Origin of the sequence: Acetobacter orleanensis (assembly GCF_001581005.1) — a bacterium.
Taxonomy (GTDB): domain Bacteria; phylum Pseudomonadota; class Alphaproteobacteria; order Acetobacterales; family Acetobacteraceae; genus Acetobacter; species Acetobacter orleanensis.
On the sequence record NZ_LHZV01000047.1, the window covers coordinates 1 to 46,871 of the forward strand.

At 55.3% G+C, this 46,871-nt stretch carries 39 protein-coding genes; 18 read left to right on the forward strand and 21 right to left on the reverse strand.

The window, feature by feature from the left end:
- On the forward strand, window positions 1–1,900 hold a 1,900-nt coding region (locus AD949_RS02660), incomplete at its 5' end, for a Hint domain-containing protein (protein ID WP_211259973.1).
- 17 nt (window positions 1,901–1,917) lie between these two features.
- Window positions 1,918–3,579 (forward strand): glycosyltransferase family 4 protein, encoded by a 1,662-nt coding sequence (locus AD949_RS02665; protein WP_048836282.1) that lies wholly within the window; start codon window positions 1,918–1,920, stop codon window positions 3,577–3,579.
- Between the two features lie 177 nt (window positions 3,580–3,756).
- Here the strand turns inward: AD949_RS02665 and AD949_RS02670 are convergent, their stop codons facing one another.
- Window positions 3,757–4,728 (reverse strand): hypothetical protein, encoded by a 972-nt coding sequence (locus AD949_RS02670; RefSeq protein WP_141325450.1) that lies wholly within the window; start codon window positions 4,726–4,728, stop codon window positions 3,757–3,759.
- 597 nt (window positions 4,729–5,325) lie between these two features.
- On the opposite strand from AD949_RS02670, the gene AD949_RS02675 reads away from it, so the two are divergent.
- The 3 genes from AD949_RS02675 to AD949_RS02685 all read left to right on the forward strand — a co-directional run bounded on the left by AD949_RS02675 (window position 5,326) and on the right by AD949_RS02685 (window position 7,117).
- Window positions 5,326–5,919: a hypothetical protein gene (locus AD949_RS02675; protein WP_048836284.1), complete on the forward strand. Its 594-nt coding sequence runs from the start codon at window positions 5,326–5,328 to the stop codon at window positions 5,917–5,919.
- Window positions 5,920–6,148: 229 nt separating this feature from the next.
- Window positions 6,149–6,622, forward strand: coding sequence for a c-type cytochrome (locus AD949_RS02680; protein ID WP_048836310.1), 474 nt, complete (start codon window positions 6,149–6,151; stop codon window positions 6,620–6,622).
- A gap of 87 nt (window positions 6,623–6,709) precedes the next feature.
- On the forward strand, window positions 6,710–7,117 hold the full coding sequence (locus tag AD949_RS02685; RefSeq protein WP_048836285.1) for a lytic transglycosylase domain-containing protein: 408 nt from the start codon (window positions 6,710–6,712) through the stop codon (window positions 7,115–7,117).
- 49 nt (window positions 7,118–7,166) lie between these two features.
- Here AD949_RS02685 and AD949_RS02690 read toward each other — a convergent pair whose 3' ends face one another.
- Complete coding sequence (locus AD949_RS02690) at window positions 7,167–7,904, reverse strand: prepilin peptidase (RefSeq protein ID WP_052944571.1); 738 nt, start codon at window positions 7,902–7,904, stop codon at window positions 7,167–7,169.
- Window positions 7,905–7,952: 48 nt separating this feature from the next.
- Window positions 7,953–8,876: a LysR family transcriptional regulator gene (locus tag AD949_RS02695; RefSeq protein WP_048836286.1), complete on the reverse strand. Its 924-nt coding sequence runs from the start codon at window positions 8,874–8,876 to the stop codon at window positions 7,953–7,955.
- A gap of 119 nt (window positions 8,877–8,995) precedes the next feature.
- Between AD949_RS02695 and AD949_RS02700 the strand changes: the two genes are divergently transcribed.
- Genes AD949_RS02700 through AD949_RS02715 form a run of 4 tightly spaced genes read left to right on the forward strand, consistent with a single transcriptional unit; the run spans window position 8,996 to window position 13,998 of the window.
- Window positions 8,996–10,633: an MFS transporter gene (locus AD949_RS02700; protein WP_048836287.1), complete on the forward strand. Its 1,638-nt coding sequence runs from the start codon at window positions 8,996–8,998 to the stop codon at window positions 10,631–10,633.
- A gap of 15 nt (window positions 10,634–10,648) precedes the next feature.
- A complete protein-coding gene (locus AD949_RS02705; protein WP_048836288.1) occupies window positions 10,649–11,725 on the forward strand; it encodes an HlyD family secretion protein in 1,077 nt (358 codons plus the stop codon).
- Window positions 11,726–11,729: 4 nt separating this feature from the next.
- Window positions 11,730–13,253, forward strand: coding sequence for an efflux transporter outer membrane subunit (locus AD949_RS02710; RefSeq protein WP_048836289.1), 1,524 nt, complete (start codon window positions 11,730–11,732; stop codon window positions 13,251–13,253).
- Between the two features lie 10 nt (window positions 13,254–13,263).
- Window positions 13,264–13,998: a pirin family protein gene (locus AD949_RS02715; protein ID WP_048836290.1), complete on the forward strand. Its 735-nt coding sequence runs from the start codon at window positions 13,264–13,266 to the stop codon at window positions 13,996–13,998.
- Between the two features lie 184 nt (window positions 13,999–14,182).
- Here the strand turns inward: AD949_RS02715 and AD949_RS02720 are convergent, their stop codons facing one another.
- On the reverse strand, window positions 14,183–15,364 hold the full coding sequence (locus AD949_RS02720) for a low temperature requirement protein A (RefSeq protein WP_048836291.1): 1,182 nt from the start codon (window positions 15,362–15,364) through the stop codon (window positions 14,183–14,185).
- An 11-nt stretch (window positions 15,365–15,375) separates the two neighbouring features.
- Window positions 15,376–16,305, reverse strand: coding sequence for a LysR substrate-binding domain-containing protein (locus AD949_RS02725; protein WP_048836292.1), 930 nt, complete (start codon window positions 16,303–16,305; stop codon window positions 15,376–15,378).
- A gap of 122 nt (window positions 16,306–16,427) precedes the next feature.
- Between AD949_RS02725 and AD949_RS02730 the strand changes: the two genes are divergently transcribed.
- Window positions 16,428–17,297, forward strand: a complete 870-nt coding sequence (locus tag AD949_RS02730) for a pirin family protein (RefSeq protein ID WP_048836293.1) — start codon at window positions 16,428–16,430, stop codon at window positions 17,295–17,297.
- A 30-nt stretch (window positions 17,298–17,327) separates the two neighbouring features.
- Complete coding sequence (locus AD949_RS02735) at window positions 17,328–17,915, forward strand: NADPH-dependent FMN reductase (protein WP_048836294.1); 588 nt, start codon at window positions 17,328–17,330, stop codon at window positions 17,913–17,915.
- A 90-nt stretch (window positions 17,916–18,005) separates the two neighbouring features.
- Here AD949_RS02735 and AD949_RS02740 read toward each other — a convergent pair whose 3' ends face one another.
- The 6 genes from AD949_RS02740 to AD949_RS02765 form a co-directional block, all read right to left on the reverse strand.
- Window positions 18,006–19,649, reverse strand: a complete 1,644-nt coding sequence (locus AD949_RS02740) for a phospholipase C (protein ID WP_048836295.1) — start codon at window positions 19,647–19,649, stop codon at window positions 18,006–18,008.
- Window positions 19,650–19,955: 306 nt separating this feature from the next.
- Window positions 19,956–20,492, reverse strand: a complete 537-nt coding sequence (locus tag AD949_RS02745; RefSeq protein WP_257007550.1) for an acetate uptake transporter — start codon at window positions 20,490–20,492, stop codon at window positions 19,956–19,958.
- Between the two features lie 261 nt (window positions 20,493–20,753).
- A complete protein-coding gene (locus tag AD949_RS02750; RefSeq protein WP_048836296.1) occupies window positions 20,754–22,145 on the reverse strand; it encodes an NAD-dependent succinate-semialdehyde dehydrogenase in 1,392 nt (463 codons plus the stop codon).
- Between the two features lie 754 nt (window positions 22,146–22,899).
- Entirely contained in the window at window positions 22,900–24,525 is a 1,626-nt protein-coding gene (locus AD949_RS02755) for an inorganic phosphate transporter (RefSeq protein WP_048836297.1), read from the reverse strand.
- A gap of 212 nt (window positions 24,526–24,737) precedes the next feature.
- The gene (locus AD949_RS02760) at window positions 24,738–27,149 is read right to left on the reverse strand and encodes a TonB-dependent receptor (RefSeq protein ID WP_048836313.1); all 2,412 of its coding nucleotides are present in this window, start codon (window positions 27,147–27,149) and stop codon (window positions 24,738–24,740) included.
- A gap of 232 nt (window positions 27,150–27,381) precedes the next feature.
- Window positions 27,382–28,617 carry an MFS transporter gene (locus tag AD949_RS02765; protein ID WP_048836298.1) on the reverse strand — a complete coding sequence of 412 codons (1,236 nt, stop codon included), beginning with the start codon at window positions 28,615–28,617 and terminating at the stop codon, window positions 27,382–27,384.
- Window positions 28,618–28,879: 262 nt separating this feature from the next.
- Between AD949_RS02765 and AD949_RS02770 the strand changes: the two genes are divergently transcribed.
- From AD949_RS02770 to AD949_RS02780, 3 genes are all read left to right on the forward strand, one after another.
- Window positions 28,880–30,715, forward strand: a complete 1,836-nt coding sequence (locus AD949_RS02770) for a DUF885 domain-containing protein (protein WP_244463398.1) — start codon at window positions 28,880–28,882, stop codon at window positions 30,713–30,715.
- 193 nt (window positions 30,716–30,908) lie between these two features.
- Entirely contained in the window at window positions 30,909–31,790 is an 882-nt protein-coding gene (locus tag AD949_RS02775; protein WP_048836300.1) for a 3'-5' exonuclease, read from the forward strand.
- Window positions 31,791–31,795: 5 nt separating this feature from the next.
- Entirely contained in the window at window positions 31,796–32,677 is an 882-nt protein-coding gene (locus AD949_RS02780) for a DNA/RNA non-specific endonuclease (protein WP_244463399.1), read from the forward strand.
- A 12-nt stretch (window positions 32,678–32,689) separates the two neighbouring features.
- On the opposite strand, the gene AD949_RS02785 is transcribed toward AD949_RS02780, so the two are convergent.
- Both AD949_RS02785 and AD949_RS02790 read right to left on the reverse strand, forming a co-directional pair.
- Window positions 32,690–33,592, reverse strand: coding sequence for a delta(1)-pyrroline-2-carboxylate reductase family protein (locus AD949_RS02785; protein ID WP_048836301.1), 903 nt, complete (start codon window positions 33,590–33,592; stop codon window positions 32,690–32,692).
- Between the two features lie 89 nt (window positions 33,593–33,681).
- Window positions 33,682–34,335, reverse strand: a complete 654-nt coding sequence (locus AD949_RS02790) for a PadR family transcriptional regulator (protein WP_082064775.1) — start codon at window positions 34,333–34,335, stop codon at window positions 33,682–33,684.
- Window positions 34,336–34,460: 125 nt separating this feature from the next.
- Between AD949_RS02790 and AD949_RS02795 the strand changes: the two genes are divergently transcribed.
- The 4 genes from AD949_RS02795 to AD949_RS02810 all read left to right on the forward strand — a co-directional run bounded on the left by AD949_RS02795 (window position 34,461) and on the right by AD949_RS02810 (window position 38,967).
- Window positions 34,461–35,432, forward strand: a complete 972-nt coding sequence (locus AD949_RS02795; protein WP_082064776.1) for a DUF4232 domain-containing protein — start codon at window positions 34,461–34,463, stop codon at window positions 35,430–35,432.
- Between the two features lie 33 nt (window positions 35,433–35,465).
- Window positions 35,466–36,368, forward strand: a complete 903-nt coding sequence (locus AD949_RS02800) for a LysR substrate-binding domain-containing protein (protein ID WP_048836302.1) — start codon at window positions 35,466–35,468, stop codon at window positions 36,366–36,368.
- A 221-nt stretch (window positions 36,369–36,589) separates the two neighbouring features.
- A complete protein-coding gene (locus AD949_RS02805; protein ID WP_371277384.1) occupies window positions 36,590–38,395 on the forward strand; it encodes an FUSC family protein in 1,806 nt (601 codons plus the stop codon).
- Between the two features lie 104 nt (window positions 38,396–38,499).
- Window positions 38,500–38,967, forward strand: a complete 468-nt coding sequence (locus AD949_RS02810; RefSeq protein ID WP_244463401.1) for an MliC family protein — start codon at window positions 38,500–38,502, stop codon at window positions 38,965–38,967.
- A 476-nt stretch (window positions 38,968–39,443) separates the two neighbouring features.
- On the opposite strand, the gene trpS is transcribed toward AD949_RS02810, so the two are convergent.
- From trpS to AD949_RS02850, 8 genes are all read right to left on the reverse strand, one after another.
- On the reverse strand, window positions 39,444–40,439 hold the full coding sequence (gene trpS / locus AD949_RS02815) for a tryptophan--tRNA ligase (RefSeq protein ID WP_048836303.1): 996 nt from the start codon (window positions 40,437–40,439) through the stop codon (window positions 39,444–39,446).
- A gap of 36 nt (window positions 40,440–40,475) precedes the next feature.
- Window positions 40,476–40,946, reverse strand: a complete 471-nt coding sequence (locus AD949_RS02820; protein ID WP_048836319.1) for a c-type cytochrome — start codon at window positions 40,944–40,946, stop codon at window positions 40,476–40,478.
- A gap of 60 nt (window positions 40,947–41,006) precedes the next feature.
- Window positions 41,007–41,498 carry an FKBP-type peptidyl-prolyl cis-trans isomerase gene (locus tag AD949_RS02825; RefSeq protein WP_048836304.1) on the reverse strand — a complete coding sequence of 164 codons (492 nt, stop codon included), beginning with the start codon at window positions 41,496–41,498 and terminating at the stop codon, window positions 41,007–41,009.
- A 43-nt stretch (window positions 41,499–41,541) separates the two neighbouring features.
- On the reverse strand, window positions 41,542–42,783 hold the full coding sequence (locus tag AD949_RS02830) for an argininosuccinate synthase (protein ID WP_048836305.1): 1,242 nt from the start codon (window positions 42,781–42,783) through the stop codon (window positions 41,542–41,544).
- Between the two features lie 112 nt (window positions 42,784–42,895).
- Window positions 42,896–44,110 (reverse strand): 23S rRNA (adenine(2503)-C(2))-methyltransferase RlmN, encoded by a 1,215-nt coding sequence (gene rlmN / locus AD949_RS02835; protein ID WP_048836306.1) that lies wholly within the window; start codon window positions 44,108–44,110, stop codon window positions 42,896–42,898.
- A 161-nt stretch (window positions 44,111–44,271) separates the two neighbouring features.
- Window positions 44,272–44,892 (reverse strand): hypothetical protein, encoded by a 621-nt coding sequence (locus AD949_RS02840; protein ID WP_048836307.1) that lies wholly within the window; start codon window positions 44,890–44,892, stop codon window positions 44,272–44,274.
- 156 nt (window positions 44,893–45,048) lie between these two features.
- Window positions 45,049–45,798, reverse strand: coding sequence for a TlyA family RNA methyltransferase (locus AD949_RS02845; RefSeq protein WP_048836308.1), 750 nt, complete (start codon window positions 45,796–45,798; stop codon window positions 45,049–45,051).
- A gap of 4 nt (window positions 45,799–45,802) precedes the next feature.
- A partial coding sequence (locus tag AD949_RS02850) for a transketolase C-terminal domain-containing protein (protein WP_282955668.1) occupies window positions 45,803–46,871 on the reverse strand: 1,069 nt, incomplete at its 5' end.

The window sequence follows — 46,871 nt, forward strand, 5'->3', positions numbered from 1 at the left end:
CACCACGGTGAATGGCGGCGCGCTGAACCTTGTTGAAGGTGCGGTTGTGTCTAACACCACAGTGGCAGGCAGTGGCAGCTTTACGGTGGCGTCTGGCACGACGGCGCGCAACACGACCGTCAACGCGGGTGGTCTCGCAACGGTGTCCGGTGGAACGCTGACGACGGCGACGGTCTCTGGTGGGGAAGTGGACGTCTTCTCTGGCGGCACGGTGTCGGCCGCCAATGTGACGAACGGCGGCAACCTGTATGTGGAAGACGGTGCGTCAGCGGTGTCCGCCTCTGTCGGGTCAGCCGGATATCTGGAAGTGGATGCGGGTGGTGTCGCCAGCGGCACACAGGTTGGCAGCGCCGGGATTGTGCAGCTTGCGGGAACGGGCGTGGCCTCTGGCACCACGCTGGGCAGTTCGGCCACGCTGTATGCGGGGTCCGGCACCACGGCTGTCGGCACGGTGGTGCAGGATGGGGCCTCCTTACAGGTGCAGCAGGGCGGTGTTGCCAGCGGCACGCTCCAGCAGGGCGGCACGACAACTATTTTTGCCGGGGCATCCGCCACGGACACCACGGTGAATGGCGGCGCGCTGAACCTTGTTGAAGGCGCGGTTGTGTCTAACACCGTTGTCAATCGCGGTGGCAAGCTTGATGTGGAAGCAGGCAGCACGGCATCCGGTGTTACGGTGGCCAGCGGTGGGGAGGCAGATGTCTCTGGCAACCTGTCAAACGCGACTGTGGAAAGCGGCGGCGCGCTGGTGGTAACATCAACAGCAACGATTTCTGGCGTGGTTGTCAGCAATGGCGGTAATGTTCAGGTTCAATCCGGTGGGTCTCTGACAAACGTACATGTTAGCCGAGGCGGCGGAATTGACCTTGGGTGGCTGGCCTATGATAGCGGGATAACGGCAACGGTCGTTGATGGTCACACGCTTGAGATTTCCGGCGCTGGGAGCAGCAAACCCGTTGCGACGCTGGAAGGCGACTACACTAACGATTTCTTCGTTCTGTCTGACGATGGGCATGGTGGCACGCTCCTGACACTGGAAGAAGGCACACCTTGTTACTGCCCCGGCACCGCAATTCTGACTGAGACGGGCGAACGCCCGGTTGAAGAACTGGAAATTGGGGACCGTCTGGTGACGCGTAATGGCACCCTACGCCCAATCCGCTGGATTGGACGCCGTGCTTATGACGGCCGCTTTGCCGCGGGACGCACCGATATCATGCCGGTGCGGATTGCTGCGGGTGCGTTGGGGAATGGCTTGCCGCAGCGGGATCTGGTTATTTCCCCGCTGCATGCCATGTTCCTGCTGGATGTTCTGGTTCCGGCTCAGGCATTGGTGAACGGGGAGACCATTACGCAGCAAGACAATGTCAGTGTGATTGAATACATTCATATAGAACTGGAAACACACGACATTATTTTTGCGGAAGGAGCTCTTTCGGAAACCTTCGTTGATGACGGTAGCCGTGGCATGTTCCATAACGCGCATGAGTTTGCCGAGCTTTATCCAGACATTCAGCACGAGGAGGCCCGCTATTGTGCGCCCCGCGTGGAAGACGGCGAGGCTCTGGAAATTGTCCGTCGATATCTAGCATCGGTTGAACATCCTGCTGTGACGACTGCGGAACTGTATATAGACAGCGTTACCCGCAGCCGGATTGCAGGCTGGGGGTGGGACCCGAAACAGCCAGACGGCAAACTACGCCTGAAAATCTGTGCGGGTGGCGTTGTTTTGTGTCATGCGGTGGCCGACCAGTATCGTGGGGATCTGAAGGCTACTGGAAAAGGCAATGGCTTTTATGCTTTCGAGGTCGATCTGGTCGGTGGGTTGACGGATGAGCAAATTGCAAATCTGTCTGTCTCAGTCGTCGGTGTTGTTCCGGCCGCACGCGCTGTGGCCTGACGCAAAGCCGGACAGGTATGAAAGCACCTTATATTGTCCCGGTGCACCAGACGGTGCTACCGGGATATCTGGATCTGGCAACCCGCACCCGTATTGTAGGCTGGGCACAGCCTGCACGGGGCGGGGAGCCAGAAGCTCTCCAAATCCTTGATAATGGCAAGCCTATTGCACGCGTTATTGCTAATCAGGCCCGTCCGGACGTAGCGCAGGCCGGGTTTGGTGAAGCCCGTTGTGGGTTTGACCTGCTTATCCCTGCCGCGCTGCCAGCGCACGAGCGGCATGTTATTCAGGCCCGTCGGGAAAGCGATGGCTCGGAATTAAGTGGCTCCCCGGTCGTTATTGAGGCTGCCAGCGCGTTTGATGAAGACTTGCAACGGCTTGTAAGGCAAGCGGCGCAGGGTACGCAAACCAACGCTGAGCGGGAAAAAATTCTCGCCTTTTTAGCAGATGTTGCGGACAAACTGCTTGTCGCTCAGGCGCGGACAGAAAGCGGACTGGAACAGAAAGAACGGTATAGCCGCCTTGCTCGACGTTATGGGCCAGCTATCCCCCAGAAAATCAGAACACCGCGAGCCCTGATTATTGATGAAAACCTTCCTGTGGCGGGTCGGGATGCTGGGTCACAGGCTATTTTATCTCACGCGGAAAGCCTTAAAAAGCTTGGCTATAGCGTGAGTTTTGTCGCTTCTAGTGATCTGGACCCCGATCATTCTTCTTGTGGTCGGCTTGAGGCGGATGGGCTAACAATCTGGCGTACGCCGCACTACAGCTCTGTTGAGGATATTTTGCGCCGTCAGGCGGGAACGTTTGATGTCGTGTATTTGCATCGCATCGGGGTGGCGAGCCGTTACCTTGCTCTGGCTCGCCATTATCAGCCGGGTTCTACAGTGCTGTATAGTGTGGCGGACCTCCATCATCAGCGTCTAAACGGGCAGGCCACTCTGGAAAATAGGCCGGAATTGTTGGCTTTGAGCCGGGCCATCCGGTTACAGGAATGCACGGCAGCATGGCAGGCCGATGCTGTGTTGACTCATTCACCGGAGGAGGCTGAATGGCTGACGAGATCCGTTATTCAGGCACGTGTTGCCTGCGTTCCATGGGCTATTCCGGTAAAAGCGTCGGCAGGTGGTTTTGAAAACCGACGGGATATTGCCTTTATAGGAAATTATGCTCACGCTCCCAATCTCGACGCGGTGCGCTGGTTTGTCGAGGCAATTCTGCCCGGCTTACGTGAGAAAAACCCTATATTGAGTCTCTGGCTAGTTGGCGCACATCTCCCTACGCATTTGCGTTGGCCAGAAGGTGTGCGCGTTGTAGGGCATGTCGCTGATCTGGATAAAGACGTTCTGGAGCGGGTTCGTTTGACCGTTGCCCCGCTGAGGTTTGGGGCGGGGATCAAAGGGAAAGTGTTGGAGAGTTTTGCTGCGGGTGTTCCGTGCGCGATGCTGCCAACCGCCGCTGAAGGGCTTGCTTTGCCACGCTCGCTCGCTCCGCTCGTAGCAAAAGATGAAAAAGCGCTGAAAAACCTAATTCTCAAGCTCTATGCAGACCCTGAGCGTTGCCAACGGCTGAGTGAAAAAGCCCAAGCCTATATTGCCTCTACATTTAGCGAAAACTGCACAACCCAAGCTTTACAAGAGGCTATTAAAATAGCTAGTCAGAAAAGAAAGATTTCCTAAAATATCTTTTTCCATCATGCTCGCTAATCACATGCATGGAAATATTTACTTGCGAGTGTTCAGGTGAGCTTTAGGAAATTATAATTTCCTAAGAGCAGATTTCGTGCGTTCTACCATTATTTGCAATAAAGGCATGTTGAAGGCACTGTATAATACGCGCAAACCATGATGCATCTGTTAAGGTGCTTTACCGGAAACGATGTGCCGTAAATCCGCTTCCCAACTCTGGTTTGTGTCGAGTTTGATAGCAGTCGAACTCTGTGTCCATACAATCACGCCGTTAATTACTCTCCTTGTATCGGCTAACTGAGCGAGCCATTCTGCATCGCCCAGAAAACCATTTTTTGTTACTCCGGCTTTATAAGGGGATATATAGGCGTATATCGGAAGTGATTTATTGATGGTGTGATCATTCGTTATGGCGGCTTGCAGACGTGCAGACCAAATATCATGGTTTGGCCAGCGCTGGTACATGGTCGGCGCAAAGAAATCGAAACCGCCTTCTCGGTAAATTTTTGCTCTTATGTCGAGAAATTTTGAATTAAAATCGTAGTCATAAATACCGATTTTTGCTTTTGGATAACTCTCCCGTGTCCATACGATAAACTTTTTGAGTAATTGAACCTCGTTGTTGGCTTGTTCTGCTGAGGTCGCTTTGTCAATTACAATATTCTCGAAATCGAACGCAATAAATGAGCTTGACCGGAATTGAGCCACGTAACTGGCAAGCGTTTTCTTGAACTGGCTTTCAGTCGGGACGTTGTAGCACTGGGTTTCGTCGCACGTCAGTTTCCAAACATCATATATTGATGTGAAGGGTAGCAACCCGGCTCTGTCGAGGTCGTCCGCGTTAGCGAACCGCGTGCCGTTGAAGACTCGGAAATTCGTCTCGTGAGGTTGTCGTTCGGCTCCTGCGTCCGTACAGCCGCTTATTGCTGCTAGCATCGATACTGAGACGCATCGGATAATGAGCATGAACTTCAATGTTTTAAAAACCTTGGAGAAGAAGGTGCTTTCGTGACTAATGCATGCGGCAACATTCTCGTCAAGTTGCGTGAGCGGTAAGTTTAAAACATAGAACAATGGCTCTGTTTGACGTTTGCTTATGTCATCGCGTTTTATCTGTCGTGGCTGATGAAGTAGACGCATTAGAATCAATGAATACCTCGAGAAAATGAACCGAAAGCAAATTGTTCAATTGCTGTTCGAACGGCCGGTGATCCTGTAATGCTAGGAGCTTTTTTGAAAAAAGCTCTTACGAAATAGGCTACGTGGTCAAAAAATATATGGAAAAAATATATCGCTTTTTACGTAGCAACTAAAATTCGTATGTAAATTACGGTGGTTCAAAAAATAGAGTTTATGTTATTAATTGGTAATGATATGTAGTTGTTTTATAATGAAACTGTATAGTGAACATTTTTGAGCGAGATGTTTTCCACGCAAAGATTGTTTTTGTGATTTTCAAGAAATCTATAGCGACGGGAAAAGGAAAAATAGGTTAATTCTCTCGAGGACTTGATTGTGCTCTCATGAATGCGTGGCAATTAATTGTTCGGATTTTCCGACATGTCTTGTCGAGAAACAGCATGTTATTTCATAATCTCATGCGTGATAATCTCTCAATCCGCATAGTACACGTCTGGTCGTCGTGATTGATAAGGGCGTCACTTGTTCTGGAAGAGGAGTGGCTATTGTGAGCAGGCATTCCGAATAAGAGTGAAATGAGAGGGGAGAAAGCGCGTTATGGTTCCGCATCGATTGACTTCCCCAGATATTTTTCAGCATGTCCGCATAATTATGGCTATGGTGGTTGGTTTAAGTGTAACCCGACTGCTGACTGGTCTTGTTCGTATTATTCAACATCCTAACCAAACGCGAATTTATCCGGTGCATATTGGTTGGGTTCTGACATTGCTTTTAATGCTTATGCATTTCTGGTGGTGGGAATTATGGCTGATTGAATTACCAAATTGGAATTTCGAAACTTATTTATTTCTAATTCTATACGCGGTTATACTCTTCTTCCTGAGCGCTTTTCTCTTTCCTGAGTCTGTTAGTGATTATACGGGCTACGAGGATTTCTTTATATCCAGACGGAAATGGTTTTTCTCGTTTTTTGCTTTAACGGTCGTTTTTGATCTGATTGATACTCTTATAAAAGGACCGGCGCACTACGCACTCTTTTCTATCGAATATTGGTTCCGTGTTCCTGTTTATCTCATTCTATGTGGCATTGCGATCTTTTCGGCCAATCGACGATTTCACATTGCGTTCGTCAGCGTGGGGCTGTTTTATGAAATATCCTGGATTATTCGGCATTTTGAAACATTGTCCTGATATACGAAGTTCTCTCAGAAATCAGGATTGAGGTTTGGACGGAAAGCGCTCTCTTGCTTGTGCAGATGAAGCTCTGTGGACCCTGTATGTCACGGGCTTCAGCCCTTCAGGTATGGAGATTAGGAGCGAGCAGGCTACCGACTTTCGGCCAGCAATGATATTATCTGGCTCTTTGGCACAGGTGCCGGATATAAGGTTGTTTTGGTTTAGTTACAATTGGGAATGCATGATGATCAAATACGGTTTACGTCTTCTGGCTGGTGTCCTTGTGGCCGCTCCGGTTCTGGCGGGCTCCGCGCAGGCTGCGTCTGATGGCCTGACGGTGTACAACACCAACTGTTCAGTCTGCCATCAGGCAGGCGGCGTAGGGATGCCGGGGCAGTTTCCTGTTCTGAAGAACCGGATTGATAAAATTGCAGCAACTCCGGAAGGCAAGAAATATCTGGCGGATGTTGTTTTGAACGGTCTGCATGGGCCTCTTCAGGCAGGTGGGGTTGCCTATGCCGGGTTTATGCCTTCACTCAAAGCACTTTCTGATGAGGATATTGCGGCAGTGCTGAGCTATGTTGCGTCTTTAGGCGATACCAAACCCGCCCCGACCCTTACTGCGGAAGATGTGAAGGCAGCCCGTGCAACGCCGAAAAAAGGTCCGGAAATGCAGGCGGAACGAAACGCCCTGAATGCGGCGCATTCCATTCCGTAATGCTATAGGGTTGTAGCAATGCCTTCCGCCAGATTAACGCTGTTATCTGGCAGGGGGCAGAGCGGACCACTCTAATCAGGGATGACAATGCCCGTTACACTTCTTGCCTGCATGATTGCCAGCGCGCAGCATTATCACATTCCTCCGCGTGTCTTGCCGGTGATCCAAAAAGTGGAAGGCGGTGCGACAGGAATGGTGCACCCGAATGGCGATGGGAGTGCCGACCTCGGGCTGATGCAGGTCAATACACGCTGGGTTCTCCCGCTGGCGGATACGCATCATCTCCCTGTTCCACAGGTTGCTGCTCGTCTTGTCTCCGACGTCTGCTTCAATATTGAGGCTTCGGCCATTATCATGCGGACATATATTGATGAGGCCCATGGGGATGTTATCCGCGCTATTGGCTATTATCACTCTCATACGCCTACGCTCGGCGCGGCTTACAGGCGCAAGGTGCTGAATATGGCGACATCCATGTTTGCTAATAAAAAATAGCCGCACAAGGGATGAGGGCCACCAGATCAACTCTAGTTCCTGACCAGTTCTAGTTATGGATAAGCAGGCGCGTTACCCAGATTGATAAGGCCAGACACGGGCCGAATGGCAGAATCATCCGGGCATGTAACGTGCGGCCTCTAACGGCCAGAGCGCAGGCAAACAGAAATCCACAGAGTGAGGCACCCAGCAGGACGGAAGGCAAAGCTTCTGCGCCAACCCATGCACCGCCAGCGGCAAACAGTTTGGCATCTCCCCCGCCTAGTCCATTGCGTTTTCTTATGGCCTTATAGAGGGCGGCCAAGAGCGCAAGGAGAGCCCATCCCGCCAGTGCGCCAATGATACGGCTTTCCAGTGAAGCCCCATCCGGTATGGCTAGGCCTTCCGCAAGGCCGCAGAGCAGCAGGGGAAGGGTGATTGCGTCTGGGAGAAGGAAGGTTTCCACGTCAATCCAGCTTAATGTCAGCAAGCCCCAGCCGAGCAGAACATCCCCCCAGACTAGCGGATTGTCTGCTCCTCGCAGTACAAGGCAGAGCAGAGCGACCGCTGTGGCCGCGAGTTCTATCGCCAGATGGGCCGGGGCAATGCGTGCCCCACAGGCGCTACAGCGGCCCCGCTGCCTGATGTAACTCCAGAGTGGTATGAGTTCGGCCGGGCTGAGCACGTGGTGACAGTGCTCACAGCGTGAGCGATCAAAGCCAACAGGTTCTCCCCGTGGCAGCCTGCGAATAAGAACACCCATAAAGCTGCCGATAAACGGCGCAAGCACCACAAGAAACCAGCCCATAAGGGTTTCTTGTGCCGGACCGCGTGCGTGTCTGCAAGAAGCTCCCGTTCAGACCGAGCGTTTTCCAAAGGCTTTGCGGGAAACTCTGAACAGTGTTTCCCGCAGCCATCTGTGGACCGGGTCCGTATCGCGCCGGGGGTGCCACGCCTGAAATGCTTCAATGCAGGGCAGGGAAAGCGGGAAGTCAAAAACTGCCAGACCGAGCGCATCCAGAGAAATATGATTGATGACAAGGCCGGGCAGGGGGAGCACGAGATCCGTGCCTTTCATGCTTTCAATCATGCAGTGATAATTGGGAACAACCATGGCAATCCTGCGGGTCAGGCCATGCTGGTTTTGCAGCATCCAGTCAATGGGGCCGCGTGCTTTTCCGCGCCGGGAAACACTGATGTAATCATACTGCACCATGCTTTCCGGTGTGATGGGGGTGGCCAGAATAGGATGCTCTTTGCGGACAAGCCCCTGCATGTAATCACGCATAACAGTCTGGCGTCGGATTTCCGGCGTCATCAGTTCCGTCGCGCCGATATAGAGGTCAATCCCGCCATCACGCAGCGGGTCTGATGCCGCTTCATCCATTTCCGGTGCCCAGATGACCTCACAGCGCGGGCAGTCCTGTTTAAGGGCTTCCAGCAGTGGGAGGGCGAGGGCTGCGACAATCAGGTCATTCGCGCGGATTTTAAAAGTCGGACTCATGTTTGCCAGATTGGCGAGAGCACGGGTTTCCAGCAGGCTGTCCGCGTTGCGCACCAACTCCTGCACTTGTGCCAGCACACCTGTTGCAAAGGCCGACGGCAGCATCCGTCTGCCTGCCTGCACCAGAATAGGGTCCGCAAACGCGCTGCGGAGCTTGGCAAGCTGGCGGCTCATGGCGGGTTCGCTCATTTTCATGCGGCGCGCCGCGCGGGACACGCTCTCTTCTTCAACGAGCACCTGAAGGAAGCGCAGCAGATCGAGGTCATAGCCTTTCATTCTTCCAGAAATAGATTGTGTCTGGCGGATTGACCACAGATTACTCTTCCGAAAATCGAAGTCGTTGCTTTCCTTAAATGAGGGTTGTCGGGTGGCCTGCGCTGGGATGATGTGGGCTTATGAACACCGTCACTCCTTCTCAGGCGGTTGGTGAGCCTGTTATCCATGCCTCACCGCCCCGGCCATCTTATATTCCGCCATTTGGCATGCGGACTGTTATCGGCTGCCTTGGCATGCTGCTGGCAGTGCATGTCGCCGGCTTCAATGAGCATGTGACGCAGATTGGCCTGTCCGACATCCGTGGCGCCATGAATATCGGTCACGATGAAGGAACGTGGCTGATCTCTGTTTACGAGGCGTTCAACATTGCGGCCATGGCCTTCACACCGTGGTTCTATGTAACGTTCTCCATTTACCGCTTTTCCATTTTCATGACGGCCATCATGGCGCTGCTCTCCATTCCGGCCCCGTTTATGCCGGATGTGACATCGCTGTGCGTTCTTCAGGCTTTTCAGGGGCTAGCGGCAGGCTGCCTGCCGCCAGTGCTCATGACGGTAATGCTCAAATATCTGCCGCCGCAGCTCCGCGTGTTCGGGATTGGCGGGTATGCCATGAGTGCGACGTTTGGCCCCAATCTCGGTCTGCCGCTGGAAGCACTTTTGTTCGAGAAAATTGGCTGGCACTGGCTGTACTGGGAGGTTATCCCGCTCGCCATGGTGGCCGTGGCCATGATGGCGTATGGCCTGCCGCGTGACCCCATGCATTTCGAGCGGTTCAAACAGTTTAACTGGTTCGGGCTGATTGTGGGCGTGCCTGCTATCTGTTCTCTCGTGACAGTTCTGTATCAGGGCGACAGGCTGGACTGGTTTCGCTCACCCATTATCACCAATCTGACGTTTTGGGGTATGGCGGCCTTTATTGTGTTCGTTATTAACGAGGCCTTTCACCCCAGTCCGTATTTTCGCATCCAGTACTGGCGGTCGCGCAATATTCAGGCCTCCTTGCTCTCGCTGGTGGGGATTCTGGCCATTTGCTCCATCATGGCGGAAATTCCCGCCACCTATCTGGAAGCCGTGCGGGGCTACCGGCCCATTCAGGCCGCCCCTATTTCTCTTGTGGTTGCTCTTCCGCAGTTGATTATGCTGCCGCTGGTTGCGGCCCTCTGTAACAGCCGCAAGGTGGACTGCCGCTTTGTGCTAGCCGGAGGCATGCTCTGTCTGGCGGCTGCGGCGTGGTTGGGCACATGGCTTACGGTGGATTGGGTGCGGGATAATTTCTATCCGCTCCAGATTCTACAGGTTTTTGGACAGCCGATGACGGTCATTCCCACCCTGATGCTGGCCACGATGGCGATGGGTCCGGCGGATGGTCCGTATATTTCCGGCATGGTGAACATGCTCAAAGGGCTGGCGAACGCTGTTGCTTATGCGTTGTTTGCCGTCCTTGTCCGGCGGCGGGAGCAGTATCACTCCACCATGCTGCTGGACCATCACGGCACACAAAGGCTGACTTTGCAGGGCATGGGCAATCCCATCACGCACCAACTGTCCGCCACATCGCCCGATGCCGCGCATGTGGCCCGGAACTCGCTTCAGGTCTTTCATACCTATGTGCATGAGCAGTCTCTCGTGCTGGCGCTGAACGATATTTACGTCGTGCTGATCTGCATCTGCCTTGGCTACGCGGTGATGAACCTGCTGCTGCCGCATCGTGTGTATCCGCCCCGTGCGCCGTCTCCTGATACTCCTGCTCGTTAATTCGGAACTCTGATCATGATGTATAAAAAACCTCTGCTTTATGCAGGCTGTGCCGCAGGTGTTCTCGCTCTTATTGCATGGGGCGGGACGCGACTGGTGAATGGCGATGCTGTGCACCAGTACACGAATGATGCGTACGTGACGGCGGATTTTCCAACGGTTGCGCCCAAGGTTTCCGGGCGGATTGACCGTGTTCTTGCGCAGGATAACGAGCAGGTGCATGCGGGCGAGGAACTCGCCCATATTGAGGATGACGACTACAAAGCTGCTCTGGAAGTTGCCCGAGGTAACAGACTGGCCGCGCAAGGGGATGTGCAGAATCTGGAGGCTGAACTGGCCCGGCAGGACTCCGTTATCGCGGAAGCGCGGGCCGCTGTACTGTCGGATCAGGCCATGCTGCTGTTTGCCCGGCAGAATGCGGTGCGGTACCGCAATCTGTCTTCCGGCGGGGCTGGCACCATTGAGCAGAAACAGTCCTCCGAAGCGCATGAAAAAGAGGCCGAAGCCGCCATTGCGCGAGATCAGGCGGGTGTAGAAGCCGCCATCCGGCAGGTTGCGGTGCTGAAAGGCCAGCTTGAACGCGCACGGGGTATTCTGGTGCGGGCGCAGGGGGATGAAAAGCAGGCCGAACTGAACCTGTCCTACTGCACCATTCCGGCTCCCATAGATGGCGTTGTGGGGGAGCGCGGTGTACGCGTGGGGAATTATGTGCAGCCGGGAACGGGTATTCTGGCTGTTGTGCCAACGCATGAGGCTTATGTGCTGGCCAATTTTCAGGAAACACAACTGACAAAGGTGCAGGCGGGGCAGCGGGCCACCGTCTGGGTGGATACGTTCCCCAACCAGCCGCTCAAGGCGCATGTGGACTCACTGGCCCCGGCGACGGGCGTGGCCTTTGCGCCGATCCAGCCTGACAACGCCACCGGCAATTTTACCAAGGTGGTCCAGCGTATTCCGGTCAAACTGACTTTTGATCCGGGCCAGCCGCTTGCGGCCAGAGTGCGCGTTGGCATGTCGGTGGAAGTGAAAGTTGATACGTCCTCAAAGCCGGAAGGGCCGCACGCCAATGACTCCCGCTATATCTGGCAGTAATGCGATGAAGCGCTTTCTTCTGACTGGCTTGTCGATGCTCGCCCTTGCGGGCTGCACGGTCGGGCCAGACTACCACGCGCCACAGGTCAAGGCTCCAGCGGCATGGCGGGCAACGCAGCCGCCAGCCGCCAGCCGGATCAGCACAGCCTCAGCCGATCCGCACTGGTGGACCCTGTTTCATGACCCTGCGCTAAGCAAGCTGGAAAATGAGGTTGCGACCTCCAATCTGGACCTGAAAGCCGCTAGTCTGCGCCTGATGCAAAGTCAGGCCGAGCGGCGCATTGCCAGTGCGGCGCAGATGCCGCACATGGAGGGCAATGCCTCCTACGCGCGGGAGCGCGCCAGTACCAATGGTGTGCTGGGCCTGTTGGGCACTATGGAGCACGCAGAGGCTGGGTCTGTTGCATCTGGCACGCAAGGATTTGGCCCAACAGCTTTGCCGGGCAGTGTGGGAAATCCAGCGTTCAATCTGCCGCAATACGGCATGAATGCCTCATGGGAAGTCGATTTCTGGGGGCATGTGAGGCGTCAGGTGGAAGCGGCGACTGCGGCAACGCAGGAAACCGAGGAAATGCGGCGCGATACGCTGGTTTCCCTGATGGCGGAAACGGCGCTGGACTATATCGACCTGCGAGCAACGCAGACGCAGGTGGGTATTCTTGAGCATAATATCGAGATCGCGCAAAACAGCGTCCGCCTGACCAGCCTGCGCTTCCAGCAGGGTGCTGCGACCCGGCTGGATGTGGCGGAGGCTACCGGGCAACTGCACACCTTCACCTCCCGTCTTGCTCCGCTGAAAGCGCAGGAAACACATAGGCTCAATGCGCTCAGTTTCCTTGTGGCGCGGGAGCCGGGGGCGCTGGATGCGGAACTGGGTAGGCCGTCCGGTATTCCATCTGTGCCATCTGTGGTGCCGGTTGGCCTACCGTCCCAACTAGCGGAAAACAGGCCGGATATCCGCATGGCGGCGGACCGTCTGCATGCGGCTACGGCCGCCATTGGGGTGGCGATTGCGGATTTCTTCCCGCGTGTCACGCTATCCGGCAGTCTGGATGTTCAGGCTCTTCAGTTTAGCGGGCTGGGGTCATGGGCGTCGCGCCAGTACGGGTTTGGGCCGACTGCCACATTGCCGATTTTTGAGGGCGGGCGTCTGACCGGGCAGTTGCATCTGCGCAAGGCGCAGCAGAAGGAAGCGGCCACACTCTTCCAGCGCACCGTGCTGAAAGCTTGGCAGGAAATTGATGATGCCATGGCGGACTTTACCGCCGCCCAGCGGCGGCGCGATGAACTGGCGGACGCGGTGCATGAAAACCAGATCGCTGTGGACACAGCAAAAGCCCAGTATGTGCAGGGAGCGTCAGACTTCCTGAATGTGCTGACTCTTCAGAATGCGTTACTGTCTTCACAAAGCGCGCTGGCGACGGCAACGGCGGAGGTGGCCGGGTCTGTCACCCATCTCTACCGTGCTGTTGGCGGAGGGTGGCAGAGTGCTTATCCTGAAAAAATTGCCTCCAGAACACCAACCTGAGGAGAGCGCCATGATAACCGTGAGACAGGCAGACACTCTGGGGGTGACGCAGTCGGATACGCTCACGCTCCGGTGCTATTTTGCTTTTGCGGACTATCAGGACCCGGTGCATCAGCATGAGGGGCGACTGCGGGTGCTCAATCAGGGCGAACTCGGTCCTTCAGAGACGTATCATCTGGGGCCGGAAGCTGCGGATGATATCGTGACATGGGTCTGGACCGGGAGCCTCGTGGCGCAGGTAGACGGATTTGAACCGGAGGACATTCAGGCTGGTGGGCTGCATTTCATCAGTGCCGGTTCTGGCTGCACTGGGTTATCATGGCAGGCTGGCGCGGAGGGGGCCGCGTTTCTTCAGTTCTGGTTTTTGCCGGATATGGAGGGGGGGATGCCCCGGCAGGAAAGCCGCTCCTGTCTGGACCAGCAGGGAGATGGCGGGTTCAGTATTCTGGCATCTGGCTTTCCTGAAGATAATGCCGAAGAGAGCGAGGATGTCACAGATGATGGGCCTGTCGCCCTGAGAGCGAGCGCGCGTCTGCTACATGCCGCCATTCCGGCAGGTGAAGGGGCAGCTTACAACACCAGCGCGAGCCGGGATCTTTATCTGGTGGTTGTGTCCGGCACGGTCTCTGTTGAAGAGAGTGTTTTAAAGACCGGGGATGCTGCTGCTGTGCAGGGTGTTCAGACACTCACGGTTATGGCGCAGGAGCAGGCCGTTATTTTGCTGACGGACGTTGCGCAGTCCTGATCTGATATAGTGCCACACCGAGGCAGTTTTTGCAGCGCCACTCCTCATTCATACCAACCAGTGTTTTCTGGAACCCATGGACTGTCTGGCGGTCATTATGAGTGGGCGGCGCGCTTCAGATAGAAGATAGGAAACTTTGTGGGTTCAGGTGCGCATGGATTTGTCTCTTTCTGTGGCAGGGATTTTACAGAGCAGGGCCACTGGGTTTGATTTTTCCAGAGCAGAGGACGCTGATAATAAGGAAAAGTGTGGTTTCGCAAAACGCAAGTTTCCATAAGGCAAGGTCCTGCCCGACAAAACCGACGGCAAGCAGCAGGAGCACACCAATAAGTTGGCTGACGGCCAGACGGCGTGTTGCTACCCAGCGGTAAGCGGTGCTGGCCAGCAGATAGACGGCGGGGCCAAGCGTCATGACCAGTGCCGGAGCGCCTTTTGCGTCTTCAATCGGGTTTTCCAGAAGCATGTTCATGGCGACAGCGGTGACGATAATGCCCGCTATCAGCACAACATGCAGATAATGGAAGTAGGCTCCCATCCGGCCCGGGTCAGAGGAACTGCTGATGGCATGTTCGGCTTCCTCGCTGGATGTTTCAAAATACAGCCACCACATGGCGAGGGTGCAGAGAAAGCTGGCGCCAAAACCGCCAAACTCAATCCATGACCACTGCTTGCTTTCCGCAAGAGAAAGGCCTGAAGCCATGATGGTCTCGCCAAGGGCGACAATCACAAACAACTGGCAGCGTTCTACAATGTGTTTGCCTGAAATGGTCCAGTCCGAGGTGTACGAACGCCCAAGCCCCGGTAGCCAGAACCCGAACATGGGGGAGAGATATTCACAGATCACGCCCGCAGCCCAAAGGGGGACGCGCGCCTCCGGGGGAGCAAGGCCCCCCGCAATCCAGAAGCCGCCCGCAATAACGCCCCAGCCCAGAATACGGCGATAATTTGGGGCGAGGGGATGGGAGGCTGGAAGGTTGAACACAATAAAAGCGGACCGCCCGACCTGCATGGTCACATAGCACAGGGCAAAGACTAGCCCGCGCTCCCCAAAAGCCTCCGGGGCCGCCGCACCGCAGATAAGAGCCAGCGCCATGGTCAGAAACAGCACGCCACGCAAGGCGGGTACACGGGGGTCAAACCAGTTGGTGACCCAGCCGGTATATTGCCACCCCAGCCATGCAGCGAACCACAGGATAAGGGTTTGCACACCGCCCAGCACAGTCAGATGATGCAGCAGGCCATGACTGATTTGCGTGACGAGGAACACATAGACCAGATCAAAAAACAGTTCCTCATTCATCACGCGGGCATTGTCGGCGCCCGGTTTGCGCATGAGGGGATGAAGTGAGGGCTCCTGTGGCGTCATGAAAGGCTCCGTTAAGAAGGGGGCGCTTTAAACGCTTCCGCCGCATATCTGCGTTGCGTAGCACATTCCTGCACCAGAAAGTCCAGAAGAGCGCGTACGGCGGGAACAAGTCCGCGTCGGGATGGGAAAACAGCGTGAATAACCCCGGCACGGGGCTGCCATCCGGGTAAAACCTGCACAAGGCGTCCGGCCTCAATATCCTGCCACATCATCATGGTGGGAAGCTGCACGATGCCGCTGCCAATCAGCGCTGCTTCCCGCAGCACAGCCATATCGTCCGTGGCAAGGCGGGGTTCATGAAAAACCGTGGCGGTCTGCCCCTGCTGGTTTTCCAGCAACCATGAATGGGTGCCGGGGTGGGTTTTAAAGTCCAGACTGGGCAGGCCGCTCAGGTCCGCGGGGGAAGCGAGAGGGTGAGGAACCAGAGCCGGGGCGGCAACAAGGCATTGAGTGCTGGTATCCAGCGTGCGCATCACAAGGTCTGAGGGGGCGAGAGGGGGGAAGCGAACCCGAATGGCGAGGTCAAACCCTTCTTTGAGCACATCCACCTGCCGGTTGGTGCTTTCGAGTTGCAGCGTAACCGATGGATAGCGCTGCATGAACTGGGCCAGCAGCGCACCGAACTGAAAATTGAGAAGTGCAACGGGGCAACTCAGCCGGATCTGCCCGCAGGGTTCAGCTTGAAGCTGGGCGACAGACTGCTCTGCGGCATCGGCTTCGGCCAGCATGCTCAAACAATGCTGATAAAACCGGTGTCCTGTTTCTGTCACACTAAAATGGCGGGAGGAGCGTTGGATAAGGCGTGTGTGCAGCCTGTCTTCCAGCAGGCCAACCCGGCGGCTGAGCAGTGATTTCTGGAGGCCGGTTGCGCGGGCAGCGGCGGAAAAACCACCATGTTTGACGACCTGCGCAAAATATTCAAAGTCGTTAAGATCTCTCATCGTCCTGCCTGTAGAACGCATTGTTCGATCTGGCGCTCTTCCTGCGACAATAAGAGGAACCCATAGTTCTTATCAAGCAAAGAGGCACTGGCCTCTGGCACGCAGGTTAAAGGACAAGACCCATGCAAAAGAAAATTCTTGGTACCTATGGGAATGACCGGGGCCACTGGGTGGGAGATGGCTTTCCGGTCCGCTCGTTATTTTCCTACAGCCAGTTTGGCAAACATCTCAGCCCGTTTCTGCTGTTGGATTATGCGGGCCCGCATGAGTTTGAAACCACCGATGCCCGGCGGGGTGTAGGGGAGCATCCGCATAAAGGGTTTGAGACCGTCACGATTGTTTATGATGGTGAAGTTGAGCACCGGGATTCCTCGGGCGGTGGCGGTACTATCGGGCCGGGGGACGTGCAGTGGATGACGGCCGGTAACGGCGTGCAGCATGAGGAATTTCATTCTTCGGCTTATGCCAAAACCGGCGGCAGTTTCCGCATGGTGCAGTTATGGGTCAATCTCCCGGCAAAGGACAAAGGCGTTCCGGCTGCGTATCAGACCATTCTCGCGGGACACATTCCCACAATTCCCTTGACAGGCAATGCCGGACTTTTGCGGATTATTGCAGGAGAGTATGCCGGAACCGCTGGCCCGGCGCGCATCTTTTCCCCCCTGAACGTGTGGGATGGCGTGCTGCATGAAGGCGCGCAGGTGACACTGGACATCCCGAAAGACCACAACGCCGCCATTGTTTCTCTGGAAGGGCAGTTAATTTTGAACGGGGCGCAGGAACTCGGAGCAGCCCAGTTTGCGTTGTTGGACCATGAGGGTTCAGCGGTAACACTACAAGCGGCCAGAGAAAGCAGTTTTCTGGTGCTGACAGGAGAGTCACTGAATGAACCGATTGCAGGATACGGGCCTTTTGTCATGAACACGCAGGATGAAATCCAGCAGGCAATAGACGATTTTAATAACGGATGCTTTGGCGGCATTCACGCTTGACTGAGTAACTAACAGAAAGGGAGAAAAATTATGACACAGCCAAAACCTCTTCACTTCGTGACACTTCTTGGAAGCCTGCGGAAAGGCTCGCTCAACGGGATAGTGGCCCGCGCTTTGCCAGAACTGACGCCAGAGGGCGTTACCATTACGCCGCTAGGGTCCATCGCTGACGTCCCGCTTTATGATCAGGACGTGCAGGAGCAGGGGTTTCCTGCACCAGTTCTGGCCATGGCGGAGCAGATCCGTGCAGCGGATGGGCTGATTATTGTGACGCCTGAATATAATTACTCCATGCCCGGCGGGTTGAAAAACGCGTTGGACTGGCTCTCTCGTGTCACCCCGCAGCCTCTGGCAGGTAAGCCGGTTGCGCTGCAAACCGCGTCTCCGGGCGCTATTGGTGGCGCACGGGCGCAATATCACCTTCGGCAAACTCTGGTGTTTCTGGATGCGTTTGTTCTTAACAAGCCGGAAGTGATGATCGGGCAGGCGATAAGCAAGTTTGATGTGGAACAGGCAAAGCTGACTGATGAACCAACCCGCGCCTATCTGACACGCCAGATAGAGGCACTTGCCGCATTGGTGCGTCAGGTTGCGGGGAATGCAGGCGCTGAAAAATAAGCGTGAGAACGGCGCTCAATGGTGTTGAAAAAGTGAGAACGAACTCGGTGTTTATCTCCCGTGTCCGTTCTCACTCAGTCATGCTCTGATTTATTTTGCGTTTGGTTTCGGGTTTCCGGTTTCCGGATCAAGTAGCAAAGGTGTCAGGCGCGGCGGGGCGGTGAAATCGAATAGATCATTCAGATCATGGGCAACGTCATCAAAGGACCCGCCGCCAAGGCGCTGACCGTTCAGCCAGTTATCTTCAATAAAACGCGGGATGGAACTCTGGGTAATCTGCACATGGCTGATTGCATTGGTGCGGGCCCATGGGGAAATAAGAATAAACGGGATCCGTGTGCTGGGTCCGCAGCGCCCGTTAACAGGTTTGCCGTTAACCCCGGCAAAGGCTGTGCCCGTTCCACAATGGCCGGGGCTATTCATCTGGTCAGCTTCAGGATCGAACGACCCATGCTGTGGTTTAATGAAAGCGTGATCATACCAGCCGTCTGAATCATCATAGGCAATCAGGATCGCAGTATCGCGCCATTCCGGCTGCTGTTGAAGCATGTTGATGAGCGGTACGATGCCGTGTTGTTCATCAATAGGGTCAGAATACCCGGCGTGGGCGTCCTGAAAAGCTGGCAGTTTTATGAAGGAGACTGACGGAAGGCGATGTGCTGCCACGACGGCTTTGAAGTCTTCCAGATCATATTCATGGTTGGCAGGATCGGGCGTTTTACCATCCGCACTTAGAGTATGACCAATCGCGGCAAGTGAACTGGGCCGCGCATGCGTCGGGTTGGCAGTGCTGGTGTAGTACTGAAACCAGTTATGGTGGGGGATATAATCAGGGATAAGTTCATGCACGACGGGTGAGAAGGTTCCGCGCTTACAGCCGGTTGAGCCGTCACTATTTTTCAACTCAAGATTGAAGCCGCCCATAAATCCGCCCCACGAGATATTGGCGGCGTTCAGCAGATCTCCGATATTTTTACCGGTCATCATGACCTGATTGCTTTTGACGGAGCAGACATCGCCACCCGGATCAATATCATTGATCATCGTCCAACCACCCTGACCGTCCGCAATATAGGGGGAGGCGGCCTCCTTTGTGGAAGGTTTCTGGGTTGTGGTGACAATTTTCATGCCATTTGTCTGGCCGGAAACGGCTTCCAGCGCGCCGGGAGTGGAGGGGCCGTAGGTGTCCGTATAGGCGGCGTCACTCATGGCGAAACGCTGGGCGTAGTTCCAGAATGCCGTGACGGTATTACCGTCAAAATAGCCCATAACCTGCCCGCGGGTGGCAAATGCGCCAGTGCCACCGGAGGTGCCGCGGCCTGTATATTTGGGGAACAGGTCGGCATGCCCATCATGATACGCCATCTGCTCTGCGGTATAGAGATGATTCTGGTCCGCCGTACTAGCCTGTGTGCGGTCTAACCGGAAGGGCAGGGCGGCATTTTTCCCATTTTCCGGATTGGTATTAGGGTTTGTTTCCAGCAAATGCGCATTGAGCAGCGTGTTGGCTCGGGGAGTTTTGGGAGAGGCTTTGAAGGCAGGTTCACCCGGTGGATTACTGGCTACAGGATAAGTGCCGAAATAATGATCGAACGAGACGTTTTCCTGATAGATGACAACCAGATGTTTGATGGGCGTTTTTGTCGGGGTGTCAGTTTCAGTGGCCCATGCGGACGGCATGAGTGTCAGCAGTGATGTGCTCAGGCACAAAATACTGCAAAAAGTCTTGAACATGGGTATCCCTGCAAAATTACCTTCAAAGGCTGCTCTTATAGCATAAGGTCATCATCATGCCGAAGAACAGAAAGGGAACTGAATATATATAAAAATTCAGGATATTTGCTGGGTTATGGATTTTTTAAAGGAAAACCGGCCTTTCAGAGAGTTAGGTCATGCCGTTTTCAAAAAACGGTAACACTCTTTGAATGGGCCGGGCGGGGCGAAACGGGCGTTTGGAAAGCGCCGTGGTTGGATAGCGCTTTGGGGCGCTATCCGTTGTCTGAAGAAAAACGCCACGCAAGATCAAAGCGTGGCGTTGCATTACCCTTGTGCGTGCAGCAGTTCTTTCGCGGCCAGATAAATTGCGGAGAAGCCGCAGACCAGTCCTTCAAAACCAGCGATAGTGGCGAAAATAGGCTGCCCGGTGAATTCTCCTGCTGCAAGAAGCAGGAAGAGAATGACCAGTGTTCCAAAAACAACCTGAAGTTCTTTAGAGGCTTTCAGTGTGCCGACAAAAAGGATGGCGGTAAAAAGCCCCCAGATTGTCAGATAGCTTCCAATAAGAGCGGGGGAGGAGGCCGGGATAACACCAAAATGAGGAAGAATAATCAGCAGAACAAAGGAAATCCAGAATGCGCCGTAGGAGGTAAAAGCAGTCAGGCCAAAAGTATTGCCGTTAAAGAATTCCAGTATTCCGGCAAAAATCTGCGCAGCACCCCCGAAAATAATGCCCATGGCCAGAATGGCTGACCCCATGGAAACCAGCCCGGCATTGTGAAGGTTGAGAAGAACCGTCGTCATACCAAAGCCCATCAGCCCAAGAGGACCGGGATTTGCAAAAGATTTTTCAAGTGCCACTGTATTCATTCCTATTTTTTATTAGTGTTATGCTTCATCCTATGGCCGATACGGTTATGAAAGATATTAAAATCACGCTTAGCGTCGATCACATTCAGGATTGCTCACAAACCCGTCATTACACGGAAGACTGTGTTCTATGAGCGCAGCTATACTTGCCATGAAATACAGAATTTTCATGACTATAAAACTATAATAAATTTTAAGGGGTTTTTAGAATAATGGCAGGCTCCTATTAAAGAGCCTGCCGGGTAAGCGTGTTTAGGCCGGAGCGTCAATATCAACAATGTTGATAAGCTTGTGGTTGACAAATTCCTTGATGCCGAGACCAACCAGTTCGCGCCCGAAACCAGACCGGGCAATACCGCCGAATGGTAGATCGGCTTTGGGGATCAGCGGGTGGTTGATGTTGACCATACCTGTGCGGATTTTTGCAGCAACACGAACACCACGTGCTTCATCCTGAGTGAAGACTGCGCCGCCGAGGCCGTAAGGGGAGTCATTGGCAATACGGATGGCGTCGGCTTCATCTTTCGCACGGTAAAGCTGCGTGACCGGACCAAAGAACTCCCAGTGGCGCGCGGCATTGTTGCCGTCCAGACCCGTCATGAGCAGTGGGCGGAAGAAGGTGCCTTTTTCTGGAACGTCCTGCCCAATGACTTCTACTTTCGCGCCATGTTTGACAGCCTCTTCAACCTGACGGTGCAGGTCTTCAACGGCGGTACGGGAGCAAAGGGGAGCCAGCGTGGTGGACGGGTCCATCGGGTCGCCTGCTTTCAGCTCAGCAACACCTTTTTTGTAGAGTTCTACAAAGCGGTCATAAATGGTGTCATCCACAATTAGGCGCTTGGAGGAAACACAGACCTGTCCAGCGTTCCAATGGCGGCCCATGACAGACCATTTAACGGCTTTTTCAACGTCTGCGTCATCCAGAACTACAAAGGCGTCAGCGCCGCCCAGTTCCATCATGGATTTTTTCAGCGCCTTGCCAGCAACAGCCGCAATGATTGAACCAGCGCCCTCAGACCCTGTCAGAGCAACACCGCAGACGCGCGGGTCATTCAGGATCATTTCCGTGTGGGAACGGGCTGCATACAGGTTGCGGAACAGACCTTTTGGCAGGCCAGCTTCGTTCATCAGGTCTTCACAGGAGGCAGCGCACTGCGGCAGGTTGGACGCGTGCTTGAGCAGCACGGCGTTACCAGCGGAAAGCTGCGGCGCGATAATACGGACAACCTGATAGAAGGGGAAATTCCACGGCTCAATGGCAAATACGATACCCAGTGGCTCGTGCACCAGTTTGGCTTTGCCTGTTGCGGGGTCCGCTACCGGCAGGTCTTCCGGCTTCAACAGGTCTTCAGAATATTTGCCATAATATTCAAAAATTTCGGCTGAAAGAATAATTTCGGCTTTGGCTTCAGCAAACGTCTTGCCCATTTCCAGCGTGGCAAGGCGGGCGTATTTGTCAATATCGCGCCGCAGAATGGCAGCGGCGGCATTGATAATACGCGCACGTTCAGCGAATGAGGTATCGCGCCATTTTTCAAAAGCGGCGTGGGCTTCGGAAAGAGCAGTCTGAACGTCCTGATCTGTTGCCTCAGGGAAAGTGGCAACCACCTCCTCCGTGTAAGGGTTTGTCGTCGCGTAAGCCATCATTACCTCATCAAAACTCAAAAACAGGAAAAGGAAAGCGATCCCGCTTGCGCGGCATCCGATCAGGAGGAGCAGAGTTTCTTAAGCCTCTGCCTTATCGTCAACCCTTGCGCCTGCCTAAAATATAGACTGCTCACTTTCCGTCAGAAAGGGGGTGTGTCTCCGCGTCATGCATGAAAGATGGGTAACGTAGAGAAGCAGACCTTTGAGGAGAGGCCAGAGGCTGTAAAACTTATGACCATATCTGTGTACGCAAATATAATTTATGGAAAAAATTTACAATGAAATGAATATAAAAATTTCCAAAAGCTCTGTAAAATATAATACAATAAAAAATTTAAATAAAAATATTACAATTTCAGGTATTAATATAAAAACATTCTCCTTTATTTGTGGTTTGTTTTTAAATAATATCAGACCATATGGATAAAATATTTTTATAATGTCAAAATTATACAAAAAATATTTTCTTTCCTATTATCTTTAATGTGCTGGTTGCGAGAAAATCGGTAAACAATATGTGATCTGTCTATCTTTTTATTATGTTACCCATCTCGCAGTCCGCCTTTGCAGAGACACACGACAGAAATGAAAATGGGATAAGGGAGAAAACCAGCCTTGCTCTGTCTATGCGAGAAGAATGGCATCTTGAAAGAAAAAGAGGCGTCCTACCCTGCGGGTAAGACGCCTCTTCTAATTCAGTCTGTTTGCTCTCCCATGCCCCTTTTCCAAAGGGCATGGGAGGGCGTCATGATCAGAAAACCTGACGGAACAGGACGTAAAGGAAGCCAGAGATGGCCATAGCGGCGGGGAGGGTGGTGACCCATGCCAGCGCCATGGAGCGCAGCGTGGAAAGCTGCAACCCGGAGCCGTTGGACCACATGGTGCCCGCAACGCCGCTGGACAGGATATGGGTTGTGGAAACAGGCAGACCATATCCTTCAGCCAGACCAATGGTGGTCATGGCGACGAGTTCTGCGGAGGCGCCTTCCGCATACGTCATGTGGGTCTTGCCGATTTTTTCACCGACTGTCACCACAATCCGCTTCCAGCCAACCATGGTGCCAAGACCCAGCGCGATAGCGACGGAGATTTTCACCCAAAGCGGGATAAAGCGCGTGCCGCTGTAAAGAGCTGACTGGAAAGATTTGAGAGACTTCTTCTCGTCATCAGCAAAGCCCTGAGATTCACCCATCACGCGGATGGCGTCGGCAACCAGATACATATCAGTACGCACGTTCGGCACCGCAGCAGCCGGGACGGCTTTCATGGAGCCGTAGGTTTTAACGGACTGAGAGATATCCGCGCTCAGAACAGCCAGAGCGCCAAATGTTTCCGGAGAGGAGACGGCTTTGGCACGCAGGGCGGCCCCGACAATATCACGCGCCTGAAGTTCAGTCAGGTCAGCCGGAGTGCCTGTGCCGTGGCTGGCAAAAATCTGCTGGGCATGGGTTGCGGATTCAATAAAGGCAGGCATCGCACCTTCTGGCATGGCGCGGTTCAGCGCATACGCCGTCGGGGCAGCACCAATCAGAATAAGCATGATCAGACCCATGCCTTTCTGGCCGTCATTCCCACCATGAGAGAAAGAGACGCCTGTGCAGGTGAAGATCAGCAGAGAGCGGATCCACAGCGGCGGCGGGGTGTCGCCTTCCGGTGCGCGATACAGTGCTTTGTTCTTGATCAGCAGTTTCATAACAAACAGCAGGAGAGCTGCCATGATAAAGCCACAGGCCGGGCTGAACAGCAGGGCGGAGAAGACTTTTTCCACCTGATGCCAGTCTACGCCCTGTGTGGCGGCCCCGGCCGGAGCGAGAAACTGATTGGCCAGACCAACACCCATGATGGACCCGACCAGAGCGTGAGAAGAACTGTTCGGAATACCAAAGGCCCAAGTGGCAAGGTTCCAGACAATCGCAGCAATCAGCAGGGCGAAGATCATGGCGTAGCCAGCGTTGCTGCCAGCCTGCAGGATCAATTCAACCGGCAGCAGGGTGACAATGCTGTAGGCCACAGCGCCCGTGGAGAGCGCAACCCCCAGAAAGTTCCAGAACCCTGACCAGACGACCGCTACCAATGGCGGTAGGCTGCGGGTGTAAATGACGGTGGCAACGGCGTTTGCGGTATCATGAAAGCCGTTTACAAATTCAAACCCCAGAGCGATGACCAGCGCAATGCCAAGCAACACAAAGGTGCCAACGGCAAGCGGACCTTCCCCCACGGAGTGCATGTCCTGCATGACGCTGAAAGCGGCGAAACCGAGCGCGCCAATCAGAACAGCAAAGAAAATAATGACATGAAGAGGTTTGTTGCCCACGTCCATATTCGGTCGCGTGGACTGCATACTTTCCTCGGCAGAATTAGTGAGTGTCTGGGACATTGCGCATCCATTATTAAGTGGTATTGCGCCTCTTTACGAAAAATAAACACTCAATACGAGGAATGAAAGATGATAGATTTATGACAGTTTTTTTCTTAACATCTTGGCTTTGACGACGTATTAAAATCGCTTTTAAAAACAGGTAGTTGTTCAGTCTTTGATGTTATGACATCGGGTTTATCTGGAAAATGGGGCTGACGCCCCCCCATTTTTTAGAAGGACGTGCTGACAGTGCCGAAAAATTCCCGCACCGCTCCGCGTTCCATGGACTGATAATCGCCTACGGCGGGGTTATCGTTCTGGCCCATCATGGCGATATATTTGTTGTTAAACAGGTTATAGACGTTGAAGCTGGCCGTGACGTTCTTCAGAACGCTGACATCCCCGAAGCGATATTCAAGCCCGGCGTTTGCCACCCAGTAACCAGCCACAGACGTATCGTTCATGAAGCTATAGTAACGGCGGCCATAGTAATTGGCATCAAAGTGCGCCGTGGCTCCTTTCCACGTATAGGCCAGAGACGTTTTATACATCCATGCAGGGTAGTTGACGATATTTTTGCCTGCCAGAGCGTAATAACCGCCAGCCGTATCCACATTCCGGTCATACGTACCCTTGTTGTAGCTCAGGGTATTCGTAAAATTCAGGCCGCGGATGGGGGTGATGGTAATGGCCCCGTTGGCTCCCGTCATGGAGATCTTCCCGAAGTCGATCACCTGAGAGACCGGGTTGGTCAGAGACCCGACGGCAGCCGCAAGGAGTTGGTGGATAAGGGTTGCATGATAAATGGTCGCATTGGCCTGCAAGTAGCGGGACGTATAGCGATAGCCACCCAGATAAACCCATGCCTTGGAGGGCTCCAGCGCTTTCTTCTGGGCTTGGAATGTGGCCTGATCCTGCACGGAGTAAATGGAGTTGCCAACACCGTTAGCGGACACTTCATAGGCGCGCATGTTTTCAGCCACGTCCACATAGAATTCATGGTGGTCGTTGAGGTGCCAGTCCAGATTGATATGCGGCAAGAAAGCTTGAGAGGCTGTGAGCGACCCGTTGGGTAATGCCGCAGCCCCGGTCCAGTCCGCATTGTTGTAGTTCGCACCGCCAGCCGTTGTTGCCACCATGGATTTGAACCCGGCGTGCAGCACTAGCCCCTGAGTCAGCTGAATGCTGTCCTGTAGGTGGAACTGCATGACGTTGGTTGTCCACTGGAAATTCCAGCCCTGCTGGAACGCCCTGCCGTAAACATCATAAGGACCAATCGCTTTGAGTGGCGCACCCTGACCCAGAACGGGTTGCTGGTAATTGAAGAGTCCGGCCTGCTGGTTGTTGTTTTCATACCAGACGCCGCCTTCAATGGTGTGACGGCCCCATTTGTAGCGCAGGCTGGTATCAATGCCATAGCGTTCCTGACGGTTCTGCCAGACTTCTTCCGAGAACGGTGCGCCATTGGGGGAGGGGTCTCCCGTATCCGTATAACTGTAGTAGCCGGTCTGGCTATGGCCATAGACGGTGGTGTTCCATGTCAGGCGGTCTGTCAGGGCGAGGTCAAAATGCAGCCCGCCCATGAAGTTGGTTTCAGACTGTCCGCCGTCATACATAGCGATTTCATGACCATCTATGCCCGGTACATTATTATATCCGGGTGGCAGGGGCAGGTCGCCCTTGGCAATACCATAAGCCTGCGCATAGTTGGGGTAGAGATGCGGCGTCCGCCAGCCGAGATTTTTCAGGATGCCGATGGAGGTGTCCGGATAGTTCCACTGCGCCAGACTGGACCAGTTGAAGAAAGCGGACATACGGCTGCGGTGGCCAATGGGCTGCACCAGCTTGGCGTCCACCTGCTGCATGAACTGGTCGCCCCGGCCCATCCACATGCCTTCATCCGTGCGGGCATAGGAGGTGTAAAAGCGGGTGCCGGTATCATTCAGTTTACCAGAGTCCAACCGCACATAAGTGCGGTAGGAGTTGTAGCTGCCAAAAGACTGACTGACTTTGCCACCGCGTTTCTCGGACGGATCAGCAGAGCCAATCTGGATGGTGCCCCCGAGTGTATTGGTGGACGGCAGTTCAACTGACCCAGCCCCCTGCGACATCCGCATGGACTGGATATCGTCCGGGATAATGGAGGATGAGAGGCTCATCCCGTTGATGGACTGATAGGTCTGGTCGTTCAGGGGAACGCCATCCACTGTTACGCCCATCTGGTTCATGAAGAACCCGCGTACGTAAAGATTGGCGCCAAAACTGTCGATGCCGAACGGGTCTGTGGAGGAAAAGCTGACACCCGGCAGGCGGTCCAGCATTTTGTATGGGCTGGTGCCCGGTACGTATTGCCGCATGATGGCTTTGGTTACGGCTTGTTCCGCGTCCCGACCAGTGAGTTGGCGGGCCGTAACAGACACACTTTCGGTGCCTTGCGATTCAAGATCCGCCGGTTTGCTGTGCCGGGCAGCAACTGGTTTGGCTTTCGGCTTCGGAGCGGTTTGCGCCGCAGGCGTGCGTAACGGCGCTGGCTGCGCGTGGTGTGCGCGATGCTTGTGCTTTACTGTTGTTTCAGCGGCCTTGGCCGGATTTTCTATGGCAAACAGCGCGATAGAGGACAAAAGCAGATGTTTGGTACGCACTGCGGTCAGCACTCCGGAGGGTGATGCGGATCAAAGAGAAGCGGTCTCTTAGCCGTTGAACCTCCAGATATGCAAAGCTTTCAAAGAAAGGGATGATGTTTTTGTGACATTTTCACATAGTTTTGCCCGCTCTGTTGCGTAAACGTCGCACTGTATAACAATGCGGTCATGGAAGAGCGGGATACTCTCTTCCATTACGCGCAATCGGGACTGCATGCCGTGGAAAAACGTCTCAGGTAATAGGGTGGCGTATTTCCTGCTCGCCGCTTTTTTTCAGCAATGCCAGTGCCAGCAGATAGACCAGTAGTCCTCCGAAAGAGAGGACGGTTCCGCCAATTCCGAGCGAACTATAACCAAAATGATGCGCCAGTAGAATGCTGCCGAGAGACGCTCCTACGGCATTCGCGACATTGAAGGCGGAGTGGTTAAGCGAGGCGGCTAGTGTCTGTGCATCGCCCGCAAAATCCATCAACCGGGTCTGAAGAGCCGGGCCGAGGCCATTAACAAAGGAGGGAACCAGAAAAACAATAATCATGAGGCCAATGGCGCTGTGCAGGACCGCGGCAAAGGCCAGCATGACGACAGCACTCCCTGCCAGTGCAAGAATGACCGCGAGGTTGATATTCCGGTCCACAATCCACGCTCCGGCATTGGCCCCCACCAGCATGCCAGCGCCCCAGATAACCATGAAAACCATGATCTCCCATTCCGGCACGAGAGTGACGTTTTGCAGAACACTTGTGAGATAGGTGTAAATGCCAAACATGCCGCCAAAGCCGATTGCCGCTGTCAGCAAAGTAAGCAGAACCTGCGGATTGCCCAGCGCGGTGATTTCCTTGAGCGGGGAATTTTTCCGGTTGGGTTGATCGGCCGGAATATAGCGCAGAACACCCATAAAGGTGATGGCACCCAGTAGGCCGATAATGAGATAGGCAATGCGCCAGCCAAAATGGTCTGCGGCGAAGGTGGAAAACGGCGCACCAATTAATGTGGAAATGGCGATGCCCGAGAGGACGCGACCAACGGCCCAGCCTCGGCGGGACCGTTCCACCATGGACGCAGCCACCAGAGCAGAAATGCCGAACAGGGCACCATGAGGCAAGCCTGTCAGAAACCGGGCGACCTCAACCAGCCCCGGTGTCGGCATGACAATGCTCAGAAAATTGCCAAGGCAGAACATGATAAGCAGGACAAGCAGAAGCTCTCGCCGGGAAAGCCGGGAGCCCAGAATGGTGATAAGCGGGGCACCAATCACTACCCCCATGGCGTAGGCGGTAATGGCGTACCCGGCATCGGCTAGCGAGAGGTTGAGGGACTGCGCAAATTCCGGGAGCATGCCCATAATGGCAAATTCCCCTGTGCCGACAACAAAGGTGCCGAATGTCAGGATGAACAGTGCTGCGGTTCTTCCGTGCGGCGGTGGAACCACGGTTATGCTGCTCTCAGGCGGTACGGTTTCTGTTGTCATGCAGGGTCTCGGCTGAAAAAGCACTCATGGGAAAGAGCGCAGGAAGGAACAGGGGCACGGATACTCGCCGTTGCACCGGGTAAGGCTGCCGCGATCGGACAGGATGGTGATGGGACTGCCTGACTTACTGCGGGGAGGGGTGGCAGTCAAAACCCGTAATGTCAGAAAAACGACTTTCCCGGAAAACTGCCGATTTGTCACACGCTCCGTAACCCCTTAATGAGCAGACAAGACTATGAGTGCTTGTAGGGAGCGTATGCGCGTGTTGTCACGATATTGCCTGTCTGGTCGTTATCTGTCTGGTCTTTGTCTTTCTGGCTTGGGGCTGGCCTGTGTGTTGGCGAGTAGCTCCGCTCTGGCGGCCTCTTCGGCCCTCCCGGAAAAAACGATGCAGTCCAAGCCCACTGATTCAAAGGCCAGTCAGGCCTTTGAAGCGTTGCTGGATGAGGAATGGCATTATCAGCTCCGGTCTTCCCCTGAACTTGCAACAACCATCGGTGATTATCGCTACAACAAGAAATGGACCGATTATTCTCTTGCACAGGTTGCGAGAGATAAAGCTGAAACAACACGGTTTCTGAAACGTTTTGAAGACGTCAAGCCTGCGACCCTGACGGCACAGGAGCAGATTAGCCGTTCCATGATGATCCGCCAGCTTCAGGACAAGCTGGATGGTATCGCGCTTAAAACGTATGAAATGCCGATTGATCAGGTACAGGGCGTGCAACTGATGCTGCCCGGCTTTGTGTCTTCCATTCCGTTTGAAACGGCAGCGCAGTATCAGGATTATCTGGACCGCCTGCATGCGTTGCCTACTGTTCTGGCGCAGCTCAAAATTCTGGCGCAGCAGGGGATGAAGGACGGTTTGGTTCCCCCGCGCTATCTGCTGGAAAAAGTTGTCACGCAGTTGGAGCAGGTTGCAGAACCGGCTGGTGTGAAAAATGTGTTCGGCCAGCCAGTTGAGACTTTTCCCAAGAGCATCTCCCCCGCACAGCAAGCGTCTTTGAAACAGGCCATCCTGAAAGCCGTTGATACAGAAGTACGGCCCGCCTTTGCGCGCTTCGCGCAGTTTGTCAAAACGGACTACGCTCCGCATGGCCGCACGCAGGAAGGTATCTGGTCTCTGCCGAATGGAGATGCGCTGTATCGCTACGCAATTCGGGTGCAGACAACCAGCCCGATGGCGCCGGAAGAAATCTATCAACTCGGCCTGCAGCAAGTCAGCCTAATTGAAGGGCAGATGATGGATATTGCCCACAAGCTTGGCTTTGCCGATCTGACAGCCCTGCGTGCATCCGTGGCGCATGACCCCAAGTTGTATGCGAAGTCCCGCGAGGAAATTCTGGAAAAATATCGTGGGTATATTGCTCAGATGTGGCCTGCGTTGCCGCGTATTTTCAACAAAATTCCCACAACCAAGCTGGAAGTGCGCTCCGTTGAGGCTTACCGTGAGGCCGATGCGGCTGGGGCTGAGTATCATCAGGGCACGCCTGATGGGTCCCGGCCGGGGATCGTGTTCGTCAATACTGGCGATTATGACAAACGTGATCTCTATACAATTGAAGATACGGCGTATCATGAAGGTGTGCCGGGCCACCATTTCCAGATTTCTCTGGCGCAGGACCTGCCGCTGCCTGCCTTCCGTCAGCAGGGCGCCTATAATTCCTATGTGGAAGGCTGGGCACTTTATGCGGAAGGTTTGGGGAAAGAGCTGGGTTTTTATCAGGATCTCTATAGTGATTATGGCCGCCTGAATGGTGCGCTACTGCGGGCTGATCGTCTGGTATTGGATACCGGCGTGCATTATAAACACTGGACGCGTCAGCAGATGAGTGACTTCTTCCATGCGCATCCGCCCACCAGTGAGCCGGATATGCAGGCGGAAACAGACCGCTATGTAGCGTGGCCGGGGCAGGCTTTGGGCTATATGCTGGGCCAGCAGACCATTCTGAAACTGCGCGAAAAAGCCAGAACCGAACTTGGCAGCAAGTTTGATATCAAGGCCTTTCATGATGTCATTCTGGGAAATGGCGCAATGCCTCTGGATTTGATGTCTGAACTGGTTGAGCAGTGGATTGCAAAAACCAAGGCATCCTGAGTAATCAGGAGCGTTTGACACTCGTTTGGGCGCGCTTGGCGGGGAACCGGGGCGCGGCCGAAAAATCTTCTAGCCTCAGCGTGTTACGCTGCCTAAGTTGCGTCCATGTTCAGAAATTATGGTGTCTCCCGTTTCAGTTTGAAATCCTGTCGTTCTGATGGGTGTGCGCTGCTTGTCAGAAGGAGCGGCTGAAATGTCTTTGGAAAATCTGGCCAGAACCCTAGAACACTCAGGCGATTATCGTGTGCTGCGCCGCCTCCAGTCCCACTGGCTGGAGGGGATGCCGGAAGGCCGAAGAGTGCGCAAAGGTCTGTTTCTGGACCTTGAGACCACTGGGCTGGACCCGGCACTGGATGAAATTATTGAAATCGGCATGGTACCTTTTGCCTTCACTCTGGAGGGGAGGTTGCTTGGCGTGCTCCCTGCGTTTAGCCGCCTGCGTGAACCTTCCGTGCCCGTCCCGGCCCGCGTGACGGAACTGACTGGTCTGACACAGGAGCAACTGGCCGGGCACAGTATTGCGCCGGAAGACGTAGCGGATTTTGCAGCGGATGCCTCTCTGGTCATTGCCCATAACGCCGCGTTTGACCGCCCCTTTATTGAGGCTTTCTGCCCAGCTTTTGCACAAAAACCATGGGCCTGTTCCATGGCCGATGTGCCATGGGAGAACGCCGGGTTTGAGGGGAGAAAATTAGGTTACCTCGCCACGCAGGCCGGGTTCTTTTTTGAAGGACACCGTGCTACGGATGACTGTCTGGCGAGCCTTGCCTTACTGGGGTATGGCGGCTTTCCAGAAGGCCGCACAGCATTATCTTACTTGCTGGACCGTGCTCGCGCTGTTTGGGTAAGGGTTTGGGCTACGCAAGCGCCTTTTGAAAGTAAGGACGCGCTGAAGGCGCGCGGGTATCGCTGGAATGACGGTATGGATGGGCGGCCCAAGGCGTGGTTTATCGACCTGCCTCCAGAAAAACGCGAGGAAGAAGAAGCCTTTTTAAGGGATGAGATTTACCGCAGGGACGTTGACCTAACGGTTAGCGAGATTAAAGCGACAGATCGCTTTACGAGCCGGGTCTAGAACAGGTGTTTAAAGGTTTTTTGGGTGTTGCAGGCAGCCTGTGCCTGTCCTTTACCGCGATGTGTGCTACGGCCCATGCAGCAACCTGTCCGGACCTGTTTGCAAAAGGCGTGCCACCAGCCGTTTTGTCTGAAACCGCGCGAAGTGGCACGGTTATGCTGTGTAATGACCAATATGCTGTAATGGCCTCAGAACAGACACGCGGTCCGCTTTGGTCCGCTGAAGATCTGACGGAAGAAAATCTGGAAATTGCTGACCAGATGCAACGGCATGACAATTTTCAGCCAGATACACGCTTGCCGTCCACCATGCAGGCATTTACGTCTGATTACAGTCGTTCCCATTTTGACCGTGGGCATATGACGCCTAGCGGAGATGAAGCCGGAGTAGAGGCCCAGAAGCAGAGCTTCCTGCTTTCCAATATTGTTCCGCAAACCCCTGAACTTAATCGGGGGCCGTGGGAGGGTGTGGAAAGTGCTGTACGTGGCTGGGCGCGTGAGGAAGGGGAGATCTTTGTCGTGACAGGACCGGGTTATGACCCGGACCAGTTTAGAACCATTGGGGCCCACCATATCCCCGTTCCAACAGTAACGTGGAAAGCTGTGTACGACCCGGCGGGCAATGGTACTGGCGCGTATGTCTGTCTGAACACCGCTCATCCGTCTTGCCGGATGACAAGTGTTGCCATACTCACGCGACTGGTAAATATTGACCCGTTTCCGGCTTTGCCTGCGTCCATGAAGGATCATATTGGCGCCATGCCGCCTATCCGGGAAAGCCCGTATGCGCTGGCAAAACAGGACCGAACACGCAAACTGCTGAAGGAATGGGGCAAGAAAGCCGCGCAAAAAGCTTTGCGCGCCTTGGTGAAGTCTCTTGTGCCGTAGTGCAGGTGTGCGTTACGGCGAGGGCTGCGGGGCCAGAACCCGACAGGCGGCCAGATCCCACGCGGCACAGCCGACCGATTTGAAAAAGATCGGCTGATTGTTCGGTGGAGGGGTGCGAAGTGCTGCCGCCAGGGGCTGCACGGTGTTCCAGTCAATACCCGCCTGAATAAGCTCCCCCGCTTCACCCGGCGCGCCGGCTAGATCATCCACATAGAGCGCACTGTTACGCACAATACGCGGGCCGACTTCAATCATGTCGGGTTGGAAGGCTCCTACGCCGATAACAAGACACTCTGGGCTTGGGGCCTCGTCATAAAGAACAGTCCGGCTGTTTGTTACAGTCAGCACGACATCAAACGGGTCTTCCTGCGGATGTTCTGGCCTGATGTGTATCGGCAAATCGGCTTGCTGCTGGCAGAAGCTTGCCGCGCGTTCCGGTGTACGCCCGCGAATGGCGAGCATACTATCAGGATAGAGCGCAGCAAAAGCTTCACAATGGGCTCGGGCCTGCGTGCCTGTGCCAATCATCAGGGCACGACGAACGGGACCGTGCGCCAGAAGACGGATAGCTAGCAAGCTGATAGCCGATGTGCGGCGCATGGTAACAGTCGGGCCGTCTAGCGAAAAAAGCAGTTCACCGGTGCGAGCGCTTGCGCAGAGAACCTGCCCCTGAATAGTGGGAAGGCTGGTGCTCGCATTGTCCGGGCAGAAAGTGAGCAGTTTCGTGACAAGAAGATCCTGACTGACAGCAGGCATAGTCAGTAACAGCGTGGAGCCGCCCGGTGCAGGCACAACGCTGCGTTCTGGGCAGCGCACAGTGCCATCAGCGTAGTCCTGCGCGGTTCGGGCCAACGCTTCGACCAAGGCGGGAAAGGGCAGGGCTTCGCGTGTCTGGGCGGCGGAATAGTGTCTCATAGGCAAGATAATGCCAGAAAATGGAGAAAAAGGCGTGTTTTAACAGCGTAACAATATTATTTGTTATCTTGAAAAAACGCCAGAACGTCTCACTCTGGCGTTTTTGCAATGTTCTCAGCGGCTGTATTGAGGATTTCAGTAATGCGTTTTAGGGTTTCGGGCGAACAGCCGCGCTTGCGCATCATGGCATGCTTGAGAGCGTGACGGGCCTGTTGCAGGGCATCGGCTGCTTCCGGGTCAATGGCGTCGACACCGGAAAACGCTTCGCGCACCTCACCCATACGGCTGCCAATACGTGCGAGAATTTCCAGAATAGTGTCAGCCTGTTCGCGATTTTTTTCCAGAAAAACGCGCCCTTCATCCGTCAGGTTATACAGCTTGCGGTTTCCCTGCTGTGTGACGGCTGTGTGGTCGATTTCTTCCAGATAAGTCAGAGCCGGATAGACCATGCCGGGGCTGGGAGCGTAAAAGCCGCCGGATTTTTCCTCCAGCAGACGGATAAGTTCATAACCGTGAGCAGGCTGTTCAGCCAGCAGGGCGAGCAGAACGAGCTGGAGTTCCTCCGAGCTAAGTTTGCGCCCTTTTGGGAAATCTCTTCCGCCGGGGCCGCGGCCGAATCTGCCGTCGAAGCCACCGCCAAAACCGCGCCCAAAGCCTCGGCCTCCGCCGTGACGGCCGCCATGCGGACCCACGGCGTGGTGAGGATAGTGGAAGGGGTGAGTATGTTTTTCTGTGTTCATCATATCTTACGATATAAATATCGTAAGATATGTTTCAAGACTTATTTTTAGATTTTTTTTGAGGATTGCCTTTACCGTGTGCGAACGGATGGCTTGATCTGGCCAGAACTCTCCCGCATCATTTTAAAATGTCCAGTATATCAAGCACCTGTAAGGTCGGAATGGTCGGGGCTGGCGTTGCGGCTCTGCTGTTCTCTACGCCCGTTTTTGCAGCAGAGAGCACTGATACTCTGCCCTCCGCAGCCGAAACCGCGATCATGACTCGTCAGATTGCCGCCATTAAAAACCCGCAGGAGCGCGCTGCGGTGCAAAGCCAGAGCCTTGCATGGAAGATGACAACGTTTCTCTGCCAGAAGGCGGCGCACGCGCCATTGAAGCGCCTTGGCGCGGGCAGCCGGTTCTTTTTACAGGACGACAAGCCCGACAGTCAGGTGCTGGTCAGTGCCTCTCTGGTAAAAGGCCGGGGCCAGTTCCGGCGGCCGGACGGTATGAACTGGACAGCGTTTTCATGGTCCTGCCACCTTGACCCGGCAACGGGGCGCGTAAAGAAATTTGAGGCAAGGCCGACTGCCGCCGCTTCTGTTGCTGTCACTGGGGCTGATGCGATGCCAGAGCGATCAACCAGAGAAATACCAGCCTGTCTGGCCTCAAATCTGGACATAAAGCTTGATGACCGGAACGGTGCGTTTGATGGGACGTCACAATCTGGCACGGTACTCGTGGTGCGCAATACAGGCCCGGATGCCTGCGCCATGCCGCCGGTTCCGCATGTGCAGTTTGAGGATAAGGCCGGACAGAAGCTTTCAGTTATAAGTCGGCCCGTTGTTCAGGCTCGTCAGACCAGTCCAGATAACGGGAAAGCCCAGCAGCATGTTGAAGCTGTTATCCTGCCGCCGGGGGCGGAGCGGGAGGAGACACTGCATTGGGTCTCTGGTGAGGTCTATGATGACAGCCATAATTGCGTCCGGCCCGCACGGCTGGTCCTGACGATAGGGCAGAGCGAAAAAAAAGTCGCGTTCAAAGGGCAGATGTGCGCGCCCGCAAAAGCGTCGCAGGTGTTTGATCAAAGCCCCCTACAGGCGCATACGGATGCACAGTAAATATTCTCCAAAGCCGACGGTGCGAGGTATACGGTGTTTCTGCGGCAGTTGACTTATCTGATTGCGCTGGACCAGTGCCGTCATTTCTCCCGTGCCGCGGAAAGCTGTGGTGTTTCTCAGCCTGCTTTGTCGGCCGGTATTCGCCAGCTTGAAAATGAGCTGGGCATTACCATCATCCAGCGCAACCGTCGTTTTTATGGCCTGACGGAAGAAGGCAAGCGTGTGCTGCTCTGGGCGCGGCAGACTCTGGCAGCACTGGACGGGCTGAAGCAGGAAGCCGCTTTTGCGCAGGATATTGCCGGAGGCTCTCTCTCCATAGGCGTTATGCCCCCAGCCATTCAGGTTGTGCCGCTCATGCTGGAAAGCTTCCGGGCCGCCGTTCCGGCCCTGCATGTGGAAGTGAAAGTTTATTCCAGCACCGAGATTACGCGGATGCTGAGGGAACATCACCTGCAAATGGGCATCCTATATCTGGACCAGTTGCAGGCGGATGGTGCGTTTGAGGCGCAGGCGCTGTATGCAGAACAGCATGTGCTGGCGGCGGCCGCCTCGGTTCAGCTTCCGGCTGGCAAACATTGTTCTTGGGCGGACATTGCCTCGCTGCCCCTGTGCCTGCTCAGCCGCAATATGCGCAGCAGGCAACTGGTGGATGCAGGGTTCAGAGAGGCCGATGTTACCCCGACCGTGATGCTGGAAACAGATGCGCTCGAATTGCTGCATGCTGAACTGCTCGGTGGGCGTCTGGCCAGTATCCTGCCGGTGGCGGCTCTACCGGAGCGGGTCGGGCTTTCCGGCCTTCAGGTCCGGCGGATAAGCGGGTGTGCATCGCCCGATGTCGGTCTGGTGCGGCTGGCTCAGCCCAATACCAGCATGTTGTTGATGCGTTTATGGGATGTCGCGAAAACACTGAGCCTCGCAGACATTTATACAGTCTGATAAGCAGCCTTTATCACCATATCATTACAAACATTTGGACGAACGACACGGATTGTTCGCATTGTCCCGCTTCGTGCAGGAGGGATCGCATGCGCCGGGATAATGTCATGACGAGTCAGAGCATGGTTGGGCCGGATGGCGGCCTGCTGGGGCGGTTGTTTTTTGGTGGCCCGCGCGCCTCGCTCCGCAGTCAATTAAGCTGGCTGCTTGAGCCTTCGGCCATGGACCTGATCTTTGCGGTCCGGTCTTCTCTGGCGGCAATCCTGTCCCTGCTGATTGCCATGGGTATGGAACTGGACAGCCCTCAATGGGCACCGCTGACTGTGTGGGTCGTTGCACAGTCCTCACGCGGGGAAAGTCTGTCCAAGGCGCGGTGGCGTATTGCGGGAACAGTGCTGGGGTGCGGCATTGGTGTGGCGCTGATTGCCGCCTTTCCGCAGGCGTCCGCGCTGTTTTTCTGCTGCCTCGCGGTCTGGATTGGCCTGTGCTGTGGCGGGGCCACATTTCTGGAAAGCTATCGGGCGTACGGACTGGTGCTGACAGGGTTTACCTCTGCCATTGTCGCCACCGGGGCCATTGCAGAGCCTGACCATGTTTTTGATATCGCCATGGCGCGCGGCACCTACATTATTCTTGGCGTGGTGTGTGAAGCGCTTCTGGCTGTTCTCTTCATGCCGACCTTGCAGGCGCAGGCCCGCAAACGTCTGCTCGACCGGCTGAATGGCGCGTTTCAGGCTGTGCGGCAGGTGGTATCTGATCTGGTGAGTGGCCGCGCGGATGCCCAGACGCAAGGACAGGTGCTGACAGACCTGATGGCGGCCAACGCCCGCATTGAATTTGATGCGCTGGAAATGGGGCCCGGCACCCACGCGGCAGACCATGCCCATGCGGCTCTGGCAGCCATGATTATGGTGTTGGCCCGTGCACGCGGTATGGCGCTGCTGGAGCAGGAACACACCGTAGAGCAGCAGTCTGTGCCTCTGCCTGCCGCTCTTTATGCGGATTATGACATTGCCCGTGAGCATATTGAGGCCTGTGCGCATCCAAAACGAGGCGATCGCTTCCGATTTAAAATGACCTCCCGCCGTCATGCTCTGGAAGCTGTTGAAAATGGCGTCCGTGCCTGCATGGGTATTCTGGCGGGGTGGCTGGTGTGGGAAGTAACAGGTTGGCCTTCCGGGGCAGGTTTTATTTCTTTTGTCGCGCTGGTTTACGGTCTGATGGCCACACGGGAAAATCCTATTCTCGCCTCAACGCCCTTTTTGAAAGGTGCGTTGTGGTGTGCGTTTGCAGCCGCCATTTACGCACTCTGGGTTATGCCTGCGGTGACTGCGCCGGAAGTGCTGATTGTCATGCTGGCAGGCGTTATGACAATCGGCGGTTTGGCCGCCCGCAAACCGGCCACAGCGGGATATGCTTTTTCCTTCAATATGTTTTTGCCGGTGCTGATTGGCCCCGGCAACCAGAGCCGTTTTTCGGAAGAGGCCTTTTTCAACAACGCCATGGCCTTTCTGGCGGCTGTGACGTTTGTAGGCTGGACGTATCGGCTTGTTCTGCCGTTCCGGGTAGACTCTCATATGCGCCGCACAGCCCGTTGGGGCGCGAGCAGACTAAAAGCTCTGGCCGCGCCAACCAGCCGCGTGACAGTGCATCAATGGCTTTCAGAAAGTGCATCCAGCCTTGTGCGTATTTTGCGCAATGCGCAAGGTGTGCCAGACCCAATCAGGCTGGCCTATATGCAAACGCAGTGTCGCGCCATGACCATGGGTATGCATATCGTGTTCCTGCGGAACGTTGCGAAAGACCCGATTTTGCCGCTCAATGCCCGGCGCGGTATCCGTGTTTTTCTGCGAAAATGGGCGCAAACGGGCCCAGATGCCACAGCATGGGCGAGCGTGACGGCAGGGTGGCTGGAGCGACAGGCACTTGGCGCGCCGCCTGACACGCAGGACATCCTCCAGAAAACCGCTACCAGCCTGCATATTCTGGCCGCAGAGCACTCTGACACTCCATCGTTCGTGAATTGAGAGGTTGAGCGGCACGTTTCCGCGGGCAGCCTGCTTTTGCAAAACAAGCAATCAGGTATATCCTTCACGCTGTTATGCACCCGCGGGCAGAATTGGAGAACGCTGTGATTGTCAGGAACACTGGTAAAAAAGGTCTGGTCTTTAAGCTGCTGGCCGGACTGGAAGTGGCCTTTGTCGTGCTGGAAATTGCGGGCGCTGGGGGTGTGTGGCGAGCACAGTCGGCCTCGGCCAGCACATTGAGCATTCCGCTTGCCTCGACAAGCCATGTCGAAAAAATCAACGCGATTTATCAATGCACGGGCCCTAAAGACCTGCGCGATAAATTGGCCAAGCCTGCTGTTTCCGTCACCTATCTTAATTCTGGGGAAATCAGACTGGCTGTGTTGCAAGTAGAGGGCCAGACACAGGTTTTCTCCAACGTGATCTCCGCCGATGGCGCACGCTATACGGCCAATCGTTTTGAATGGTGGAACACCGGCGATACGGCGCTGTTCTCCGAAGTTGGGGGTGATAATGCGCCGCAACTGACGTGCAAGGAAACGCATAAGGCAGCCCCCCGAAAGACCCGTTGACCAATGTTGAAGAGAAAAAAGCAGCACACCAAAGGGATTCCGGTTTCTGAAACCATGTGCTGAGCCATGCTTTTTCTTGAAAAAGGAAAGCGCATGTTTCTGCCAAACCGGAAATTGAGCTGCTCTCTAGCACTTGTAGCTAGAGCAGTGAATGTGCGGGCTTTCTGAGCGTTGGGGAATTGAACGTGCCGGCTGGCTGGACGCATTGCGTCACGCCGCACAACGAGAAAAGCATGCGCAGGCCGTTTTGTGTCTGTGGCTGCACAGTAAGATTATCGCGTGTTTCGTTGTAGGCGGCATGGCGGGCGCTTTTGGCACCACGACAAGGACACACTGCTCCTGTTCGCGGCCGGGTGTGTGCCAGTTGCCTTGGTGCCGCCGGGTCTTATGGGGTAATGCACGTTCTGCATTCTCTGCTCAGGTAGAGCGGGAGATCATCACTCTCCCACCTGTCAGGGCGTCTTGAAATTGGGGTTTTACTTCAGAAAGCCGACAATTTTTTCTGCTTCTGTCACAATCGGTTCCGCAATGGCCTGTGCGCGCAGGGCTCCGGAGCGGAGAACGCTAGCCAGATGGGTTTCATCCTGCATCAGGCGCGTTGTCTCCAGCGCAATTGGGGCAATGGCGTTGACCACAACCTCAGTTAGCGCCTGCTTGAAGGGACCAAAGCCTTCGCCCTGATGGCGCGCCAGAACGTCTTCCACGCTCATATCGGCAAGGGCTGCGTAAATGGTCACCAGATTTTTGGCCTCGGGACGGTCTGCCAGTCCGCCGGCTTCTTCGGGCAGAACGCCAGTATCCGTTTTGGCGCGGCGGATTTTGAGGGCAATTGTGTCCGCATCATCCGTCAGTTCGATCCGGCTCTGGGCAGAGGGGTCTGATTTGGACATTTTCTTTGTACCATCCCGCAGGCTCATGACACGGGCTGCGGCAGGCGGGATCAAGGCTTCGACCTGCGGGAAGAACTCCACGCCATAATCATGGTTAAACTTCTGCGCGACGTCGTTTGTCAGTTCCAAATGCTGCTTCTGGTCTTCACCCACAGGAACGCGGGTTGCTTTGTAGGCCAGAATGTCCGCAGCCATCAGGCTCGGGTAAACATAGAGGCCGGCAGAATGGTTTTCCCGGTCTTTGCCAGCTTTGTCCTTAAACTGCGTCATGCGGTTCAGCCAGCCAAGGCGGGTTACGCAGTTGAAAATCCATGCCAGCCGCGCATGGGCGGATACGGCGGACTGGTTGAACAGGATGTGCTTGTCCGTATCAATCCCTGCGGCCAGCAGGATGGCCGCCTGTGTCAGCGTCTGGTTGCGCAGCTTGTCCGGCGCCTGCCACGTCGTAATGGCATGCATATCCACAAGACAGAAAACGCACTCATGGTCAGCCTGAAGGCTCACCCAGTTGCGGATTGCACCGAGATAATTGCCAAGCTGCGGAATGCCGGAAGGCTGAATACCGGAAAAAATACGTTGCATAAGAAATACCAGTGCCTGCGTCAGGAAAAATAAGAATCAGGGGAGGGGGGCTTTACGGTCCAGTTCTTCCCGCTCCTGAGCGACCATGCCTGCGGACTTCCGAGTAGCACGGGCGACCGCAATCTCGGCAGCGGTAATCTGCGGGGCAGGGGATGTGTGCCCGCGGGAAGAGAGCCATGTCAGGATCTGAGCAACCTGCTCATCCTTCAGGTAACGGAAGGGCGGCATTTCCGCCTCGTAAGGCTGACCGTTGGCCTTGATGGGGCCGCTAACGCCATTCATCAGCACATCAGCCAAATATTTTCGGCCTTCTGCTGTGCTGGCAATACGGTCAATCCGCCCAACCAGCGGCGGAACGGCACCCGGCATGCCATCACCACCATGGTGGCAGATGCCGCAATTTGTCCCGTACAGACCAGCGCCGCTTTTGGGCGTGCAGGCTGTTAGAAAAAGAGCAGCCCCGCTGGCAGCAAAAAGAGCGGGATGGAGCCGTTTGAAAAACGTCATGATGCTAAAAAGACCCGCTGGCTTCACGGGGGTGAAGCCAGCTCTGGCAGCATACGGGGCTTATTGCGCGTGCGTGACACCCAGCAGCTGGATACGGAAAATAAGCGGACTATTGGACGGAATAACGCCCATGGCCTTGTGGCCATAGCCCAGTTCCGGCGGCACGTAGAGCATCCATGTATCGCCCACATGCATCATAGGCAGTGCTTCCATCCAGCCTTTGACAAGACCTTCAAGCGGCATCTGCATATAAGCGCCATCACCATGCTGTTCGGAGCTGTCAAAAATGGCTCCGTCTGGCAGACGGCCTTCATAGATCAGCATCATGACGTCACCCGGCCGGGGCTGTTCTGCATCCTTCTTGCCAGATTGCAGAACCTTGTAAGCCAGACCATCTTTCAGCACCGTTACACCGGGCTCGCTGCGCAGCTTGTCAAACTGCTGCGTCGGGGTCAGCTCGGGTTCATCCGGCTTGTGGGACCCACAAGCCGTGAGGGAAACGGCCATGCTGGCCGCAAGCAGATAGGGGGTAATGGAGAAACGACGGGTCATGGTCCTCTCGGCATTTCAGAAAAAATGACACATATTCAGAAGCTCAGAGTGCGCCGCCATTACGGCCAATCTGTGCTCCCAGTCTCAGTCGCAGCGCGTTGAGTTTGATGAAGCCCTGTGCGTCTGCCTGATTATACGCTCCTTCATCATCCTCAAACGTTACAACGCGCGTATCATACAGGCTATTAGGGCTTTCGCGCCCAACACAAATCACATTACCCTTATACAGCTTGAGGCGCACGCGACCTGAGACAGAATGCTGAGAGGCATCAATCAGAGCCTGAAGCATCCGGCGTTCCGGCGAGAACCATAGCCCATTGTAAAGGATGCTGGCGTAGCGCGGCATCAGGCTGTCTTTCAGATGCATAGCTTCACGGTCCAGCGTGATGGACTCAATGCTGCGGTGCGCTGTTAGCAGAATGGTGCCACCCGGTGTTTCATAAATACCGCGGGATTTCATGCCCACAAAGCGGTTTTCCACCAGATCCAGACGGCCAATGCCGTTAGCCTTACCCAGTTCGTTCAGGCGTGTGAGCAGGGTCGCGGGAGACATGGTCTCGCCATTAATGGCAACCGGATCACCGCTGACAAAGTCGATGGTGATTTCCGTCGCCACATCCGGTGCTGCTTCCGGGGAGATAGTGCGCTGGAAAACAATTTCTTCCGGGCCAATGGCCGGGTCTTCCAGCAACTTGCCTTCGGAAGAGGAATGCAGAAGGTTGGCATCGACAGAAAAGGGCGCTTCGCCGCGTTTGTCTTTGGCAATGGGAATCTGATTTTCTTCTGCAAAAGACAGCAGGCGGGTGCGGGAGGTCAGATCCCACTCACGCCACGGCGCAATGACCGTGATGTCCGGTTGCAGGGCGTAATAGGCCAGTTCAAAACGAACCTGATCGTTGCCTTTGCCGGTTGCGCCATGAGCCACGGCATCCGCACCAACAGCGCGGGCAATCTCAATCTGGCGCTGGGCAATCAGCGGGCGCGCAATGGAGGTGCCTAGCAGGTACTGCCCTTCATACAACGTGTTGGCCCGGAACATGGGGAACACGAAGTCTTTGACAAAGGTTTCGCGCAGGTCTTCGACGAAGATTTCCTTCACGCCGAACAGTTCCGCTTTCTTGCGGGCCGGTTCCAGTTCTTCGCCCTGACCAAGGTCAGCCGTGAAAGTTACAACCTCGCACCCGTAGGTCTTCTGCAGCCAGCGCAGGATGACGGACGTATCAAGGCCGCCGGAATAGGCCAGCACAACCTTTTTGACATCTTTTCTGGCGGCAGTGGCGGCCATGAGGCAGGTCTCCTAAATCTTGTAATGAATAAAGTCCGAACAATGTCCTAGCACTAGCGGAGAAAGGGAGCCAGAGCCCATCCTCCGCGTACTGTGGTCCTGCGCAGAAAAATCAGCTTTGAGAGGCGCGGATACGCTCACTTTCGGTTTTTAGCTGCCCGCACGCCGCCAGAATATCGCGCCCGCGCGGGGTCCGGATGGGGGAGGCAAAGCCCGCCGCCATAACAATATCCGCAAACTTATTCTGTTGTTCCCGCGTGGAGGGGCGGTAGGCGCTGCCCGGCCACGGATTAAAGGGAATGAGGTTCACTTTGGCGGGAATACCGGAAATCAGCCGAACGAGTTCGCGCGCGTCAGCCTCGCTGTCATTCACGCCACGCAGCATGATATATTCAAACGTAATGCGGCGGGCATTGCTGGCGGCGGGATAACGGCGGCAGGCCGCGAGAACCTCTTCAATCGGGTATTTACGGTTGAGCGGCACAATTTCATCGCGCAGGTCGTTGCGCACGGCATGCAGGGAGACGGCGAGGTTAATGCCTAACTCATCACCACAGCGATCCATCAGCGGCACAACGCCGGATGTAGAAAGGGTGATGCGGCGGCGCGAGAGGCCAATGCCTTCACCGTCCATAATAATCCGCATCGCCTTGGCAATGTTTTCGTAATTATAGAGCGGTTCCCCCATGCCCATCAGCACGATGGTGGACAGCAGGCGTGGTGTATCGCCTTTCGGGCTCGGCCATTCGTTATAGGAATCGCGCGCAGCCATAAACTGGCCGACAATCTCGGCAGCCCCGAGGTTACGCACCAATTTCTGGGTGCCGGTATGGCAGAAGGTGCAGGAGAGCGTGCAGCCAACCTGTGAGGAAATGCATACGGCCCCCCGGTCTTCCCACCGATCAGGAATATAGACGGTTTCGGCTTCTTGCCCGTCCCGGAACCGGAAAAGAAACTTGCGTGTTTCATCTGTGGAGGTCTGCACTGTCGCCGCTTCCGGGCGACCGACCACAAATCGTTCCGCCAATTTCTGTTGGAGCGGTTTGGCAATGCTGCTCATCTGCGCGAAATCAGTCACGCCCTGATGATAGATCCAGTGCCAGAGTTGCTTGGTGCGAAACGGCTTTTCCCCAATTTCGACCAGAATATCTGTAATTTCTTCTCGTGTCAGGCCAACCAGATCCCGCCGTCCATCCGGCAGCATGGCCGGGGGCGGGCTGAAGAGGGCCGCTTTTGCCAGAATACGGGCCCGTTCATCCGCATTGAGAGACGCTGCGGCCTCTGCATCGTGCGATGGTGTGGGATGAGCAGAATTACCTAAAGACATGAACGGAGCCACTACTGGAAGGGAGGAAAGACGCCCTTATAACAGAGAAGGGGCCCGGCAGACACCGGACCCCTGATAAATTCTCCTGAACTGCGGGGCTGAGACTTTTAGCCCCGCAAGAAACCGAGGGGAAAAGAGTTCAAGCGGGAAGAACCGCGCTTTTACTGGGTGTGCGTTGCGCCAGATCCGGCGTGATTATTTTGCAGGCCGTTACGCAGCCACGGAGCAATATTGGTTTTAGCCGGATCAATCCCGCCGAGAATCGTGCTGATTGTTTTTGCGGAATAATCATCCGGAGTGGCGTCGGGAGAGATAGGGAAGGACGGGCGCGGAATATCAAACGTCATTGCTGGCTGCTCAGCTTCAGTCGTGCCGCCGGCTATGCTCGCCTGCTGGAGACCGTCAGACTGAATGTTGGCAACCACCGAGAGATGATCAGCATCCGCATGCTGGCCAAAATACAGATAGGCGTATGAGGCTGCGGCGGAGAGCACATCCCGCATGGCAACGCGATAACGGTTGTTGCCATCGGATGGAAGCGCGCTTGCACGCAATGTGGCCGGATCTGCCGAGATCACCAGCGTCTGGTTTTTGAGGTCATCCTGAAGGATCAGGCCGTCCTGCTCATACCCGCTCAAGAGAGGGCCTCCCGCTTCCGTCACACTGCCCTGCGGAGCAGGTGCGTTGGTAACAGCGTTATAGGGACGAGGCGCAGCCCCGGCACCACCAGTGATGCCGAGCAGGCCGGTTGCAACACCAAGCATCATGATGAGTTTACGCATAAGCGGCAGGCTTCCTTTAATTCTCTGTGATGAGGATTTATTACTCACGAATATGGCAGAAAAAGTGACACTTAGTCACGGATTTACCAAATTACCGGCAATAAAAAATGTTTTAAGAAAGCGCTTTTAAAGAACTGTTTCTGGTGGGCCTGAGTTTTAGGCTTCTGCGGGAACCCGTTTTGCGGCAATCAGAAATTCCCGGTTGCCTTCCGGCCCTGTAATCGGGCTAGGCTCAATCCCCAGAACTGACCAGCCGGGCAGGGCACTCCACCAGTCGTGAATCATCTGGCACACACCGTCATGCACCAATGGGTCGCGCACCACGCCTTTCGCGCCAATTTGGTCACGACCGGCTTCAAACTGAGGTTTGATAAGGGCGACGGCCCATGCATCATCCGCCGCCAGAGCTAAGGCTGCGGGTAGCACGGTGCGCAGGCCAATAAAGCTGGCATCACACACAATAACAGAAGGAGCCTGCGGAATAAGCGTGTTGTCCAGATGGCGGGCATTGCATTTTTCCATCACGGTCACACGCGGGTCCGACCGTAATTTCCATGCCAGTTGTCCGTGGCCCACATCCACAGCATAGACGCTGCGGGCTCCGTTGGTCAGCAGGACATCCGTAAAGCCGCCTGTCGAAGCGCCCACATCCAGACAGATACGGTCCTGTGCCGACAGATGGAAATATTCCAGAGCATGCGCCAGCTTGCAGCCGCCGCGAGAAACCCACGGATGCTCCTGCCCACGCACATCCAGAGGCGCGTCTTCCGCAAGCTGATCGCCCGCTTTGGCAACGCGCTTTTCTGCGGTGAACACAAGCCCGGCCATAATCAGGGCCTGAGCTTTTGTCCTGCTTTCAACCAGCCCCCGGTCAACAAGCATCTGGTCAACACGACGGCGTGCCATCGGATCAGGCCGTCTGCTCCGCCACAGCCACACCCAGCGCGCTGAGAGCAGTTTTGACGATGAAGGGGGCGGTGAGCCCGGCCTGCTCGTACTGAGCCTCCTGCGTGTTATGGTCGATGAAGATGTCAGGCAGGGTCATCGGGCGGAAGCGCACATGGTCCAGCAGGCCGGTGTTGGCCAGATGCTGGCCCACCTGCGCGCCAAACCCGCCAATCGAGCCTTCTTCCAGCGTAATCAGCACCGCATGGTTACGGGCCAGATTTTCCACCAGAGCCGTATCAATCGGCTTGGCGAAGCGGGCATCCGCTACAGTCGGGGCCAGCCCTTGTGCGGCCAGCATGTCTGCTGCCTTCAGGGCTTCCGCCAGACGCGGGCCGAGCGAGAGGATGGCAATGCCGCCTTTCTCCGCCCCGGCCTGACGGCCCATTTCCCGGACAATCCGGCCCTTGCCGATTTCCAGAACCTGACCTTCCGCGGGCAGGTCCAGCCCAAGGCCGTTGCCGCGCGGGTAGCGCAGGGCAATAGGGCCTTCATCAAACTCGGCGGCGGTAGCCGTCATGTGCAGCAGTTCGACCTCGTCAGACGGCGCCATGATGCTGATGCCGGGCAGGCAGCCCAAATAGGCGATGTCAAAGGAGCCTGCATGCGTCGCGCCATCGGCTCCCACCAGACCGGCGCGATCAATGGCGAAGCGGACGGGCAGCTTTTGCAGCACCACGTCATGCATCACCTGATCATAAGCGCGCTGGAGGAAGGAGGAGTAAATGGCGCAGAACGGACGCAGCCCTTCTGTGGCCATACCGGCCGCGAAGGTCACGGCATGCTGCTCGGCAATGCCGACGTCAAAAAAGCGGTCGGGATAGTTTTTGGCAAACGCATCCAGCCCGGTGCCGGACGGCATAGCGGCGGTGATCGCCGTAATCTTTTTATCGGTAGCAGCCCGGCGCACCAGTTCCTTTGCGAACACGGACGTATAGGACGGCGGGCCAGCGGGACCCTTTTTCTGCTCACCCGTGACGACATTGAACTTGGCGACGGCGTGATATTTATCCCCTGCTTTTTCCGCCGGGTTA

Coding starts and splice junctions, on each gene's coding strand:
- AD949_RS02725 (WP_048836292.1), bottom strand. CDS start 16,305: ATGAGAGATCTTAACGACTTTGAATATTTTGCGCAGGTCGTCAAACAT.
- AD949_RS02755 (WP_048836297.1), bottom strand. CDS start 24,525: ATGTCCCAGACACTCACTAATTCTGCCGAGGAAAGTATGCAGTCCACG.
- AD949_RS02710 (WP_048836289.1), top strand. CDS start 11,730: ATGAAGCGCTTTCTTCTGACTGGCTTGTCGATGCTCGCCCTTGCGGGC.
- AD949_RS02685 (WP_048836285.1), top strand. CDS start 6,710: ATGCCCGTTACACTTCTTGCCTGCATGATTGCCAGCGCGCAGCATTAT.
- AD949_RS02825 (WP_048836304.1), bottom strand. CDS start 41,498: ATGACCCGTCGTTTCTCCATTACCCCCTATCTGCTTGCGGCCAGCATG.
- AD949_RS02765 (WP_048836298.1), bottom strand. CDS start 28,617: ATGACAACAGAAACCGTACCGCCTGAGAGCAGCATAACCGTGGTTCCA.
- AD949_RS02790 (WP_082064775.1), bottom strand. CDS start 34,335: ATGATGAACACAGAAAAACATACTCACCCCTTCCACTATCCTCACCAC.
- AD949_RS02670 (WP_141325450.1), bottom strand. CDS start 4,728: ATGCGTCTACTTCATCAGCCACGACAGATAAAACGCGATGACATAAGC.
- AD949_RS02840 (WP_048836307.1), bottom strand. CDS start 44,892: ATGCGTAAACTCATCATGATGCTTGGTGTTGCAACCGGCCTGCTCGGC.
- AD949_RS02775 (WP_048836300.1), top strand. CDS start 30,909: ATGTCTTTGGAAAATCTGGCCAGAACCCTAGAACACTCAGGCGATTAT.
- AD949_RS02665 (WP_048836282.1), top strand. CDS start 1,918: ATGAAAGCACCTTATATTGTCCCGGTGCACCAGACGGTGCTACCGGGA.
- AD949_RS02690 (WP_052944571.1), bottom strand. CDS start 7,904: ATGGGCTGGTTTCTTGTGGTGCTTGCGCCGTTTATCGGCAGCTTTATG.
- AD949_RS02830 (WP_048836305.1), bottom strand. CDS start 42,783: ATGGCCGCCACTGCCGCCAGAAAAGATGTCAAAAAGGTTGTGCTGGCC.
- AD949_RS02675 (WP_048836284.1), top strand. CDS start 5,326: ATGGTTCCGCATCGATTGACTTCCCCAGATATTTTTCAGCATGTCCGC.
- AD949_RS02680 (WP_048836310.1), top strand. CDS start 6,149: ATGATCAAATACGGTTTACGTCTTCTGGCTGGTGTCCTTGTGGCCGCT.
- AD949_RS02720 (WP_048836291.1), bottom strand. CDS start 15,364: ATGACGCCACAGGAGCCCTCACTTCATCCCCTCATGCGCAAACCGGGC.
- AD949_RS02820 (WP_048836319.1), bottom strand. CDS start 40,946: ATGACGTTTTTCAAACGGCTCCATCCCGCTCTTTTTGCTGCCAGCGGG.
- AD949_RS02805 (WP_371277384.1), top strand. CDS start 36,590: ATGGACCTGATCTTTGCGGTCCGGTCTTCTCTGGCGGCAATCCTGTCC.
- AD949_RS02705 (WP_048836288.1), top strand. CDS start 10,649: ATGATGTATAAAAAACCTCTGCTTTATGCAGGCTGTGCCGCAGGTGTT.
- rlmN (WP_048836306.1), bottom strand. CDS start 44,110: ATGTCTTTAGGTAATTCTGCTCATCCCACACCATCGCACGATGCAGAG.
- AD949_RS02785 (WP_048836301.1), bottom strand. CDS start 33,592: ATGAGACACTATTCCGCCGCCCAGACACGCGAAGCCCTGCCCTTTCCC.
- AD949_RS02845 (WP_048836308.1), bottom strand. CDS start 45,798: ATGGCACGCCGTCGTGTTGACCAGATGCTTGTTGACCGGGGGCTGGTT.
- AD949_RS02795 (WP_082064776.1), top strand. CDS start 34,461: ATGTCCAGTATATCAAGCACCTGTAAGGTCGGAATGGTCGGGGCTGGC.
- AD949_RS02715 (WP_048836290.1), top strand. CDS start 13,264: ATGATAACCGTGAGACAGGCAGACACTCTGGGGGTGACGCAGTCGGAT.
- AD949_RS02700 (WP_048836287.1), top strand. CDS start 8,996: ATGAACACCGTCACTCCTTCTCAGGCGGTTGGTGAGCCTGTTATCCAT.
- AD949_RS02750 (WP_048836296.1), bottom strand. CDS start 22,145: ATGGCTTACGCGACGACAAACCCTTACACGGAGGAGGTGGTTGCCACT.
- AD949_RS02695 (WP_048836286.1), bottom strand. CDS start 8,876: ATGAAAGGCTATGACCTCGATCTGCTGCGCTTCCTTCAGGTGCTCGTT.
- AD949_RS02740 (WP_048836295.1), bottom strand. CDS start 19,649: ATGTTCAAGACTTTTTGCAGTATTTTGTGCCTGAGCACATCACTGCTG.
- trpS (WP_048836303.1), bottom strand. CDS start 40,439: ATGCAACGTATTTTTTCCGGTATTCAGCCTTCCGGCATTCCGCAGCTT.
- AD949_RS02730 (WP_048836293.1), top strand. CDS start 16,428: ATGCAAAAGAAAATTCTTGGTACCTATGGGAATGACCGGGGCCACTGG.
- AD949_RS02735 (WP_048836294.1), top strand. CDS start 17,328: ATGACACAGCCAAAACCTCTTCACTTCGTGACACTTCTTGGAAGCCTG.